This is a genomic window from Streptomyces sp. NPDC000878, assembly GCF_053599695.1.
The window spans coordinates 1-57,671 of the sequence record NZ_JBSFMT010000024.1 but is presented as its reverse complement, the minus strand read 5'-3'; the positions used below and the strand labels follow the sequence as shown (position 1 = coordinate 57,671).

Sequence of the window (57,671 nt, the reverse complement as noted above, 5' to 3'; positions counted from 1 at the left end):
TCTTCGGAGCCTTCTCCGGCACCGTCGGCATCCCCAGGAACGGCAGCCGCAGCGCGCCGAACGCCTCCGCCGGGACCGCCGGCGCCTTCGGCTCGACCGGCTGCAGACGCTCGTACGCCGCTCCCTGGACGGGACGCGGGTCGGCCTCGCCGTTGTTCGGCCAGTACGACATCGCGCGCTCGGCCTGGGCGGTGATCGTGAGGGACGGGTTGACGCCCAGGTTCGCGGAGACCGCGGCGCCGTCGACCACCGAGATGCCCGGATGGCCGTAGAGGCGGTGGTACGGGTCGATCACGCCCGTCTCGCGTGAGTCGCCGATCGGACAGCCGCCGAGGAAGTGGGCGGTCAGCGGCATGCCCATCAGTTCGCCCACGTTGCTGCCGGCGAAGCCGTTGATCTCCTCGGCGATCGCCGAGGCGCTCTCCGTCGCGGCCCTGATCTGCTTGGGGTTGGGGGCGCCGTGTCCCTGACGCGCCGTCAAAAGGCCTTTGCCCGCGCCCTTCGGCTTCAGATAGGTGGTGAGGGAGTTGTCCAGGGACTGCATCACCAGGCCGATGATGGTCCGTTCCGACCACTGACGGTTGGAGATCGAGCGCAGCACCAGGAGAGGGTGGCGAGCCGCGTTCGCCAGCCAGCCCAGGACCCTCGACGACCCTTCCGCGTACGGGACTTGGAGGATCGACAGGCCGCCCATCGAGTTCGAGCCCTTGCCGTAGCGGACGGGTTCGATGTGGGTGTTCTCATCGGGATGGACCGAGGACGTGATGGCGACCCCGCGCGTGAAGTCGACCTTCGCCTCGCCGGTCGCTCTGCGGTAGCGGCGGTTGTCGGTCTGGGCGCCGACCAACGCCTCCGAGTTGGTACGGGTCAGCTCGCCCAACCGCCCCGAGAGGTACGGGAGTTGACCGCCCGCCTTCATCCGGTGGAGGAGGGTCTGGGTGCCGTACGTGCCAGCCGCGAGGACCACACGGCGGGCCGTGTACGTCCGCCCCTCGCCCTTCCCCTTCGCGCCCTTCCCCCTCGCCCCCTTCTTCCCGTCCGTCGGGAGCGTGGCGACCGCGTAGCCGCCGCGTGAGTCGTCCGTGACGGACACGACCGTCGTCAGGGGGTGGACGACCGCGCCCGCCTTCTCGGCCAGGTAGAGGTAGTTCTCGTTGAGGGTGTTCTTCGCGCCGTGCCGGCAGCCCGTCATGCACTCACCGCACTCGGTGCACGCCTTGCGCGCGGGCCCGGCGCCGCCGAAGTAGGGGTCCGGGGCCTGCTCTCCCGGCGCCGCCTTCACCGACCCCTCCGCGTCCTCGCCGTCGCCGAAGAAGACGCCGACCGGCGCGAGATGGAAGGTGTCGCCTACGCCCATCCGCTCGGCCGCCGCCTTCAGGTGGACGTCGGACGGGGTCATCGTCGGGTTGAGCCGTACGCCGAGCATGCGCCGGGCCTGGTCGTAGTACGGGCTCAACTCCTCCTGCCAGTCCGTGATTTCGCGCCACTGGGGGTCGTCGAAGAACGGCTTCGGCGGTACGTAGAGGGTGTTGGCGTAGTTCAGCGAGCCGCCGCCCACGCCTGCGCCCGCCAGCACCATCACGTTGCCCAGCAGGTGGATGCGCTGGATGCCGTACAGGCCGAGCTTGGGGGCCCAGAGGTAGTTCTTGAGGTCCCAGGAGTTCTTGGGGAGCGTGTCGCGCGTGAAGCGGCGACCTGCTTCCAGTACGCCTACCCGGTACCCCTTCTCGGTCAGGCGCAGGGCGGTGACGGAGCCGCCGAACCCGGAGCCGACGACGAGGACGTCGTAGTCATAGGCGTAGTCGTGATCACTGTCGTACGACACTTGCTCTCCTCGTTGAGAACAGAACTTGCTGAACGCGCCCCCGGCACAGGGGACTTACCTCAGCCGGAATGCCTTCATCACGCGCAGGCTCCTGCTCATGAACTCCGCGTACTTCTCGTCGTCCATGCCCAGCGCCGGAGCCATCGGCAGCAGGCGCTGCTGGGCGATCGTCTGGGCCTCGGTGTACTTGAGGATGCCCTCGGAGCCATGGCGGCGGCCGAGGCCGGAGTCCTTCATGCCGCCCATGGGCGACTGGACGCTGCCGTACGCGGACGCGTAGCCCTCGTTGACGTTGACCGTGCCGCAGCGGACGCGGGCGGCGACCGCGCGGCCACGGGCGGCGCTCTTCGTCCAGACCGAGGAATTCAGGCCGTACGGCGTGGAGTTGGCGAGGGCCACCGCCTCGTCGTCCGTCTTGAAGCGGTAGATGGAGACGACCGGGCCGAAGGTCTCCTCCGCGCAGACGGCCATCGGGGTCTCGACGCCGTCGAGGATGGTCGGCTCGTAGAAGTAGGGGCCGATGTCGGGGCGGGCCGTGCCCCCCGCGAGGACCTTCGCGCCCTTGGCGACCGCCTCGTCGACGTGCTTCGTGACCGTCTCCAGCTGGCGTTCGCCGACCAGCGAGCCCATGTCGGCGCCGTACGCAAGGGACTTGCCGAGCCGCATCGCCTTCGTCCGGGCGACGAAGCGCTCGACGAACGCGTCCGCGATCGACTCGTGGACGTACAACCGCTCGATGGAGATGCAGAGTTGGCCGGCGGAGGAGAAGCAGGCCCGGACCGCGCCCGCCGCCGCCTTCTCGATGTCGGCGTCCTCCAGGACCAACATGGCGTTCTTGCCGCCGAGTTCGAGCGACACCCCGACCAGTCGCGCGGCGGCGCCCTGCGCGACCTCGCGGCCTGTGCGGGTGGAGCCGGTGAAGGAGACGTAGTCGGCGTGCTTGACGACCTCGGGGCCGACGACCGGGCCCTCGCCGAGGACAACCTGGAAGACATCGGCGGGCAGACCGGCCTCGATGAGGATGTCCCGGGCCCACAGGGCCGTGAGGCAGGTCTCCGTGTCCGGCTTCATCACGACCGCGTTGCCCGCGACGAAGGCCGGGATCGCGTCGCCGACGGAGAGTTCCAGCGGGTAGTTCCAGGGGGCGATCTGGCCGACCACCCCGCGCGGGTGGCGCAGTTCGGTGACCTTGGTGAGCGTCGGCATCGCGCCCGCGTGCCGCTTCGGCTTCAGGTACTTGGGGGCCATGCGGCCGTAGTGACGGGCGGCCACGGCGACGGCCTGGACCTCCTCGTGGGCGTGCAGACGGGCTTTGCCGGTCTCCAGCTGGATGAGGTCGAGGACCTCGGCCTGGCGGGCCAGCACCAGGTCGTGGAAGCGGAGCAGCACGGCGGCGCGCTGCCGTACCGGTGTCTGCTCCCAGACGGCCTGCGCGGCGCGGGCCCGCTCGTACGCCTTCTCCACGTCCTCGGGGGTCGACTCGGGCAGGTCGGCCAGCTTCTCGCCGGTGAACGGGGTGTGGTTGGCGGTGCGGCCGGAGCCGACGACACCCTTGGTGAGCTGGGCGACCAGCTCGGGCGTGACCACGTCCGCGGCGGTGCGGGCGCCTGTGGGCGCGGGGGCCAGGGGGTTCGTACCGGTGGGGGCGTCGGTGCCGGGCTTTACCGGGGCCTGCGAGTCCGTCATGAGCCGCAGGGTATGACGGCTCGGAGGCTTTGGGTACCCATGGGTAACCCGGATTCACTGTCTACGCACAAGCCGCCGACCCTCACGGCCATGCCGCCAGTGAGCACTGGCAACGAATCCGCTGATCAGGGCGTTGGGCGTCGTGCGCCCACCCAGGGGACGGCGATCTGAATCACTTCTCCTCGACCAGGAGGCGCTACTTCTCGATTTCGAGCTGGTCGCGCGCCCCCTTGAAGACCTCTGTCCCCCGTTTCTCGTCCGGCGTCCCCTTGGGCATGTCGACGCGCAGCTCGTAGAGCCGACCGTCGTCGGTCAGGATCTCCACCTGCATGACCCGGACGAGCCTGCCCTCGGTGTCGTACGTGGTGTCGGCCTGGACGGACTTGTAGCCGCCGACGGTCGTGTTGGTGTACTGGGTGCTCGACTGGCCGTATCCCGACCAGATCTCGGCGGCGTGCTGCGCCTGGCCCATGGGCGAGCGCGGCGCCTTGTCCCACAGGGTGAGGCGGACCTGGATGACCTCGTCGTTGTCGTAGATCGCCATCCGGGGCTGGTCGTCGGCGTCGCCCTGTTCGTGGAAGCGGACGTACTGGCGGGGCAGCGCGAGGACCGCCTTCAGGTCCTCCTCCTCGTGGGCCAGCCAGCTGGCGAGGGTGGGGAGGGCCTCCGTCGGCGCGGGCACGGAGGTGGGTGCGGTGGTGGGCACGGAGGTGGGTACGACGGCCGGGGTGCCGGGCCCCTCCTCCCCCGCGACTGCCGAGTCTCCGCCGCTGGTCTCGACACTCCTGCCCTCGAACACCAGGCCCACGGCCGCGAGAGCGACGGCGCAGGCCAGGACCACGAGAGCCACCCGCAGGGGACGCCGGCGCCACGCGGGCTTCGGCGCGGGCAGCGAGGCGGCCCGGGTCTCCGGGGAGGACTCGGGTACGGGGGTGCCTGGTACGGGAGTGCCAGGTACCGGTGTCTCGGACACGGGCTCGGCTAAAGCACTGTCCCCCCGCAACCGCACCGTTCCCGCATCGTCCGCGAACTCCTTTATCCCGGACGGCTCCTGAGCAACCGTCAACTCCCCGCGCTCCGGCGCCTTCGGGAGCGGCCAGCCCTTGGCCACCGCCTCCAGGGCCGCGGTGACCTCGTCCGCGTCGGGGCGCTCGGCGGGGTCCTTCACCAGCAGCCGTACGAGCAACGGGCCGAGCGGGCCCGCCTGTTGGGGCTGGGGCGTCTCGGCGGCGAGGATCGCGGCGAGCGTGGACTCCAGGGTCGTACGGCGGAAGGGGGACCAGCCCTCGACGGCCGCGTAGAGGAGTACGCCGAGCGACCACAGGTCGGAGGACGGACCCGCGCCCCGGCCCGACATGCGCTCGGGGGCGATGAACTCGAGGGAGCCGACGAACTCCCCGCTCATCGTGAGGGATTCCTCGCCCATGATGTGGGCGATGCCGAAGTCGGTGAGGACGACCCGGCCGTGGCTGCCGAGCAGGACGTTGGCGGGCTTCACGTCCCGGTGGACGATCCCGACGGAGTGCGCGGCGCGCAGCGCGCCGACCACGGCGAGGCCGATGCGCGCGGACTCGGCGGGCTCGATGGCGCCGCGCTGGAGCACCTCGTGCAGGGACTCGCCGCGCACCAACTCCATGACGATCCAGGGGAGTCCGTCCTCGACGACGACATCGTGGACGGAGACGGCGGAGGGATGGTCGACGCGCGCGGCGGCCCGTGCCTCCCGGTGGAGGCGGTGCGCGATCCGCTGATGGGCGGCGTCCTGCGGGTCCCCGGGCAGCCTCGGCTGCTTGACGGCGACCTCACGCTCGACCAGCTCGTCCTGGGCCCGCCACACGGTGCCCATGCCGCCGGAGCCGATGCGCTCGGTCAGCCGGTACCGGCCACCGACCAGCCGCCCCTCGTCGCCCTTGTTCCCGCCACGGCCATGGCCCCCGCCCCGGCTGTCCCCACTCGGGCTGTCCCCGCCCCTGCTTCCGCCGCCTTCCCCGCCGTTGCTCATGCCCCATCCCTACCCTGCGGGGCCGACCCTTGTCGACGCCGGTTCAGGGCGTCCGTCGTACGGCGGGGCAGTGCCGTACGTCCCACCGTCGCCGCCAGTTTGCGCAGCCGCCGCCAGTCCATGGGAGGCGTCGGCGCGGGAACGCCGGGCCGGTTACGGGGGACGCGGACGCGCAGGGCGCCCGGTTCGACGCGGCAGCGGACGGGTGTGGGCAGGACGAGGGCCTCGCCGTCGAGGCCGACCTCGATCTCGGGCAGGTCGGCCTCGACGACGACCTCGTGGGCGGTGACGACGGTCATGCCGGTGGCGTACCGGCCGAGGAGCAGTTCGGCGGCCTGGGCGGCGTCCTCGACCTTGATGCCGAGCACGCCGAGGACACCGGCGTCCAGCCGCTCACGGCGGCCGAGGCCGGCCAGGTCGTCCATGCGGTAGCGGTTGTTGCTGACCAGCAGGGCCTGCGGCGCGTGGACGGTGGTCTCCCCGTCCCGTGTCTCCGCCTGCGGGTACGCCCGTGCGGTCAGCGTCGGGCCGCGCTCGAAGGTGAGCAGCTCGGGCAGCAGGCCCAGGGTGGTGCCGACCTTGTCGTCGCGGTAGGCGGGGCTCTGCACGATCGAGGCGTACGCGCCGAAGGAGGCGTTGTTGACGAAGGGGCGGCTGTCCGCCGTACCGTCGCCGGCCCCGCCTCCGGCTCCGCTGTCGAGGAAGCCCAGGTCCACCTTCAGCTCGATGCCACCCGCGTCCGTGAGGGCGTCGAGGCAGGTCGCCGGGTCGTCGCGGTCGAGGCCGAGGTCCATGGCGAAGTGGTTGCGCGTACCGGCGGACACGACCAGGAAGGGCAGGCCGTGTTCGGCGGCGACGCCCGCGACGAGGGCCTGGGTGCCGTCGCCGCCGGCCACGCCGAGCAGATCCGCGCCGGCCGTGACCGCCTCCCGGGCCAGGGCGACGACGTCCTCGGGCTCGGGTTTGTCGGGGTCGAGCAGATGGACGCGGGCGCCGAGCCGCTCGGCCTTCTCGCGCAGCCGGAAACGCTCGACCTTGCCGCCGCCGGAGCGCGGGTTCATGAGGAGGAAGGGCTGGAGGGGCGCCGGCGCCTCGTACTCGCGGACCGGCACGACATGGGACTTGGTGCTGCTCAGCGCGAATTTCCCGGCCCACACGGCGACGCCCCACAGGGCGAGGGAGGCGATCGCGGGCCCCAGCAGATTGGCGGCGGCGAAGAGGGCGACGACGGCGACCGGGGTGGCGACGGCGAGCACCGCCCCAACGGCCCGCACGAAGCCGCGCCGGGCGAGCGCCCACCACAGGCCGGAGGCGGTGAGCACGGCCCCGCCGACGCCGACCGCCGCGAGCAGCAGGCTGCCCATTCCCGCGTATCCGATCGGCAGCAGCACCGCCAGCCCGGCGGCTCCGAGCGCACCGCGCGCCGCCCAGCGCTGCCGGGCATGCGCACGCCCGAACAGCTCGTTGCCCATGCCGGTGCCCATGTCCATGTCGACGTTTTAGCAGAGTTCGTAATCCGCCCGCGCACGGAAGGAACAAAGCGGGCATTCAAGGGTGACCCGGCTCACCCCGCCGACCAGGATGATCACGGCGCTCTAACCTTGAAGGCACGATCAGGTCACGGTATCTTCACCACCCAGTCGCCACGCATACCCGATAACGGCGCACGCATTCGCACTTCACCCTCCACGTTTCACCCTTCGCATTTCGCCCTTCGCACTTTTTGGAGAACGTGACGATGACCGTGCCCGAAACGGACTCTCCGAGACAGCACGAAAGACACCAAATAGCCGATATAGCCGAAGTTGAAGTTCGGCATCATGTCTCGCGGGCCGAACTGCGCGGCACCCGGGTGCGATTGGCCGGATACGCGTATCTGCACCGGGTGGAGACGTACGACGTCACCACCGAACTCGTCGTGCGCGAGCGGGAGACGGGTACGGAGTACCGGCTGCCCGTCACCCACACCGCGTCCCCGCACCTCGGCGCCGACGAGGACGAGGGGCGGTACGCGTACGAGAAGGCCGGGTTCGAGGCGTCCTTCGACATCGACACCCTCGCCGACGGTTCGCCCCTCGACGACGGGCTGTGGGACATCTCGCTGGCCGTCGGCGCCCAGGGGCTCACGCGCGAGGTGCGCATAGGCAGCAGCCGGGCCGAACGGCTGCCCGGCCGCCCCGACGTACGGATCACGGAGACCGTACGAGGTCAGCGCGCCGTCACCCTCTACACCACCGTCCCGTACGGCAACTACACGATCGACCTCGGCGAGCGGAAGCACCCGGTGCTGAAGCGGCTCACGTTCGGGGCCGTCCGCTGGCACGCCGGCCGTCCCACCGAGCTGCTGGTCACCGGCCGCTGCACACTCGGCGCGTACCCGCACGGGGCACTGACCGTGCACCTCAGCAACGAGGCCGAGCCGGGTGCCACGGCCGCCTTTCCCGCCGTACGGCCCCCGCACGGCGAGCAGTTCACCGTCCACATACCCGTCGCCGAGCTGGGTCCTGGCGTGTGGAGCGGCGAACTCCGGCTCGGGGAAAGGGCGTTGCCGCTGCCGCAGCCGCCGAAGAAACTGGCTGCCGCCAAGTGGTGGCGCCGAAGCGGGCTTTGGTACGCGAAGCCGGTTCTCCGACCGGACGGCGGATTCGCGCTGCGCGTGGGGAGCACCGGGAAAGCGGGACTTCTGAGGGCGGCTCCCGGTCTCCTGAATCGCCGCCTCCTTCGTTAGTCGACGAACGTCAGTCGGCGAACATCGGTTGACGAACATCGGTTGACGAACGTCAGTTGACGAACGTGTCCAGGGCGACGTCGAAATACTCCTTCGCCTCCCGCACCTTCCCGACGGGCGCCGACACCCATACGTCGTACATCCGCCCGCCCTCCTCCCAGCACAGGTCGTAGGTGTGGCGCGGCCCCTCAGCGGTACTGAAGCCGTCCCAGGTGAACTCCCAGAGTGCGGCGGTCTGTTGGGCGTGCACCGTCTCGGTGACCCGTCCGTCGCGGTAACCGGGGTTCGAGGAGGGCCCGTCGGCGTCCGCCCGCCTCATCACCCCGAGCGGGCCGCCCGGTTGGGGGTCGACGACCCTGATCCCGAGCCGGAAGGTCTCCCCCGGCGACAGATAGAAGACCCGGTCCTTCTGCTCGGTACGCGTGAACCCGTCCGGAACGGCGAGCGAGAAGCCGCGCGGGTCCTGGGCGAGGCGGTACCCGGAGGGAGCGGTCCGGGGGGAAGGGGAGGGACTCCTCGTACCCGACGCTCCCTCCGTCCCACCGGGCGATCCCCCCGTCGCGCCGGGTGACACCTCCGTCGTCCCCGCCCCCGACACGGTCGCCGTCGCCGTGCTCCCCGGTGTCGGTGTCCCGCCCCCGCCGTCCCCCGAGTTCATCAGCAGCGCCGCCGCGGACACCCCCGCCCCGGCCAGCGCCGCGACCAGCACCGCGGCGACGAGCATCGTCCGCCCGGAGGGCCGCGCCGACTCGTCCGCCGTACGAGAAGAAGGGGTGCGGGAAGAGGGAGTACGGGAGGAGGGGGTACGCGATGAAGAGCTGCGAAGGGAAAGGGTACGAGGTGACGGCGTCGGCCTCTGACCGCCGGGTTCCTCGCCCCGCCGGCCCTTCTGCCGGTCCTGGTGCCGGGCCGGCGAGTACCCGGCCGTCAGTTTCGGCGTACGCCCGGTCGCCCGGAACGCCCGCAGCATCCGTTCCGCCTGTGCCGCGTCGAGGCGTCGCTCGGGATCGCGTTCGAGGAGCCCCCGTACGACGGGCAGGAGCGGCGCGGCCTGGGCCGGTGGCCGTACCTCGTCGATCACGACGGCGTGCAGGATGCCGCCCAACGAGTCGCGCCGGAACGGCGATTCGCCGCTCAGGGCGGTGCAGATCAGCGCGCCGAGCGACCACAGGTCGGACTCCGGCCCGGTCCTGACCCCGGACATCCGCTCGGGCGCGGTGTACTCGGGCGAGCCGACGAAGGAGCCGCTCTCGGTGAGGGTGGTCGCGCCCGCGACCTGGGCGATACCGAAGTCGGTGAGGACGATCCGGTCGGTGTCGTCCTCAAGGAGGACGTTCGCGGGCTTGATGTCCCGGTGCAGGACACCGGCGGCATGGGCCGCGCCCAGCGCCCCGAGGAGGGCGATGCCGATCCGGGCGGCCTCGTCGGCGTCGACGGGCCCGCGCTCGGAGATCCGGTCCGCGAGCGAGCCGCCGTCGATCAACTCCATGACGATGTACGGGCGTTCGTCCTCCTCGACGACATCGTGGACGACGATGATGTGCGGATGGTGCAACTGGGCGACCGCGCGCGCCTCGCGCAGGGTGCGGTCGCGCCGCAGCCGGGCCTCGTCCACCGAGAGGGAGGTGTCCTGCGTCAGCTCCTTGACCGCGACCCGCCGTTCGAGCAACTGGTCGGTCGCCCGCCAGACGACACCCATGCCGCCCCGGCCGAGCCTGGCCTCCAGGCGGTACCGCCCGGCGATCACACGGAAGCTGTCCCCCTCGGTCCCCATGAGCCTCATCATGCCGCACCGGAGGACAGGACTCCGGGGCGCCGAGCAGCGGATGACCGACAACCGCCGTACCGGGCCCGCGCGTCCGGACGCCTACGGGGACGGTGTCAGCCGGAGTTCGGGCGCCACCCCCGCAGCACCGCCGTGAACTGCTCGCGCGCGGTCGCCCAGTCGGCCGCCGGAGCGGACATGTAGATCAGGTACTCGGCCCCGTCCCGGCCGAGATACGCCTGCTCGATGGCCCGCCGCGGCCCCGGGAATCCCCCATCCGTCGCCAGCGCGGTCCAGGTGAAGTCCCAGAGCGAACCCTTGCGGTCGCGGTAGACGTTGGACTCCAGGAGCACCCTCTTGTACTCGCTGAGATCGCTGAGCTGCTGTTCCAGGTCGAGTTGGTGGAGGTAGGGGTCGTCGAAGTCGGTGTCCTCGTCGACGGCTATCCGCAGGAAGTGCTCCCCGCCGTCGGGCGAGTAGTCGATCTGCCCGTTCGTCTCCGTCCGCGTCCACCCCTCGGGCACCAGAAGACTGAAACCGGCCGGATCGTCGACCCGCACCCAGCCCTCCGGCACGGCGGAGGCCTGCCCGCCCGCACTGTCCGTGGCAGAGGGAGAGCCGGAGGGAGTGGCGGAAGGAGATGCGGACGGCGAGGGCGATACGGCAGAACCGGCCTTCTTCGAACCGGAGTTCCACTGGTGCAGCGCGAACGCCCCACCCCCGCCGACGAGCACGACCAGCGCGACGACGAGGGCGATCGTACGACCCCGGCGGCGCGGCCCGGCCGGGGCGGCAGGACCCGCCTGGCCCGAACCGGTGACCGGACCGAAGGTCCCCTGAACCGGCGTGGCGGAGCCGACTGCCGCCCCGCCCGCCCTGCCCATCCGGAAGGTCCCGACCTCCCCCTCCCCGGTCGTCCGCATCGCCCCCGTGTGAAGCGTCGGCACGTACTGCTCGGCCGCGCGGGGCCGTCGCCCCTCCGCCGCCTCCGCGAGCATCTGTTCGACCTCGGCCGGTCCGGGCCGTAGAGCGGGCTCCTTGAGGAGCAGGGCCGTGATGACGGGCGCGAGCGGACCGGCGTACCGCAGCTCGTCGGCCTCGTCCTCGACGACCGCCTGCATGGTGGTCAGCGGGGAGGTGCGGCGGAACGGGGACCGGCCCTCGACGGCCGTGTACAGGGTGGCGCCGAGCGCCCACAGGTCGGAGGACGGCCCCGGGTCCTCGCCGCGCAGCCGCTCCGGGGCGAGGTAGTCGACCGAGCCGACGATCTCCCCCGTACGCGTGATGGTCGTGTCCCCCTCGACCTGGGCGATGCCGAAGTCGGTGAGCAGGACACGGCCGTCCTGAGAGAGGAGGACGTTGCCGGGCTTGACGTCCCGGTGCAGTACGCCGGCGGCGTGCGCGGCGGTCAGCGCGCGCAGCACCCACAGGCCGACCCGCGCCGCCTCGCGCGGCTCGATGCGCCCGGCCTCCTTGACCGCGTCGGCCAGCGAGTGACCCTCGACGAGTTCCATGACGATCCACGGGCGGCCGTCGTGGTCGAGCACGTCGTGCAGGGTGACGACGGCGGAGTGGTTGATCCGCGCCGCCGCGCGCGCCTCGGCCCGGGTGCGGGCGAGCAGGACGGCCTTCTCGCTCTCGGACACGTACAGCGCGGCCGTCAGCTCCTTGACGGCGACGGCACGGTGCAGCAGCTCGTCGTGCGCACGCCACACCCGGCCCATGCCGCCGCTGCCGATGACGTCGACAAGCCGGTAGCGGCCCGCGAGGAGCAGGCCCTGCATCTCATTCACGTTTCCCCGCAATGGTCTTGACAGGGGCAAGACTAAGGAGCGCCCTCGCCGGAGGGAACCGCAGGGGTGCCTACGGGGACAGCACTGTGACGGTTCTGCCCGCCCGGACTGTCCCCGAAGTCACCGGCCTGTCCCCGAGGTCAGCAGCTGGGCCGTCCGGGTCAGCCGGTGAACTGGTAGGTGGCCGCCGCCTGTTCGTACAGGCGCGTCACCTCGTCCCGCTCGGCCTCCGGCCCGCGCACCTGGACCACGTGGTACCGCCCGTCGACGACTATCGCGAGATTGCGTACGAACACCTCGCTGCCGGAGCTGTTCTGCCAGGTGAACTGCCCCTCGGCCATGGTCCGTCCGCCCACCTCGATGGTCCGCATCCCGCTGGACGTGGCCCAGGTCGAGTCGCGGAACGGCTGCAACTCGTACTCCCGCTCCCGCTGGTACGCCATCGGATCGGTGCCGTACGCCTGCGTGGTGTCCCGGCCCGGTACGACGATCAGCTGGAACGAGCCGTGCGAGTACACGACTTGGCCGCGCCCGTTCTTCGCCGCCCGGTCCCAGCCGTTGGCGACGGCGACCCGGAAGCCCTCGGGGTCGGAGCGCACGGTGAAGCCGGCGGCGACATCGGGCCCGGTGGTCGTCTGTGTCTCGGACGAACCGGCCGACGGGGAGGCGCTGTTGTCATTGCCGTTGCCGGGCGAGGTCTGCTCGGGCCGCGGTTCGCTGCTCGCGTCCGGGTTCTCGGCCGACGGCTCCGGCGCCGTGCTCACCTCTCCGGCGGAACCGGTCCGCTCCCCGTCCTGATCTCCGCCGCTGTTGGCCTTCGGCATGAAGAACACGGCGTACGCGATCGCCGCGGCCAGCACGAGCAGTATCAGGAGGAGCAGGTTGCGGCCCAGTCTGCGCGGCGCCCGCTTCTCCTGCCTGCCCCGCTTGTGCCGGCCGTGCGGACCGGTCGCGGGCAGACCTGCCCGGCGCCTGCGCACCAGCTCGCCCCGGCGCCGTACGATCGGCAGCCGGCGCGGGTCGGTGGGCGGCGCGGCGACGGTGTACAGCCCGGCCTCGGGCTCCGGCGCCGACCGGACGAGGGAGCGCAGCCAGCCGTTGAGCTCCTCGAAGTCGAGCCGCTCGGTGGGGTCCTGACGCAGCAGCGACTCCACGACGGGCCTCAGCGGCCCGCACTCCTCGGCGAAGGCGGGCGGCTCGGCACACACCAGCTGCACCAGCTCGGCCGTCGACTCCTCGGGGTAGGGAGCGTGCCCCTGTACGGCCCTGAAGAGCAGCGCGCCGAGCGCCCACAGGTCGGTCGCGGGACCGATGGGCGCGGCCAGCTGCCAGTTCTCATGCACCGGACCGGCCTGCTCGGGTGCCCACCGCTCGGTGACCGCCCCGACGACGGCCATCCGCGCCTGCCGTGCCCGCTCGGCGGCCAGCGGGGTCGCGGGCCCACGCCTGGGGGCACCGGCGGCGACCACGTCGTCCCAACGGCCCGGGGGCCTGCCGGGGACACGATCGGCGGGCGGGAGCTGATCCCTGGGCATGTCCCGGGGCGCGTCCTGGGGTGCGGCCTGGGAGTTGGCGTAAGTCGGCTGCCAGGGCTGCTGGTGTTGCTGCTGCTGGGGAACGCTGTCGGCGACCCCGCCCGTCGCGGCGCTGTTCGCTGCCGCGGGGAGAGCGCTCCGCGCCTGTCCGGCGTGCCCGACCTGACCGGGAACCCCGGTCGCGGGGGCGAAGCCACCGTTCCAGGCAGTCGTCGTACGCACGCCGTAGGGGTCGGCGATCTGCCCCGGAGTCGGAGTGGCCGGGCCGCGCTCCACACCGGTGCCGTGCGCACCGCCACCGGCGCCGCCCGCCTCGATCGACGGCCGGGCACCGGGCAGCGCGGTACGCCCGCTCTGCTCGGCCTCCTGGACCCGGGCCGCGGCCCGCGCCCCCGCCCGATACGCGGCGATCGCCCCGGCCCGCGCCGCCCGGATGTCCCCGCCGGTCTCCAACGCCCGCCGCTCGCCCCCGGCGGAGCCTCCGTCGCTCCCCTCGACAACGGTCCCGGGCGCCTCGCCACCGGCCCGCGCCTCGATGGCAGCACGCCGGGCAGCCTCGGGATCCCCTCCGGGGTCCCCGGCGAACGTCCCGCCGGGAACCCCGTAACTCCCCCCGGCACCGACTCCGGACACCCCACCCCCCCGCGCCTCGACAGCGGCACGCCGAGCGGCCTCGGGATTCCCGCCTGTACCCCCGGCGAACGTCCCACCGGAAACGCCGTAACCCCCGCCCGCGCCAGGACGACCGGCCGCGCCACCCGTCCGCGCCTCGATGGCGGCACGCCGGGCAGCTTCGACATCCCCGGCGGAAGGCCCGGCGAATGTCCCCCCGGAAGCCCCGTAGTTGCCGCCCCCGGCGGGGTGGCCCGAACCGCCGGCCCCGCCGCCGGGCACCCCTTGGCGCCCCGCCGCACCCGGACCACTCGGCAACGGAGCCGGCGACTGCCCGTACCCTCCGCCCCCGCCACTGCCGCCCGCCGAACCCGGCCCCGCGCCGCCGCCGGCCCCCGGAGCGCCAACTGCCGCGCCCCCTATGGCCCTCGCGCCCTCGTGTGCCCCAGCCGCCTCCGCCGTGTCGCCCCGGCCGGGCACCGGGTCGTACCCGCACAGCGCCTCTTCCGCCGCCCCGGCCGCCAGGCCGGTCAGCATCACGCGCCCGTCGTCGCAGACGAGCACCGTGCGCTCGGTGATGTTGCGGTGCACCCAGCCATGGGCGTGCAGCACGCGCAGCGCCATGAGGACGTCGGCGGCGACCTCGGCCGCGCGGTACGGCGTCAGCGGCTTCTCGGCGAGCAGCGACGCCAGCGACCGCGCCGGCACCAGTTCACTCACTATCCACAGCGAACCGCCCTGGGCGAACACGTCGAAGACCTGGTCGAGCCGTGGGTGGTCGGGGATGGACGCGGCGGCCTGCGCGGCCTCTATGGCACGCCGTACGGCCGGATCGCTGGGCCGACGCGTGGCCGTGGACCGGGTGTCGGCTCCTCGCGCCCGACGCCCGTCCCGCGCTACGAACCCGTCCGGCAGCCCGTCCGCGTCGAGCACCTCGGCCTCGACGACCTCGGGCAACGGCACCTGCCTGACCAGGACTTCCTGCCCGCTGTAGGTGTCCCAGGCCCGGGTCTCGGAGAGTTCGAACTCATCGGACGGCGGCAGCGGCAGGCGATAGCGGTCGGCGAGCACCCGCCCCGCATATTCCTCCACGATGCCTCCCCCGGGCCGCCCGGCTGCTCAATTCCGTTCGCCATACGTCCCGTTCTGGATGCGTACGGTCCGCAACCACTCACGATACGTGCCGGAGGCAAGTCACAAAGAGAGGATGCGAGATCTCACGGCCTCAACTCGGAACCGCGCACATCACGATTTCGGCTCGAACGTCTCCGTGAACGTCCGCCATGTCTCCTTGCGCAGCTCGCTGTCCCAATTCGACGCTTTCGCCGTGTACATGAGCGCATACCCGGATTGACTGTTGACGACGAACCCCCGGTCCACCGACCGGTACGTCGTCCCGCCGTCCGCATAGGTGAACTCCCAGTCGGCCGTGTTCCAGCCGCGGTAGTTCACCTTCGCTATTCGGATCCTGTCGTACTGCGAACGCGTCATGTACCGCTCTTGGTTCTCCCAGTCCGCCACAGGATCGGACTTGGGCGTAGTGGTCCACCCGACGAGCAGCTTCTGCCCGTCGGGTCCAGCGAACCGGGCACCCGCAGCCCCTGTGGACTCGAACTTCCACCCAGCGGGCAACCCGATGGAGAACCCCTGCCCACTCGTGTAAGTGGACACACCCGTAACAGCACCGGACTCACTCGCCGTCGGGCTGGGTGAGTTCGCCGCGCCGGCCCCCGTACCCGAGCCGGTCCCCGCCTCCGCACTCTTCGAGGTGTCGGCGCTCTGCCCGCCGTCCGCACGGGTGCCGTCGCCCTTGTCCTCCTTGATCTCGGCGGAGGAGGAGGCGGAGGAAGTCACCTTGCCGCCACCGCCCTTCGCCCCGCCGGCAGCGTCGTCGGTGGAGTCGTCGCCCCCGAGGACGAGGGCCAGCGCCACGCCGAGCACGATGACCGCGACGACCACCGCGATGATCACCAGCGTCCGCTTCGGCACCACATCGGTGATCGGCGCCCTGGGCACCGGCCGAGGCGGCAGATCCGGCGGCGGCACCACAGGCCACCCCGAACTCCGCCCCGCGGTGCCGGGGTTACCGGCCGGAGTCCCGGCCTCCCGAGTCTTGCCGTCCCGCGCCCCGGGGACAACGGCCCCCTGAGCACCACCGCTCTTCGCAGCCTCACCCGCCACCCCGGCGGAAGCCGCACTCCCGGAAGCCGCACTCGTCGAGGCCGCGCTGCCGGAGGCCGAACTCCCGGAGACCGCACCTCCGGAGGACCCGGCGCCCACACCCGCATCGGCCCCGGCCGCCGCTCCCCCGGACTCCGAAGTACCGGCGGCCCCAGCGGAATCGGTGCCCTTCGTACGAACAGCCGCCCCCGCCCCGGCTCCCGCCGCGACAGCCGCCTTCTTCACGGACCGGAACGCTCCACGGAACCGCTCGCCGGCCTCCTCGCCCCGCTTGCCCCCGGAGCCCGAGTCGGCCGGACTCCCGCTCTCCGCGCCCTTGTCTGCCCGCTTGCCCCTGCCGGGGACGGGCGGCAACGGCACGACCTTCGTGGCGTCCAGCGGCTCCGGCTCGGCCGGCTCGGGCTCGGGCGCGTGGATCACCGCGTTGAGCATCGTGCGCGCACCGGCGTCGTCGAGCCGCTTGGCGGGGTCCTTGGTGAGCAGCCCGTAGATCACGTCCTTCAGCGGGCCCGCGTTCTTCGGCTCCTCCAGCTGCTCCGTCATCACGGCGGTCAGCGTCGCGATCGCGGACCCCTTGTCGTACGGCGGCACACCCTCGACCGACGCGTACAACAGGCCGCCGAGCGACCAGAGGTCGGCCGCCGGGCCGGGCTTGTGGCCTCGGGCCCGCTCCGGCGAGATGTAGGAGGGCGCGCCGACGAGCATGCCGGTCGAGGTGATCGACGGGTCGCCCTCGACCTGCGCGATACCGAAGTCGGTGAGGACGACCCGGCCGTCCTCCGACATCAGCACGTTCGACGGCTTCACGTCGCGGTGCAGGATGCCCTCGCGGTGCGCGGACCTGAGCACGTCGAGGATCGCGAGGCCCACCTCGGCCGCGCGCTGCGGCTCCAGCAGCCCGTCCTCACGGATGACCTCGGCGAGCGACTTGCCCTCGACGAGTTCCATCACGATCCACGGCCGGTCGTCCTCCTCGACCACGTCGAAGACGGTCACGGCGCTGTTGTTGCGGATCCGCGCGATCGCCTTGGCCTCGCGCAGCGTCCGCGTGATCAGCCGCCGCTTCTCCTCCTCGTCGATGCTTCCCGGGAACCGCAGCTCCTTGACGGCGACGGTCCGGCCCAGGGTTTCGTCCTCCGCGCGCCAGACGGTGCCCATGCCGCCGCGGCCGAGGACCCCTCCCAGGCGGTACCGCCCGGCGAGGAGACGCTCACTCTTGTCCTCACGGGATGCGCCCGCCCGCTCCGCCTCCGACATGCGTCCCCTCATGCAACCCGCCCTGACAGAACCTCCATTGTCCCTCACCCGACAACCGGCCGACGCCCAGGGTGCCCCTCGGGACGGACGGTGGCCCGTGGGGAGAGGGACCGCGTGAAGCACGCCTTCCACCGCCCCACCTGCGGTCGGTGCCTCCTCCTCTTCCGAACGACCTCCGAATGAACACGGACAAGAGCACGGAACCCGACCCCGAACCGGCCCCGCCCGCCGCCGAGTTCTGCCCCCGCACCCCGTAGAACGGACGAGCACCGGGCAAAGATCCCAGCTCACGACACTCGTTCGAGTGGCGCTCAGAAGTTCGAGGGCATGGTCGTGAAACGGCGTCAGAGCGGCACGATGTCCGGCGCGCCCAGCCGCGCCGCGTCCGCCGTCAGGTCGTCCGGCTGACGCTGCGACTCGCGCTCCGCCTCCACCCGCTTGTCGTAGTGCTCGACCTCGCGCTCGATCTGGTCCTTGTCCCAGCCGAGGACCGGCGCCATCAGCTCGGCCGCCTCACGGGAACTGCGCGTCCCCCGGTCGAACGTCTCGATCGAGATCCGGGTCCGCCGCGTCAGCACGTCGTCCAGATGCCGCGCCCCCTCGTGCGAGGCCGCGTACACGACCTCCGCCCGCAGATAGTCCTCCGCCGCCTGCAACGGCTCACCGAGCGAGGAGTCCGCGGCGATCAGATCGAGGACCTCCTGCGCCAGTGAGCCGTACCGATTCAGCAGATGCTCCACGCGCACCACGTGCAGACCGGTGCGCGCGGCCGTCCGCGCCCGGGCGTTCCACAGCGCGCGGTAGCCCTCGGCCCCCAGCAGCGGCACGTCCTCCGTCACGCACTCGGCAACCCGCTGGTCGAGCCCGTGCACCGCCGCGTCGACGGCGTCCTTCGCCATCACCCGGTACGTCGTGTACTTGCCGCCCGCCACGACCACGAGCCCCGGCACCGGATGCGCCACGGTGTGCTCGCGCGACAGCTTGCTGGTGGCGTCGGACTCACCGGCGAGCAGGGGCCGCAGGCCCGCGTACACACCCTGGACGTCGTCCCTGGTCAGCGGTACCGCGAGCACCGAGTTCACATGCTCAAGGAGATAGTCGATGTCGGCGCTGGAGGCCGCCGGGTGGGCCTTGTCGAGATCCCAGTCGGTGTCCGTCGTCCCGACGATCCAGTGCCGGCCCCACGGGATCACGAACAGCACGGACTTCTCGGTGCGCAGGATCAGCCCGGTCGTCGAGTGGATCCGGTCCTTGGGGACGACCAGGTGGATGCCCTTGGACGCCCTGACATGGAACTGCCCGCGCTCGCCGACCATCCCCTGGGTGTCGTCGGTCCACACGCCCGTGGCGTTGACGATCTGCCGGGCGCGGATCTCGTACTCCCCACCGGCCTCGACGTCCTGCACCCGGGCGCCGACCACGCGCTCGCCCTCCCGCAGAAAACCGGTCACCCGCGCGCGGTTGGCGACTTTCGCGCCGTACGCGGCGGCCGTGCGCACCAGGGTGGCCACATAGCGGGCGTCGTCCATCTGCGCGTCGTAGTACTGCAACGCTCCGACCAGCGCGTCCTTCTTCAAGGCGGGCGCGACACGCAGGGCGTGACGGCGACTCAGGTGGCGGTGCGTCGGCAGGCCCCGCCCGTGCCCGCGGGCCATCGACATCGCGTCGTAGAGCGCGACGCCCGACCCGGCGTACAGCCGCTCCCAGCCCTTGTGCTGAAGCGGATACAGGAACGCCACCGGCTTCACCAGGTGCGGAGCGAGCCGTTCCAGCAGCAACCCGCGCTCCTTCAACGCCTCCCGGACGAGGGCGAAGTCGAGCATCTCCAGATAGCGCAGACCGCCGTGGATGAGCTTGCTTGACCTGCTCGATGTGCCCGACGCCCAGTCACGGGCCTCCACAAGACCCGTGGACAGCCCCCGGGTCACGGCGTCGAGCGCGGTGCCCGCGCCGACCACACCGGCGCCCACGACCAGTACGTCCAGCTCACGCTCGGCCATCGCTGCCAGTGACTCGTCGCGCTGCGCCGGTCCCAGTGCCGCTGTCCTCATCGCTGCCTCCCGCTGTCGGTCGCGCCGGCCGTATCCGTACGACCGGCCGCATGTGCCCCGTCGTACGGCTGCGCCTGCCCTGATCCCCCTGCCCGAATTCTGACCGGGTTGCCCGACTTCGGCCACCACCCGACCTCACCCTGTGGACAACCCGCACAGAAACACCTGTGGAAACTCGCCCACCCAATCCCGCATATCGGTCATATTTACTCCTAGTCTGACATTGCGCTCGCCCGTCCAGTCCACAGGGCTTGCGCACCTGTCCCGCTTCGGCTACTGGGAAGGACGGCCCACGCATGCCCGCAGATCTCGCCGTCATCGGACTCGGACATCTCGGCCTGCCACTGGCCCAGGCCGCCGTCGCCGCCGGCATCCCCACCCTGGGGTACAAGACCGGCCCCGAGGCCGGTTCCCTCACCGCCGCCGAACTGCGCCGGATGCTCTCCAGGGGCTTCCGGACGGCGGCCGGCCCCGCCGAACTCGGCCGCGTACGCACCGCCGTCATCTGCGCCCCCACCCCGCGCGGCGCCGACGGCACCCTGGACCTCAGCCAGGTCGAGGCCGCCGCCCGCACCCTGGCGGCCCGCCTGCGCCCGCACACCACGGTGATCCTGGAGTCACCGGTGCAGCCGGGCACGACCGAGGAGTTCCTGCGCCCCCTCCTCGAAGAGGGCTCCGGACTGCGGGCGGGCCGCGACTTCCACCTCGCCTACTCCCCCAGCCGGGTCGACCCCGGCAACCGCGACTTCACGCCCGCCAACACCCCCAAGGTCATCGGCGGCCTCACCCCCGCCTGCACCGAATCGGCCGCCGCCTTCTACGGCCGGCTCACCGACAAGGTGGTACGCGCGCGTGGCCCCCGGGAAGCGGAAACGGTCCAACTCCTGGAGACCAACTTCCGCCACGTCAACATCGCCCTCGTCAACGAGATGGCCGTCCTCTGCAACGACCTTGGCGTCGACCTCTGGGACGTCATCCGCTGCGCGGAGACCAAGCCGTTCGGCTTCCAGGCCTTCCGCCCCGGCCCGGGCGTGGGCGGCCACGCGGTCCCCCAGGACCTCCACGGCCACACCGGCCGCACCCTGCGCATGGTGGAACTCGCCCAGCAGGTCAACAACCACATGCCCCAGTACGTCATCCAGCGCGCGGCCACCCTCCTCAACGAGCACGGCAAGTCGGCCCGAGGCGCCCGCGTACTCCTCCTGGGCGTCACCTACAAGCCGGACCTCGCCGACCAACAGGGCTCCCCCGCCCAGGAGATCGCGATCCGCCTGATGGAACTGGGCGCCTCCGTCAGCTACCACGACCCCCACGTCCCGTCCTGGAGCGTCCTGAACCGCCCCCTCCCGCGCGCGGACTCCTTCTACGAGGCGGCGGCCGACGCCGACCTGACGATCCTCCTCCAGCAGCACCGCACGTACGACCTCCAGGGCCTGTCGGTGAAGGCACAGCTGCTGCTGGACACACGGGGGGCCACGCCTACGGGGGCGGCGCATCGGTTGTGAAGGGGGGCGCGTGCGGCTGGCTGCGCCTCCGGGGCTGGTGGCGCGGGGGGCGCTTGCGTCGGTAGCGTACGAAGTGGAGGCCTTCGCAGCCGGTCAGCGTTTTACTGCGGCGGACTCCTGAAAAGTGAACGGAGTGTCCACCCCTAGTCCTTATAGGGGTGGCCGCTCACCACCTGTAGATCCACAGGATGCACCTCCACCGGCGCCGGGCCGCTCTGCGTCAAATCCGGTACCGTACGCAAAGGTGGAGCCCACCGCAGGGGCTAGCTGCGGCAGGCTCCTGAACGGATTACGGGTGTCCGCCCCTAGTTTTCATAGGGGCGGCCGCTCACCGTCCGTAAATCCACAAGACGCACCCCCTCCGGAACCTGACCGCCCGAAGACGGATCCGGTCCCAGCGGGTGGGCTTGCGGTGGCGACCCATGGGCGCCCCCTTCCGCGACGCCGCCCATAGGCCCGGTAGGCGGTTTGCTGGAACTCGGGCCGGGCCCCGACGGGCGGGGGTCCGGAACCATGTCCCTGGAAGGGGGCGCTCCAGAGAACTGGGGCGCCGACACACACGCTAGCGCCCGCCACTCCCCTGACCAGCCCGTATCCGCCCCGAACACAACCGCGCGCCCGCACCCCGCACCACGCGCCCCCACTCCGGACAGCCAAAAGGGGGCCGGTCACCTGCCAAGGTGACCGGCCCCCTTTTCGGGTCCTGAATCGCGTCGTACGGACTACCGCTGATGCACCGAGTCCGCCACCGCGACCTCCACCCGCTGGAACTCCTTCAGGTCGCTGTAGCCCGTGGTCGCCATCGCGCGGCGCAGGGCGCCGAAGAAGTTCATCGAGCCGTCGGGGATGTGCGACGGGCCCGCGAGGACCTCCTCGATCGTGCCGACCGTGCCGAGGTCGACCTTCTTGCCTCGCGGCAGCTCCTCGTTCACCGCCTCCATGCCCCAGTGGTGGCCCTTGCCGGGCGCGTCCGTGGCGCGGGCCAGCGGGGAGCCCATCATGACCGCGTCGGCGCCGCAGGCGATCGCCTTGGGGAGGTCGCCGGACCAGCCGACGCCGCCGTCGGCGATCACGTGCACGTACCGGCCGCCGGACTCGTCCATGTAGTCGCGGCGGGCGGCGGCCACGTCGGCGACCGCGGTGGCCATCGGGACGCGGATGCCCAGGACGTTGCGCGTGGTGTGCGCGGCACCGCCGCCGAAGCCGACCAGCACGCCGGCCGCGCCGGTGCGCATCAGGTGCAGGGCCGCGGTGTACGTGGCGCAGCCGCCGACGATCACCGGGACGTCCAGTTCGTAGATGAACTGCTTCAGGTTCAGCGGCTCGGCGGCACCGGAGACGTGCTCCGCGGAGACCGTCGTACCGCGGATGACGAAGATGTCCACGCCCGCGTCGACGACGGCCTTGGAGAACTGGGCCGTGCGCTGCGGGGAGAGCGCGGCGGCGGTGACCACGCCAGAGTCGCGCACCTCCTTGATGCGCGCGCCGATCAGCTCCTCCTTGATGGGGGCCGCGTAGATCTCCTGGAGGCGGCGTGTCGCCGTGTCCGCGTCCAGGTCGGCGATCTCGTCGAGCAGCGGCTGCGGGTCCTCGTACCGTGTCCAGAGGCCTTCGAGGTTCAGGACGCCGAGGCCGCCCAGCTCGCCGATGCGGATCGCGGTGGCCGGGGAGACGACCGAGTCCATGGGGGCCGCCAGGAAGGGCAGCTCGAAGCGGTAGGCGTCGATCTGCCAGGCGATCGAGACCTCCTTCGGGTCGCGCGTACGACGGCTGGGGACGACGGCGATGTCGTCGAAGGCGTACGCCCTACGGCCGCGCTTGCCGCGCCCGATCTCGATCTCAGTCACGTGTGTGGCCTTTCCATCCTTGGTTCTGCGCCTCCCAGTATCCCCGACGGGCACGACAAGGGCGGTCCCGGAGTACCTCCGGGACCGCCCTTCGCCCGCCTGGTTACCGCTCGCGCCTACTTGCGGCTGTAGTTGGGCGCCTCGACCGTCATCTGGATGTCGTGCGGGTGGCTCTCCTTGAGGCCCGCCGACGTGATGCGGACGAAGCGGCCCTTGGTCTCCATCTCGGAGACGGTGGCCGCGCCGACGTAGCCCATCGTCTGGCGCAGGCCGCCGACGAGCTGGTGCAGCACGTTGGCCAGCGGGCCGCGGTAGGGCACCTGGCCCTCGATGCCCTCGGGGACGAGCTTGTCGTCGGAGCCGACGTCGGCCTGGAAGTAGCGGTCCTTGGAGTACGACTTCGCCTGGCCGCGCGACTGCATGGCGCCCAGCGAGCCCATGCCGCGGTACGACTTGAACTGCTTGCCGTTGATGAACATCAGCTCGCCCGGGGACTCCTCGCAGCCCGCCAGGAGGCTGCCGAGCATCACGGAGTCGGCGCCGGCGGCGAGCGCCTTGCCGATGTCGCCGGAGTACTGCAGGCCACCGTCGCCGATGACCGGGATTCCGGCGGCGCGGGCCGCGAGGGCCGCCTCATAGATGGCCGTCACCTGCGGTACGCCGATGCCGGCGACCACGCGGGTGGTGCAGATGGAGCCGGGGCCGACGCCCACCTTGATGCCGTCGACGCCCGCGTCGATCAGGGCCTGGGCACCGTCGCGCGTAGCCACGTTGCCGCCGATCACGTCGACGTGGACGCTCGACTTGATCTTCGACATCCAGCTCAGGGCGTTGCTGTTGTGCCCGTGCGAGGTGTCGACGACCAGGAAGTCCACGCCCGCCTCGGCGAGCGCCTGGGCGCGCTCCAGCGCCTCGGGGCTGGCACCGACGGCCGCGCCGACCAGCAGCCGGCCCTCGGAGTCCTTGGCGGCACCCGGATACTTCTCGGCCTTGACGAAGTCCTTGACCGTGATCAGGCCTTTGAGGAGACCGGAGTCGTCGACCAGGGGAAGCTTCTCGATCTTGTGGCGGCGCAGCAGCTCCATGGCCTCAGTGCCGGAGATACCGACCTTGCCGGTGACCAGCGGCATCGGCGTCATGACCTCACGGACCTGACGCGAACGGTCGGTCTCGAAGGCCATGTCGCGGTTGGTGACGATGCCGAGCAGCTTGCCGTTGCCGTCCGTCACCGGGACGCCGCTGATGCGGAACTTGGCGCACAGCGCGTCGGCCTCGCCCAGCGTCGCGTCCGGGTTCACCGTGATCGGGTCGGTGACCATGCCGGACTCTGAGCGCTTCACGAGGTCGACCTGGTTGACCTGGTCCTCGATGGAGAGGTTGCGGTGCAGCACGCCGACGCCGCCCTGGCGGGCCATGGCGATCGCCATGCGCGACTCGGTCACCTTGTCCATCGCGGCGGAGAGCAGCGGGATGTTGACCCGGACGTTGCGGGAGATGCGGGACGAGGTGTCGACCGCGTTGGGCAGCACCTCGGATGCGCCCGGCAGCAGCAGCACGTCGTCGTAGGTGAGCCCGAGGGTCGCGAATTTGGCGGGCACTCCGTCGACGTTGGCAGTCATGACACCTTCCCCAAATGGCCTTGATCGGTGCGGATGTCCATGCTAACGGGAAGCACGGGTCCCGAATTCCACGGTGCGAGCTGCCCCGGGGCTTCGTATGTTCGTACGGAGTCGACTGTTCGTACGGAGGAGGCGCCCCGGCCGTTCATACGACAGCCGGGATGGGGGCTCTCCAAGGGGTCCATAAGGGTCCTTGAGGAACGGGCCCCTACTGTTCCGCCAGCGCCCGCAGTCGGCTCAGCGCACGATGCTGGGCCACGCGCACCGCTCCGGGTGACATTCCCAACATCTGGCCCGTCTCCTCGGCCGTGAGGCCCACCGCGATGCGCAGCAGGAGCAGTTCGCGCTGGTTCTCGGGGAGGTTGGCCAGGAGTTTCTTGGCCCATTCGGCGTCGCTGCTCAGCAACGCGCGTTCCTCGGGGCCGAGGGAGTCGTCGGGGCGTTCCGGCATCTCGTCCGAGGGGACGGCCGTCGAACCGGGGTGGCGCATCGCGGCGCGCTGGAGGTCGGCGACCTTGTGCGCGGCGATCGCGAAGACGAACGCCTCGAACGGGCGTCCGGTGTCGCGATAGCGCGGCAGCGCGAGGAGGACGGCGACGCAGACCTCCTGCGCCAGGTCCTCGACGAAGTGCCGCGCGTCGCCCGGCAGTCGGGACAGCCGGGTGCGGCAGTAACGCAGGGCGAGGGGGTGGACATGGGCGAGCAGGTCGTGCGTGGCCTGCTCGTCCCCGTCGACAGCACGATGGACGAGACCACCAATCACCCCATGGGCATAAGCCGCCTCGTCGTCGCGCATCGGACCATGGTGCCTTGGCGCCGGTCTCTCCGTGGCACCGCGTCCGTTGTTGTGCACCGAAGCGTTATGAGCAGGTGCGCCGGAACTCATATCCTGCGCCCTCCCCTTCCGCTCGACCGACTCGTCCCCGAGGAACTCCACACCTCAAGGATGCGGCATCCGCGCCGAAACGAGCAGCGGGCGTCCGGCGGGCCGTTTTGCCACCCCCGCCCACCTTGCGGTAGGCGGGGACTTCTCTACCCCCGCTGAGGCCCACTTATCGGACCAGGCCCCACCGGAAACCGAGCGCCACCGCGTGCGCGCGGTCCGAGGCGCCGAGCTTCTTGAAAAGGCGCCTGGCGTGCGTCTTCACCGTGTCCTCGGAGAGGAACAGTTCGCGTCCGATCTCCGCGTTCGACCGGCCGTGGCTCATGCCTTCCAGGACCTGGATCTCGCGCGCGGTGAGCGTGGGCGCGGCGCCCATCTCGGCCGAGCGCAGCCGGCGCGGCGCGAGCCGCCAGGTCGGGTCGGCCAGCGCCTGCGTCACCGTGGCCCGCAGTTCGGCGCGCGAGGCGTCCTTGTGCAGATAGCCGCGGGCACCGGCGGCGACGGCGAGCGCCACGCCGTCCAGGTCCTCGGCGACGGTGAGCATGATGATGCGCGCTCCGGGGTCCGCGGACAGCAGCCGCCGGACCGTCTCGACGCCGCCCAGGCCGGGCATGCGTACGTCCATCAGAATCAGGTCCGAACGGTCGGCACCCCAACGGCGGAGGACTTCCTCGCCGTTGGCCGCCGTGGTCACGCGCTCGACACCGGGCACGGTCGCGACCGCGCGGCGGAGCGCCTCTCGGGCAAGCGGGGAGTCGTCGCAGACGAGGACGGATGTCATGGCCGCCCTCCGCAGCTGATGCGCGTCACCTTGAGCCTCCAGGCTGGTACTAATCGTCACCTGTGCGGTTGACGCTCGACCGAATTTCCCGGCAGTGGGTACTGCCGCCCGTCCGAGCGCTTGTTCCTCCAACCGCCTCCGCACTCTCAACGATGGTCACTCGAAAGAGTTACGGGGCTGTGTGTCGTCTTCGGCACTCTACGTGAGGGCGTGGACACGGTGCAGACATGCACAACAGACCCTCAACGTTTCATCACAACCTATGCCCCATTCAGCCGTTTTTCTTCCCTTTTGTTGGTGTCTGAGGCTAGATTCGCAATGAGTCATATTTTCATCTCCTTAGATCGTAGTTGTACGGTCAGGGGCACCACCTCAGCCCAGAACGGCAACAAGGGGACATGTAATGGCAGATTTCTCCCGCCTTCCCGGTCCGAACGCGGACCTCTGGGACTGGCAGCTCCTCGCGGCCTGCCGCGGGGTCGACAGCTCGCTTTTCTTCCACCCGGAGGGAGAGCGCGGTGCGGCACGGAGCGCTCGTGAGAACTCGGCCAAGGAGGTCTGCATGAGATGCCCGGTCCGCGCGCAGTGCGCGGCGCACGCCTTGGCGGTGCGCGAGCCGTACGGCGTGTGGGGCGGCTTGACCGAGGACGAACGCGAAGAGCTGATGGGACGGGCCCGCAACCGGCTGGTGTCGGCGTCTGCCGGCGGCGGAGACCTCGGTTCGAACAACTGAAGGAACGTTTCTGCGATACCCGCGGTGCCTACGACACGGGTCCGCGCACGCGTGCCCGTGCGGTGACCGGGGCACGCCTCTAGGCCCGCGCCGCCGCCCGCGCCAGCTCGTCCAGCGTCGCCGCCACCGCGGGCACCTTCGCCAGGTCGGGCAGGGTCAGCGCGACGATCTCCCGCCGCACCGCCGGTTCCAGCGTCACCGCACGCGCACCCCGCGGCCGTACGGAGTCGATGGCGAGCTGGGGCAGGACGGCCACGCCGAGGCCCGCGCCCACCAGGCCGACCACCGCCGGGTAGTCGTCGGTCGCGAAGTCGATGCGCGGGGTGAAGCCGGCGCTCTCGCAGGCCTCGACCAGCTGGCCCCGGCAGCGCGGGCAGCCGGCGATCCACGGCTCGGCGGCGAGTTCGCCGAGGGCGACCGACTCCGCGCGGGACAGCCGGTGCCCTTCGGGTACGAGGCCGACGAGCCGGTCGGTGAGGAGCGGGCGGACCACCAGGTCGTCCCACTCACCGGCGCCCGCCGCGCCCTCGTACCGGAAGGCCAGGGCCACGTCGCAGTCGCCCTCGCGCAGCAGTTCGACGGAGTGCGGGGGTTCGGCCTCCTCCAGGGAGACGCGGGTGCCGGGGTGGGCGGCGCGCAGGGCGGCGAGGGCCGTCGGTACGAGGGTGGAGCTGCCGCTGGGGAAGGAGACCAGCCGGACCCGCCCGGCGCGCAGGCCGGCGATCGCGGCGACCTCCTCCTCCGCCGCCGTGAGGCCCGAGAGGATGCCGGCCGCGTGCCGCACCAGGGCCTCGCCCGCCTGGGTCAGGCGCATCTCGCGGCCGTTTCGGACGAGCAGCGGGGTGCCGACCGAGGCTTCCAGTGCCTTCATCTGCTGGCTCACGGCGGGCTGGGTGCAGCCCAGTTCACGGCCCGCCGCCGAGAAGGAGCCGGTGGTGGCCACGGCGCGCAGGACACGGAGGTGACGGGCTTCGATCATTTTTCGAGCATAAGTGATCCTTGGGCATGAGGGCGAATAATGCGTCGACGCTTTGGGCAAGTCTGATTTAGCGTGGGGTCATGGATGTTGGGGCGAATACGGGGGCGAGTGCCGTGATGAAGGTGTTGTCCGTGAACGTGGGTCGTGCGCAGTCCGTGCCGTACACGGACCATCCGCAGGGCACCGGTATCGACAAGCGGCCGGTGGACGGGCCGGTGCGGGTGGCGGCGCCCGGGCTCAAGGGGGTCGCCGGCAGCGGTCTGGCCGGGGACACCATCTGCTCGAAGGAGCACCACGGCGGCGACGAACAGGCGGTGTACGCGGTCGCGCGCGAGGACCTCGACGAGTGGGAGCGCGAGCTGGGCCGCCCGCTGCGCGACGGGATGTTCGGCGAGAACCTCACCACGCGGGGCCTCGACGTGTCCGGCGCGCTGATCGGCGAGCGTTGGCGGATCGGGTCCGAGGTGATCCTGGAGGTCACCAGCGGGCGTATCCCCTGTGCGACGTTCCAGGGCCATCTGGGTGAGAAAAGGTGGGTGAAACGGTTCACGGAGCGGGGTGCGCCGGGCGCCTATCTGCGGGTGATCGAGCCGGGTGAGATACGGGCGGGCGACCATGTCGAGATCGTGCACCGGCCGGACCACGAGGTGACGGTCGCCCTGTACTTCCGGGCGCTGACGACCGAGCGGACGCTGATGCCCCGGCTGCTCACGGCCGGTGCGGCGCTGCATTCGGAGGCGGCGGCGCGGGCTCACGAATATGTGAAGAAGTACGGCTGACACGCGGGCGAGGCACGGCTGCTGACTAGGGATTACGTCGGCGGCCCGGTCTGGGACTTCACGATCGGGAGGGAGCGTGCAGGGGGCGGACGAGAACAGTCCGGGTCACTAATCTTGCGCCATGACAACGGCTCTGATTACGGGATCGACCGCGGGAATCGGCGCCGCGTTCGCGCGGCGGCTGGCGGCCGACGGCCACAACCTCGTCCTGGTGGCGCGCGACGCCAAACGGCTCGGCGAGCAGGCGACCGAACTGCACGACCGGCACGGCATCGAGGCGGAGGTGCTGAGCGCCGACCTCGCGACGGACGCCGGCATCGAGGCGGTGGCCACGCGTCTCGGCGACCGCAGGAACCCCGTCGACCTGCTGGTCAACAACGCCGGCTTCGGCAACAAGGGCCGCTATCTCGACGTGTCGATGGCGGACGAGCTGAGGATGCTCAAGGTGCACTGCGAGGCGGTGCTGCGGCTGACCAGTGCGGCGGCCGAGGCGATGCGGGAGCGGGGGCGCGGGGGCGTCGTCAATGTCGCGTCCGTCGCCGCCTTCGTGCCGCGCGGTACGTACGGGGCGTCGAAGGCGTGGGTCGTGCAGTTCACGCAGGGGGCGGCGAAGGACCTGGCGGGGAGCGGGGTGCGGCTGATGGCGCTGGCACCCGGTTTCGTGCGTACGGAGTTCCATGAGCGGGCCGGGATGGGGACGGACAACATCCCGAACTGGATGTGGCTGGACGCGGACAAGCTGGTCGCCGCGGCGCTCGCCGATCTGGCCCGGGGCAAGTCGCTGTCGATTCCCGATCCGCGCTACAAGGCGCTGATGGGCGTGGTGAAGGTGACGCCGAGGGCGCTGCTGGGCGGGATCTCGTCCAGGACGGGGCGCAAGTACGGGCCTCAGTGACGCACCTGCGGTTCTGCGTGACAGAGGTGTCGCCGTCGCTCCGGTGGGAGTATGGAGAGAGGTACCGGACCCAGGGGGGCCGGAGGCGGCGCCATGACATTCGTACAGTTGATCGATTGCAAGACCAGTCGGTTCGACGAGATGAACCGGCTGATGGACACCTGGGTCGAGCAGACCAAGGGGAAGCGGACCGCGACGCACACTCTGATCGGCAAGGATCTCTCGGACCCGTCGCACTTCGTCGAGATCGTGGAGTTCCCGTCGTACGAGGAGGCGATGCGGAACTCGAACCTTCCGGAGACCGACCGGATCTTCCGGGAGATGGTCGCCCTGTGCGACGAGATGCCGACGTTCACCGATCTGGACGTGGTGCGGGACGAGCAGTTGTGCGCGGACACCGCGCGGCGGTTCTTCGAGGTGATCGCCACCCGGGGTGAACTGCCCCCGCTCAACGACCTGTTCGTGGAGCACTACCACGACCACGATCCGTCCAACGAGCAGGACAACCTCGGTCTTGACGCGGCCCGGCGCGAGATGCTGATGTGGCGCGCGTCCTTCGACTTCGCGTTCACCGTCCACGACCAGATCGCCCAGGGCGACCGGGTCTGCACCCGCTGGACGTGGAACGGGACCCAGCGGGGCGAGTTCCTCGGCATTCCCAACAGCGGCAAGCAGGCCTCGATGGACGGCACGACCATCTTCCGGTTCGACACGGACGGGAAGATCGTCGAGGGCTGGTGGCAGTACGACCGGCTGGGACTGATGGGTCAGTTGGGGGCGCTGGAGGGCTTGGAGCAGTAGGACGTACGGGGGCATCGGACCGCCCGCGAAGGGAGAAACCCCCCGTTCCAGCCAGGAACGGGGGGTTTCTTCGTCTGCCAGTGTTCTGGCCGGTGCCTCGACTAGTGCGAGTGGCCGTGGCCGTGGCCCGCAGCCGGCTCTTCCTCTTCCTTCTTCTCGACGACCAGGGTCTCGGTCGTGAGGAGGAGGGAGGCGATCGAGGCCGCGTTCTCCAGGGCGGAGCGGGTGACCTTGACCGGGTCGATGACGCCCTGCTTGACCAGGTCGCCGTACTCGCCGGTGGCGGCGTTGAAGCCCTGGCCCTTGTCGAGCTCGGCGACCTTGGAGGTGATGACGTAACCCTCCAGGCCGGCGTTCTCGGCGATCCAGCGCAGCGGCTCGACGGCGGCCTTGCGGACGACCGCGACACCCGTCGCCTCGTCGCCGGTCTTGCCGAGGTTGCCCTCGAGGATCTTCACGGCGTGGACGAGCGCGGAGCCACCGCCGGAGACGATGCCCTCCTCGACCGCGGCGCGGGTCGCGGAGATGGCGTCCTCGAGACGGTGCTTCTTCTCCTTCAGCTCCACCTCGGTGGCGGCGCCGACCTTGATCACGCAGACGCCGCCGGCCAGCTTCGCGAGGCGCTCCTGGAGCTTCTCGCGGTCCCAGTCGGAGTCCGTGTTCTCGATCTCGGCCTTGATCTGGTTGATCCGGCCGGCCACGGCACCCTTGTCGCCACCGCCGTCGACGATGACCGTGTCGTCCTTCGAGACGGTGACGCGGCGGGCGGTGCCCAGTACGTCGATGCCGACCTGGTCGAGCTTGAGGCCGACCTCCTCGGCGATGACCTCGGCGCCGGTGAGCGCGGCCATGTCGCCGAGCATCGCCTTGCGGCGGTCGCCGAAGCCGGGGGCCTTGACCGCGACCGCGTTGAAGGTGCCGCGGATCTTGTTCACGACCAGGGTCGACAGGGCCTCGCCCTCGACGTCCTCGGCGATGATCAGCAGCGGCTTGGAGGAGTTGGTCTGGATGACCTTCTCCAGCAGCGGCAGCAGGTCCTGGATGGAGGAGATCTTGCCCTGGTGGATCAGGATGTACGGGTCGTCGAGGACGGCCTCCATACGCTCCTGGTCGGACACCATGTACGGGGACAGGTAGCCCTTGTCGAAGGCCATGCCCTCAGTGAAGTCCAGCTCCAGACCGAAGGTGTTGGACTCCTCGACGGTGATGACACCGTCCTTGCCGACCTTGTCCATCGCCTCGGCGATCAGCTCGCCGACCTGCGTGTCCTGCGCGGACAGCGCGGCCACGGCGGCGATGTCGGACTTCTCCTCGATCGGGCGGGCGGTCTCGAGGAGTTCCTCGGACACAGCCTTGACCGCCGCGTCGATGCCCTTCTTCAGGGCGGCCGGGGAGGCGCCGGCGGCGACGTTCTTCAGGCCCTCGCGGACGAGCGCCTGGGCCAGCACGGTGGCGGTGGTCGTACCGTCACCCGCGATGTCGTTGGTCTTGGTCGCCACCTCCTTCACCAGCTGGGCGCCGAGGTTCTCGTACGGGTCGTCCAGCTCGACCTCGCGCGCGATGGTGACACCGTCGTTGGTGATGGTGGGAGCGCCGAACTTCTTGTCGATGACGACGTTGCGGCCCTTGGGGCCGATCGTCACCTTGACCGTGTCGGCAAGCTTGTTGACGCCGCGCTCAAGGGCGCGACGGGCGTCCTCGTCGAACTTCAGGATCTTCGCCATGGGAGCGGTTCAGCCCTCTCGGAAAATTGGGAGAACGAACTGCGCCCCCGGCACCCGGCTGTTGAAGGTCGCGGGGGCCAGGGGCGTAGTTCGCACTGCAATGCTGGTAATACCGGGTGAACTACTTCTCTACGATCGCGAGCACGTCGCGAGCGGAGAGGACGAGGTACTCCTCGCCGTTGTACTTCACTTCGGTGCCGCCGTACTTGCTGTACAGCACGATGTCGCCGGTCTTGACGTCGAGCGGAAGTCGCTCGCCGTTCTCGAAGCGGCCCGGGCCCACGGCCAGGACGACGCCCTCCTGGGGCTTCTCCTTGGCGGTGTCCGGGATGACCAGGCCAGAGGCCGTGGTCTGCTCGGCGTCGAGCGGCTGGACCACAATGCGGTCCTCGAGCGGCTTGATGGCAACCTTGGAGCTGGTGGTCGTCACGATCCGACCTCCCCCTTCGGAGATCTCACGGGGTTAACTGTCTGAGGTGGCGACCAGGTGGATCCGTCGTCGCGGGTGCCGGACCTGCCCGTCGCTGTTGGCACTCTCCAGGGGGGAGTGCCAGACCTGAGACTATGACTGCGATTAGCACTCGGTCAAGCGGACTGCTAATTCCCTGCGACGCGGTGCACCGAAATGGCGCCGCGGGCAGCCCTACAGGTAGTCCTCCAGGCGTCCCACCCTCAGCCCCTTCTCCTGCACCTCCCTGAGCAGCCTCAGGGTCTGTTCGACCTGGGGTGGGCCCACCAGGAGGATGTCGCCCGGGCGGAGGCTCGGCCGCTTGGTCCAGAGGACCACCGCCGAGACTCCGCAGTCCGCAGCCGCTCGCAGGGTCGTCGTGTCGTAGATGCCGTGAGGTGGGCGGAAGAGGCGGGGGCGGATGCCGAAGCGTTCACGGAGTTTGTCCTGCTGGCCGCAGATCTCGGCGCGCTGGCCGGCGTACGGCAGGCCCCGCAGGGACTGGTGGTCCAGGGTGTGGTTCTGGACGTTCGCGCCGACCTCGCGCAGGCGGGCGAAGTGGCCGTAGCCCGGGCCGACCACGCTGTCCGTGAGGAACATGCTGACCGGGAGGCGCAGTTCGCGGACCAGGTCGACGAACCGAGGGTCTCGTTCGGCGCCGTCGTCGTAGGTCAGGAAGACGACCTTGTCGTGGGTCGGGATGTGGTCGACGACCGGGGGGAGGCCCGGGCCCGCCGTGCGGGGGCGAACGTGCGGGGAGGGGGGTGGGGCCGGACGCAGGGGGGTCGGCAGGCCCCAGCGGCGGTGTGCCTGGGAGTCGGTGCCGGTCGGGTGGGTCGCCTTCTTGTCCAGGCGTTCGACGGGGTCCGCGGACCGGGCGCAGCCGGCCAGCGACGCCGTCAGGAGTGCGGCGGCCAGGGCGGTGGCGGTCAGGGCGCGCGCGGTCACAGGTAGTCCTCCAGGCGGGCCACCGCGTACCCCTTGGCTGTGACGAGTTTCATGAAGCGGCGGACCATGTCGGGCATCGTGCCCTTGCCGTCGCCCTTGCCCCGGAAGTGGCTGAGGACGATGTCGCCGGGGTGGATGTCCCGGTCCCACTCGCGGTAGTCCCAGTGGTCGGCGAAGACCTCCGCGTTCCAGAGGGGTACGTGCTTCACGCCGCACGACTTCGCGGCACGCAGGCTGTCCTCGTCGTAGTTGCCGTAGGGCGGGCGGAAGAGGGTCGAGCGGGTGCCGTAGCGCTTCTTGACGACGTCCTGCATGCCGCAGATCTCGGTGCGCTGGCGCTCGTAGGAGAGGGCGGGCAGGTAGCGGTGGTTGAGGGTGTGGTTGTTGAGTACGACACCCAGGTCGCGCATCTTCCTGAAGTAGCCGTAGTCCTCCTTGACCAGGTAGTCGCTGAGGAAGGCGGTGTACGGGATCTTCAGTTCGCTCATCATCCGCAGGAACGCCGGGTCCTTCTCGGCGCCGTCGTCGATCGTGAGGAAGACGACCTTGTGGCGGGTCGGGATCGTGGTGAAGACGGGCGGCAGGCCGCGTTCCTCGTGGTCGTCGACCTCAAAGCCCTTGCGGGTGGTGAGGTGGGGTTTGCGGGTGGGGGGTGGGGGTGCGATGAGTGGGGGTGCGGTCAGGCCCCAGCGTTTGGCGGCGGCTGCGCGGGCCGCGTGCGCCCGGCCGAGCTTTCGGGCGTACGTGTCCAAGGCGCGGGCCGGGGGTGCGTGGAGGCGGAGTTCCTGGCCGGGGGCCGGGTGGGTGCTCTTCCGTGGGGTGTCGCTCTCCGCGCAGCCGGCGGCCAGGGCTGCCACGGTGAGCGCGGCGATTCCCGCACGGATCATTGACCTGTTTTTGTATGTTTGTCCTACTGTTCGCATGGTGCCGGATCTTTCCAGGGCGTGGCTGTGGAGTACGGCCGACACCGCCGCCGGAAGCGCGCCGTCCACCGGCTGGCCCACAATGAGCCGGTGAACGACCTCGCCACTCCCCTCTCCGCCTTCGCCGCCCTGCTCACCCCTGAGGGCCGCGCTCTCCTCGACGAGGTGCGCGGTACCGAGCCGGCCCGTGAACTGGCCGTCGCCACCCGGCTGCGCCGCGCGCATCCCGCCGAGTTGGTCTCGGCGGCGCTCGGGCAGGAACGGCTGCGGCAGCGGGCGGTGGCGAAGTTCGGTGCCGGGGACGCCGGGCGGATGTTCTTCACGCCCAACGGGGTCGAGCAGTCGACGCGGGCGAGCGTGGCCGCGTACCGGGCGGGGCGGTTCAGGGAGTTGGGCGTGGCCTCCGTCGCCGACCTGTGCTGTGGGATCGGGGGCGATGCGGTCGCGCTCGCCAGGGCGGGCATTCGTGTTCTCGCCGTGGACCGGGATCCGCTCACCGTCGCCGTCGCGCGCGCGAACGTCGAGGCGCTGGGGATCGGGGGGCTGGTGGAGGTGCGGGAGGCGGATGTCGCTGATGTCGACGTCTCCGCCTACGACGCCTTGTTCGTCGATCCTGGGCGGCGTGGTGGGCGGGGGCGGATCTTCGATCCCGAGGCGTACTCGCCGCCGTTGTCGTGGGCCGTGGGGGCGGCGAGGAAAGCTCCGCTGGCCGCGCTGAAGATCGCTCCCGGTGTGCCGCACGAGGCGATTCCCGGCGAGGCGGGGGCCGAGTGGATCTCGGACGGCGGGGATGTGAAGGAGGCTGTGCTGTGGTTCGGGGCGAGGCTGGGGGCTGGGTCCGTGCGGGCAACTCTGCTGCCTGGGCCTTGCGTTCTGGACGGGCGCGGGTTGCCCGATCCTCAAGTGCGTTCTGTGGGGCGGTACTTGTACGAGCCCGACGGTGCGGTCATTCGGGCGCATCTGGTGGCGGAGGTGGCCGAGGAGGTGGGTGGGGGGCTCATCGACGAGACGATCGCCTATGTGACGGGGGATGAGTTGCGGGGTACTTCTTTTGCCTCTGCTTATGAGATCACCGATCAACTGCCTTTTGGGGTGAAGAAGTTGAAGGCGTTGCTTCGGGAGCGGGAGGTTGGGGTGTTGACCGTGAAGAAGCGGGGGTCTGCTGTTGAGCCGGAGGAGTTGCGGAAGAAGGTGAAGCTTTCTGGGCCTAATTCTGCGACGGTTTTCCTTACTCGGGTGGCGGGGGCGCCGGCGATGTTGATCGGGCATCCTGTGCGTTGAGGGTAGTTCTACGCCTGCGGGCCGGTGGGGGCTTGTCGCGCAGTTCCCCGCGCCCCTATCGGGCGCGCTCGTGCGGGGGTGTGATGTCGCGCCCCGCGCCTCTAAGGGGCGCATTCCCTTGCCCTCGTTCGTAGCAAGTCCCGTTCTCTTTCGTTCTGGGTTAGTTCTGCTGCTCTTAGGAATTCTGCTCTTGCCTCCGCTCTGCGGCCGAGGCGTTGGAGTAGGTCTGCTCTGACGCTGGGGAGCAAGTGGTAGTCACGTAGGGCCGGGTTGGTTGTCAGGGTGTCGATGATCTGGAGGGCCTCGGTCGGGCCTTCGGACATCGATACGGCCACCGCTCGGTTCAACTCCACTACCGGGGACGGAGATCGGGCGGCGAGGGCCGCGTACAGGGCGGCGATGCGGGGCCAGTCCGTGGCGTCGTAGGAGGGGGCGTGGGCGTGGCAGGCGGCGATGGTGGCCTGGAGGGTGTACGGGCCCGGGCCTGATGTCGATGTCGTGGCGCCTGCCGCTTCCGCTCGGGCCAGGGCCGTGAAGCCTCGGGCGATCAACATGCGGTTCCAGCGGGAGCGGTTCTGGTCCTTGAGGAGTACCGGTTCACCGGTCGGTCCCGTGCGGGCCGCCGAGCGGGACGCCTGCAGCTCCAACAGGGCGGTCAGCGCGTGCACTTCGGGTTCCTTGGGCATCAGGCCCGACAGCACGCGGGCCAGGCGCAGGGCGTCCTCGCAGAGGGCGGGGCGCAGCCAGTCGTCGCCGGCTGTGGCGGCGTAACCCTCGTTGAAGATCAGGTAGATGACCTCCAGGACCGAGCCGAGACGGGCCTCGCGCTGGGGGCCGTACGGGACCTCGAAGGCGACGTTCTTCGTCGCGAGGGTTCGTTTGGCGCGGACGATTCGTTGGGCGACCGTCGGTTCCGGGACCAGGAAGGCTCGGGCGATCTCCGGGGTGGTGAGGCCGCCGAGGAGGCGGAGGGTGAGGGCGATACGGGCCTCGGCGGACAGCACCGGGTGGCAGGCGGTGAAGACCAGGCGGAGCAGGTCGTCGTCGATGTCGTCGGGGGTGGGCGGTTCGGTCGGTGAGACCGTCGTCTCCAGGTCGCGGCCGATCTCCCGCAGCTTGCGCGCGTACGTTTCGCGGCGGCGGATCAGATCCACGGCTCGGTGTCTGGCTGTGGTCATGAGCCAGGCGGCCGGGTTGTCGGGGACGCCGTCCCTGGGCCACTGTTCGAGCGCGGCCACCAGGGCGTCCTGGGCCAGTTCCTCGGCGATTCCTATGTCCCGGACCGTGCGGGTGACGGCCGCGATGATCCGGGGGGATTCCAGGCGGAAGACCGTCTCGATGACGGTTTCGATGGTTCCGCGCGGGTCCTCGGTGGGGTGGGTGGGCTGTGTGCGCTTTGGTGTCACAGCCCACCATCAGACACCCCTCGCGGGCTCGGGGCCAAGGAACGCTCAGCCGCTCAGCCCTCGGCGATCTCCCGTACCTCGCAGGTCACCGTCCAGTACTCCTCGTGCACCTTCAGGAAGCGCTTGGTCCACTCCAGGGCCTCGGCCCTGTCCTTGCACTGCATGATGGCGTAGCCGCCGACGATCTCCTTGGACTCCGTGAAGGGGCCGTCGGTGACGGAGATCCTGCCGTCCTGCCAGTGCACGCGCGTGCCCTGTGCGGTGGGGGTCAGGCCTGCGGTGTCGAGCATCACGCCGGCCTTGGTGATCTCCTCGATCAGCTCGCCCATGCGCTGCATCAGCTCGGGGCTGGGGCCTTCGGCGGGGGCGGTGGCCTCGTCGATCTTCACGAGGGACAGGTAGCGGGGCATGGGGTCCTCCTGCGATTGGGCGGGCCCGGTTCCTTTTCCTTTCCGGGCTCTCACCACAACGTCGAACGGGGAGGGGACGGATCGACACGGTCTCCGGAGAACTTTTCCCGTTACCGCAACGTCGCCCACAGCTCCGCCGCCTCCGGCTCCTCCGCGACCACCCGGTTGGCGTCGGACGCCGCCGTCACCACCGGCATCGTCACCGTCGTCAGGGCGTCCGCCGACAGGCCCTGCAGGCTCTTGCCCAGGCTCATCAGCTCGCTGAGGGAGTCCAGGCCGGTGTCCGTGGTCAGGCTGCCCGTCGCCACGTCGGCGACCTTGTACAGCTTGGCCGGGCTGGTCAGCAGGTTCGTCGAGGAGATCTGCTGGAGGAGGGCCTTGACCAGTTTCTGCTGGAGGCCGATCCGGCCCAGGTCGCTGCCGTCGCCGATGCCGTGCCGGGTACGGGCCAGCGCGAGGGCCTGGGTGCCGTCGAGGTGGTGTTCGCCCGCCGTCAGGTCGAGGTGGCTGTCGTCGTCGTGGATGTCCTCGTCCGTGGTGACGGTGACGCCGCCCAGCGCGTCCACCAGGTCCGCGAAGCCGGCGAAGTCGATCTCCAGGTAGTGGTCCATGCGCACGTTCGTCATCGACTCGACCGTCTTGACCGCGCAGACCGGGCCACCGACCGAGTACGCCGTGTTGAACATGACCCCGTACGCCTCCTCCGTCGAACCCCCGTCCGACAGGGGGCAGGACGGGCGCGTGACCAGCGTGTCGCGCGGGATGCTCACGATCGTCGCCTTCGTACGGCCCGCGTCCAGGTGGACGACCATCGCCGTGTCGGACCGCGCGCCCTCGCTGCTGCCGCCGCCGAGCGCCTGGTTGCGCTTGCCGCTGCGCGAGTCCGAGCCCAGGACCAGGATGTTCAGCGCCTCGCTCGGGAGCGGTGTCGCCGAGGCGGACGCGCCCGTCGACGGCAGTGACTGGGTCTTGGCCGGGCGGTTGTCGCCGAGCGCGGTGTTGATGTCGACGCTCTTGATGTTGCGGTTCAGGTGCCAGTAGACGTACCCCGCGCCTGCGGCGGCGAGCACCAGGGTGCCGGCCAGTGTGAAACCGACGGCCTTCAACCAGCGTGACGGCCGCCGGCCCGGCTGCCGGGCTGCCTGTCTCTCCGCGCCCCCGTCGTCGTCCGACGTCTGTTCCTCTTCTCCCATCACAGGGAGGAACGTACGTCCGAATTATTACGAGCGGAGGCGCAAGCCCGGCATTCTTCGGAAAATCTCACACTTCTCAGCCCAGCGTCACTGTTGGTACGGGGTTGCTCCCGCTCCATGTCCCGTTGAACCCGAAACTCACCGAACCGCCGCTCGGCACCGTCCCGTTGTACGAGGCATTCGCGCAGGTCACCGCCGTCCCCGACTGGGTGCAGGTGGCGTTCCAGGCCTGCGTGAGCTGTTGTCCCGCGCCGTACGTCCAGCTCACCCGCCACGACGACAGGGACCGGCCGGCGGAGCAGGCGATCGTCACCTGTCCCGTGAAGCCGGTGTTCCACTGGTTCGGGACCGTGTACGTCGCCGTGCAGCCCTCGGTGGAAGGGGTGCCGCCGAGTGACTGGGCGATCGCGTAGTACGCCGGTTTCGGGGTGAACGACTCCGTGTACGGGGTTGCCGCGCCGTATCCGTCGAACACGTCCGGGATCCAGGAGTCGGAGTCCGTGAAGCCCCAGACGGTCACGCCGACGCACCTCGTCACGGCCACGCACGCGTCCATGACGGCTTTGTAGTCGGCCGCCTGCTGGGTCAACTTGGCGTCCGTGGCGGGGAGTTGCATACGGATGTCCAGTTCCGTGATCGCCACGTCCACGCCCAGATCGGCGAACCGCTGGATGTTCTGCTGGAGGGTCGAGGGGTACTGGCCGAGGATCAGGTGGGCCTGGAGTCCCACTCCGTCGATCGGTACTCCGCGCTCCTTCAGGGACTTGACCAGGTTGTACAGGGCCGTGCTCTTCGCGTTGACGCCCTCGACGTTGTAGTCGTTGATGTAGAGCTTCGCCGTCGGGTCGGCCGCCCTCGCCCAGGTCAGTGCCTGGGCGATGTAGTCGGTGCCGAGGTTGGTGGACCAGAGCGTCGAGCGGTACGTGCCGTCCTCGTTGAAGGGCTCGTTCACCACGTCCCAGGCCGCCAACTGGCCCTTGTAGCGGGTGACTTCGGTGGTGATGTGGTCCTGGAGGATGGTGGTGAGCTGGGCGGGGGTCCAGGTGCCGTTCGTGAGCCAGGTGGGGTTCTGGCTGTGCCAGACCAGGGTGTGGCCGCGGATCTGTTGGCTGTGGGCCTGGGCGAAGGTGACTATCTGGTCGGCCTCGGTCCAGTTGTAGGTGCCTCGGGTGGGCTCTACGGACTCCCACTTCATGGCGTTGCCGGGGGTCAGGGAGTTGAACTGGGTGCCGGCTGTGTCGCCGTACGTTCCGGTGAGTTTGGAGCCGGTTACTGCTGTGCCGATGACTTTGTTCTTGGCGGTGGCGAGGTCGCGCAGTGGGGGGTCTGCGGCGGTTGCCGTCCCGGCGAGGAGCAGGGTGGCGGTGGTGGCTGCGGCGGTGAGGAGGGCTAAGGCTGTTCTGGAGGGTCTCATGCGGGTGCCTCCGAAAGTTTCGGTTGGTGTACCGATTGACTTCGGGGCAGTGTGGGGGGAGTTGCGTTAGGCGTCAATGGGTTGTGTTTTGGGTGCGGGTGCGTTGTGGCTTGTCGCGCCCACGCGGCGGAGCCGCAAATAAATACAGCCCCGCGCCCCTAGGTAGGCTGCCCCGCCGCCTCTCAGACAGCCGGCGGTGCTGCCGTGCTGTTGCGTACCACCAGGCTTGTTGCCAGTTCCACCCTTGTTGCGCCTGGGGTGCCCTCCACTCTCCCCAGGTCCAGGACCAGCTTCGCCGCCGTTTCTGCCATTTCCATCAGGGGCTGGCGGACCGTCGTCAGTGGGGGGCCGACCCAGCGGGCGATCGGGAGGTCGTCGAAGCCAACGACGCTGAGGTCCTCCGGGATGCGCAGGCCCAGTTCGCGGGCGGCCTCGTACAGGCCGAGGGCCTGGAGGTCGTTGCCGGCGAAGACGGCGGTCGGGCGGTTCGGGGAGCGGAGGAGTTCGAGGCCGGCGCGGTAGCCCGTCTCGTGGTGGAAGTCCCCGACCTTGAGGAGGTCGGGGTCGACCGGGAGACCCGCCGTTTCCAGGGCGGCGCGGTAGCCGTCGACGCGGGCGCGGCTGCACATCATCCGGGACGGGCCGCTGATCGATGCGATGCGGGTATGGCCCAGTTCGATCAGGTGGCGGGTGGCTGCCAGGCCGCCCTGCCAGTTCGTCGCACCTACCGAGGGCACGTCGTCGCCGGGGTCGCCCGCCGGGTCCATCACCACGAACGGGATGGAACGGCTGGTCAGCAGCGCCCGCTGGGACTCGTCGAGGCCGGAGAGGACGAGGATCACGCCGTGCGGGCGGCGGGCCGCGACCTGGTCGGCCCAGGTGCGGCCCGGGGTGAGGCGGCCCGCGCTCTCGGAGAGGACGACACTCAGGCCCTCCTCCCGCGCCGCGTTCTCCACACCCCGGATGACCTCCATCGCCCACGCGCTCTCCAGCTCGTGGAAGACCAGGTCGATGAGTGGTGAGCGGGTCGCCTCGGCTCGGCGGCGGCGGTAGCCGTACGCCCGCAGCAGGTCCTCGACGCGGGTCCGGGTCGCGGGGGCGACATCGGCGCGGCCGTTGAGCACCTTCGAAACAGTCGGAGCGGAGACGCCTGCCTCGCGGGCGATCTCGGCGAGCGTCGCGGTCTGGGTGGACTGCGGTGTCGTCTGCGTTTCAGCGGGTTTCGAGGGTCTCATGGCCGCGATCGTATCCCTGCGCGACCTCTTGACGAAGCCCCTGTCCCACCATAAGTTCCCGGAACATTCGACGTACCATCCGAAAGATTCGTGCAGAGACTCAGTCAGGTTTCGGTCAGAACATTCGCGAGAGGTGCTGTCATGGAGTCCAACAGAGGGCGGTCCACCGGTACCGGCGGAGCCATCGGTGCCGGCGGTACGGCGTTCAGCCGGCGCTGGGTGCTCGGCGCCGGTGCCTCCGCCCTGCTCACCACCGGGCTGAGCGCGTGCGGCTCGGGTGAGGGTTCGGGCGGGGGCGGGGGGACCATCACCGCGTTCGTGTACGGGGACGACGCCGTGAAGGTGCAGCAGGCGGCCGTCGACCGGTTCAACAAGTCCGCTGCCAGCAAGACGGCCAAGGGCAAGGTCAAGCTGGAGAAGATCCCGGGCTCGGACTATCTGCCCAAGCTGCGTACGGCGATGGGGTCGCCCAGTGCCCCGGACGTCTTCTTCAACTGGGGCGGCGGCTCGATCAAGGCGTACCAGGCGGCCGACAAGGTCGTCGACCTGACCGACATCATCGAGAACGACCCGGTGCTCAAGAACGGCTTCCTGCCCTCCGTGCTCGCCGCCGGGGATCTCAAGGGCCGCCACTACGGCATACCGATGCGCGGGATGCAGCCGGTGATCCTCTTCTACAACAAGTCCGTCTTCGCCGAGCAGAAGCTCCAACCGCCCACCACCTGGGACGAGTTGCTCGACATCAACACCAAGCTGAAGAAGGCGAAGATCACGCCGTTCGCCCTCGGCGGCTCCGACGTCTGGCCCGAGCTGATGTGGCTGGAATACCTGGTCGACCGGATCGGCGGGCCCAAGGTCTTCAAGCGCATCCAGGACGGCGACGCCGAGGGCTGGGGCGACCCGGCGGTCCTGAAGGCCGCCGAGATGGTGAAGGAACTCATCGACGACGGCGCCTTCGGCTCCAAGTTCACCTCGGTGTCGTACGTCAACGGCGGCGCCCCGGCCGTCTTCGCCAAGGGCAAGGCGGCGATGCATCTGATGGGCTCGTGGGAGTACTCGACGCAGCTCGGCAAGTTCCCCGACTTCGCCAAGTCCAACCTGGGCTGGGCGGCCTTCCCGGAGATCGAGGACGGCGTCGGCGACGTCCGCAACGTCGTCGGGAACCCCACCAACTACTGGTCCATCAACCCCCGTACGCAGAACAAGGACGCGGCGATCGCGTTCCTCAAGGACTGCGCGTCCGAGGCGTACGCGAAGGACCTGGTCGCCCTCGGCGACGTACCGACCACCTCCAACGCGGCGGCGCTGCTGTCCTCCGCGCCCAACCCCGAGTACGCCAAGTTCCAGTACGACATGGTCGAGCAGGCACCGGCGTTCACGCTCTCCTGGGACCAGGCGCTCGGCGACGAGCTGGGCACGAAGATGCACACGGAGATCGGGAAGCTGTTCACGGGCAAGTCGTCGCCGAGTCAGTTCGTGTCGGCGTGCAAGGGGTTGAAGTGAGCGTCACGGACCCGGCCGTGGCGTCCCCCAAGCGAGGCAAGGTGCGGGCCGGGCGGCCAAGTGCCGTCTGGGCGCTGCCCGCGGTGCTCTTCTTCACCTTCTTCGCGATCGTCCCGATGGCCCTGGCCTTCTATCTCTCCTTCACCAAGTGGGACGGCCTCGGCGACCCCAAGCCGGTCGGTCTCGCCAACTGGCAGAAGCTGCTGGACGATCCACGCCTGACCCAGTCCCTCATCCTCACCGTCCTTCTGACGGCGGCGAGTTGGGCGTTCCAGACGGTCGTGGCGCTGCTCCTCGGGGTGTGGGCGGCGGGCCGGCAGCGCAACCGGGCCGTCCTCTCGGCGATCTTCTTCGTGCCGTTCCTGCTCTCCTCGACCGCCATCTCGGTGCTCTTCTACGCCCTGCTCGACCCGAACTTCGGAATCATCCAGAAGGACACGCTCGGCTCGTCCAGCGGCGCGTTCCTCGCGATCGTGTTCGTCGGCGGCTGGCAGTTCATCCCGTTCCACACGCTGATCTACCAGGGCGGGGCCCGCCAGATCCCCCAAGTCCTGTACCAGGCCGCGGCAATTGACGGGGCGGGCCGCTACCGCCAGTTCTTCTCGATCACGCTCCCGCAGCTGCGGCACACGATCACGACGTCCACCGTGCTGATCGTCGTCGGTTCGCTGACGTACTTCGAGACGGTGCTCATCCTGACGAAGGGCGGGCCTGGCACGGACACGGCGATCCTGCCGTACCTGATGTACGAGGCGGGCTTCAAGACGTACGACTTCGGCTACGCGAGCGCCATCGCGTCCGCCCTCGTGCTGGCCGCCACCGGGCTGTCCCTGCTGCTCGTCCGGCTGACCGGTTTCGGCGGCATGCGCAGTACGCGTGAAGGGATGTGACGGAGTGTCACACGACACGCTTCCCCGTCCGGCGGCCACCGACGAGCGCCCTGAGCGACCTCAGCCGAACAGCCGTCGTCGTCGCCGGCACTGGACCAGGCGCGCCAATCCGCTCTCGGGTCTGGGGTCGGCCGTCTGGCTGGTGATCGTCCTCGTCCCGATCTACGCCATGCTGTCGGCCTCGCTCACGAGCCAGGACAAGTCCCTCACCGGCAACCCCCTGAAACCGCCCACCGATCCGACCCTCGACAACTACAACACCGTCCTCAACTCGGGCTTCGGGCATCTGCTCAGCAACACGGTGATCGTCGCGGTCACGGTCGTCGGCATCGTCCTCGGGCTCTGCGTCCCGCTCGCGTACGTCGCCGTGCGCACCCGCACCCGCTGGTCGGGCGCGGCCTTCCGGCTGTTCCTGCTCGGGGTGGCCATCCCGGCCCAGGCGGTCGTGGTCCCCCTCTACCTCCTCATCGCCAAACTCGACCTGTACGACAGCCTGTTGGCGGTGATCCTGCCGACGGCGGCCTTCGCGATGCCGGTCTCCGTCCTGGTCCTCACCGGCACCCTGCGGGACATCTCGGAGGACCTGTACGAGGCGATGGCCCTCGACGGCGCCTCTCCCCTGCGCATGCTGTTCCAGCTGACGATCCCGCTGGCCAAGGGCGGTATCAGCACCGTCGTGATCTACGCGGCCCTGCAAGCCTGGAACGGCTTCCTCTTCCCCCTGATCTTCACCCAGTCCGACGAACCCCGCGTCCTCACCCTCGGCCTCTTCAACTACGTGAGCCAGTTCGGCGTGAACATCCCCGCCCTGCTCGCGTCGGTCGTCCTCTCCGGCATCCCGATCTTCGCCGTCTACCTGGTGGCCCGGCGCGCGCTGATCGGCGGCCTGATGGGCATGGGCGGCAAATGAGCGGCACCGACGATGCGGCCGGTGCAGACGCACCCCGTCAACTCGCAGACTCTGACAGGAGTTTCATGACGACCGCCCCCTGGCGTGACCGCGCCCTGTCCGCCGACGCCCGCGTCGACGACCTGCTCTCCCGGATGACCCTGGAGGAGAAGACCGCCCAGCTGTACGGCGTCTGGGTGGGCGCCTCGACCGACGGCCACGGCGTCGCCCCGCACCAGCACGACATGACCGCCGACTACCAGTGGGACGAGCTGATCACCCGAGGCCTGGGCCAGCTCACCCGCCCCTTCGGTACGGCCCCCGTGGACCCGGCGCTGGGCGCGCAGGCACTGGCCCGCGCCCAGCGCCGGATAGCGGAGGCGGGCCGCTTCGGCATCCCGGCGCTGGCCCACGAGGAGTGCCTGGCGGGCTTCACGGCCTGGCAGGCGACGGCGTACCCGGTCCCGCTCGCCTGGGGCGCCACCTTCCACCCCGAGCTGGTGGAGGAGATGGCCGCCCGCATCGGCCGCGACCTCGCCTCGGTCGGCGTCCACCAGGGCCTCGCCCCGGTCCTGGACGTCGTACGGGATCCGCGCTGGGGCCGGGTGGAGGAGACGATCGGCGAGGACCCGTATCTGGTGGGGACGATCGGGTCGGCGTACGTGCGGGGGCTTGAGTCGGCTGGGATCATCGCCACGCTCAAACACTTCGCCGGGTACGCGTCCTCCGTCGGCGCCCGCAATCTCGCTCCCGTCCGGGCGGGGGTGCGGGAGTTCGCGGACGTGACACTCCCCCCGTTCGAGATGGCGCTGCGCGAGGGCGGGGCACGTTCGGTGATGGCCGCCTACAACGAGACGGACGGCGTCCCGGCCTCCGCCGACCCGCAGCTGCTCACCCAACTCCTGCGCGAGGACTGGGGGTTCACGGGCACGGTCGTCTCGGACTACTTCGGCATCGGCTTCCTGGAGACCCTGCACCGGGTCGCGGGTACGCCGGCCGAGGCCGCCCATGTCGCCCTGGCGGCCGGCATCGATGTCGAGCTGCCGACGATCCGGAGTTACGGCGACGCGCTCGTGACGGCCGTACGGGCGGGAGACGTGCCGGAGTCGCTGGTGGACCGGGCGGCGCGGCGGGTGCTGGCGCAGAAGTGCGAGCTGGGGCTGCTGGACGAGGACTGGCGGCCCGAGCCGGACGGCAGGCCGATCGACCTGGACTCGGCCGGGAACAGGGCGCTGGCCCGGCGCATCGCCGAGGAGTCGGTGGTACTGCTGGACAACCCGGGCGGGCTGCTCCCCCTCGCCCCGGACACGCGGATCGCGGTCGTCGGGCCGAGGGCTGCGGACGCGCTGGCCATGCTGGGCTGCTACTCCTTCCCCTCGCACGTCCTGCCCAGCCATCCGGAGATCCCGGTGGGGCTCGACATCCCGACCCTCCTGGAGTCCCTGCGCACCGAACTCCCGGACGCCAAGGTGACGTTCGCGGAGGGCTGCGACACCTCGGGGCCGGACACCTCGGGCTTCGAGGAGGCGGTGGCGCGGACCGCCGAGGCGGATGTGTGCGTGGCGGTGCTGGGCGACCGGGCGGGACTGTTCGGGCGGGGCACCTCGGGCGAGGGCTGCGATGTCGCCGACCTGCAACTGCCGGGCGTACAGGCCGAGTTGCTGGACGCGCTCGTGTCGACGGGGGTTCCGGTGGTGCTCGTGCTGCTCACCGGACGGCCGTACGCGCTGGGGCGCTGGCACGGTCAACTGGCTTCGGTGGTGCAGGCGTTCTTCCCCGGGGAGGAGGGCGGCCCGGCGGTCGCGGGAGTGCTGTCGGGCCGCGTCACCCCGTCGGGACGGCTGCCAGTGAGCGTGCCGAGGGAGCGCGGGGGCCAGCCGTGGACGTATCTCCAGCCGCCGCTGGGGCTCGCGGGCGAGGTCAGCAGCCTGGACCCGACGCCGCTGTATCCCTTCGGGCACGGGCTGTCGTACACCTCGTTCGCCTGGGAGGACTTCGCGGGAGAGGAGACAGGTGAGACGGAGATCGGGACGGACGGGTCCTACGAGGTGTCGGTGACCGTCCGGAACACGGGGGCGCGGGCCGGGGCCGAGGTCGTGCAGCTGTATCTGCACGATCCGGTGGCCTCGGTGACCCGGCCCGATGTCCGGCTGATCGGTTACCAGCGGCTGGAGTTGGCGTCGGGGGCCGCGCGCCGGGTGACGTTCTGGTTCCACGCGGATCTCTCGGCGTTCACGGATCGCGCGGGGCGTCGGGTCGTCGAACCGGGGGCGCTGGAGCTGCGGTTGGGGGCGTCGAGTGCGGAGGTGCGGCATACGGCCCGGGTGCGGCTGGTGGGCGCGGTAAGGGAGTTGGGGGCGGAGCGGCGGCTGCGGTGCGAGACGGAGGTCGGCCCTTAGCGGGCCGGTCCCCTCTCTCCTCCGCTACGGCACAGCGGGGCCGTCCAGGTAGCGGCCCTGTGTGTCGTACGGCCAGGCGTTCGACACGCAGCCCTTGAGGCCGTCGATCTGCTGCATCATCGCGGGCGCGGGTTGGCCGGCGCCCGGGCAGGTCAGATGGCCTCGGCCCAGCCAGTGGCCGACCTCGTGGTTGACGATCAGGGCGCGGTACTCGGTCGCCGGACCGTCGAACTCGGGGGAACCGAGCTGCCAGCGCTTGAGGTTGATGACCACGTTGACGCCGGCCCGGCAGTTGACCTCGCCGATGTGTTGCGGCTGCTGGACGTTGCACAGCTTGTCCGTGGTGCTCGCGGTGGCGACCTTGAACGTCAACTCGGCCTCCGCGCCGGTGACTTGGCGGAAGGTGGCGCCCGCCTGCCCCCAGCCGCGCCGGTCGTTGAGGATGGCGCCGATCTGGCGGGCCGCGTCCGTCGGGTCGACGCCGGCGCCGTCCTCGACCTGGACGCGGAAGGGCGTACCGGAGGCGGGCCCGGTGACGGTGACCGGGGCCGTGTCGAAGGTGCCGGGGCCGGAGGCGGGGATGGCGGGCGTCGAGGAGGAGCCCTTTCCGGAGCCGGTCCCGGAGCCTTTCCCGGACCCCGAAGTACCGCTGGCGGCCGGGGACTCGGAGGGGTCGGGGGACCCGGCGACGGTGGAGTCGTCGGGGGGCGAACTCGTGGCACCCTTCGTCGCGGACGTTCCCGGGTCCGGGGTGGGCTCGGTGGTCGTCCGGACCGCCTCCGGGGAACCGGCCTGCGACGCGTTGTCCGGCAGCAGCCGGGGCAGGAGCAGCGGCACCGCCGCCGTACCGAGCGCGGCGAGACAGACCGTGGCGCCGATCGCGCCGAGCCGGACCCGCTGCTTGCGTTGCCGCCGTAAGGCGACCCGGCCGCGCGGACCGTCCGCTGCACGTCGTTGCTCACTCATCGGGAGGAACCGCCTGTCTCGCTCGCGCTGTCGGTGTCGTTCGGGTCGCCTGCCAGAGAGGGCTCGGCGGTGGAGGGTTCGGTCGTGGCGTCCGGGGCCGGGAAGGACGGGGAGCCGGACGCCTCGCCCGAGGAGTTCGCCTCCGCCTTCTCCGCGTATCTCGCCGCGTACTTCAGCTCGTACTTCACTGCGGCCAGCATGGCCTCGCTGCCCGCCGCGACCACCAGCTGGTCCGCGGTGACGGGCGGGGAGACCCCGGCGTCGGTGTCCGAGCCGACGGTCAGCTTCACGGTGCTTTCCAGGTAGCGGTAACTGATGCCGAGGGACTCGCCGCCCGGCAGGTCGGCGCCCGTGACGAGGAGCCTCGCCTCGATCCGGCCGGACAGCCATGCCGTACGGCAGGTCACCGCCTGGTCGGGCGGGTCCGGGCACTCGCCGAGGGCGTCCGCCCCCTGGATGACCTGGAACGTCACCGGGAAGGTGTGCCCGTCGATCCGGCCGGCGAAGAGGTCGACGCCGTCCGGGGAGACGGTCCCGATCAGGTCGCCGAGCGCCACGGTCAGTGCCGCCGCCACCTCTGCCCGGCCGAGGGCCTCCGTCGTGCCCGTGGGCACGGACACCGATGGCGTCGCGGACGCGGGCATGGGCATGGGCATGGAGGGGGCGGGGACGGGGGTCGGCACGGCCGGCGGCCGGGTCGCGGTGGGCGGTGCGACCGCCGGGCCGACCGGCTGCGACGCGGCGCTGCCCAGGCCGCCGAGTGCGGCCGAGCCGATGCCCCCGGCCGCGAGGACCCCGGCGACCGCGCCGACCACGGCGAGCCGCGCCCGGATCCGACGGCGCCCGCCCAGCCGTACCGCCTCCTGCGTCAGATCGGGCAGCGGCGCGAGGCCGGCGGCGGCCCGCTCCATCAGTTCCCTCAGCTCCCCGACGAGCGCGTCGTCGGGCCCGGCGTCCGGCTCGGGCCCGTGCGGGCGGCCGGGGGGCGTCTCGTGCACGGAAGTTCCTCTCAGCACTGAGGTGTTCGGGTGTTCAGTACTCGGCGGTGTACACATGGGCGTCGCCCAGCTCCGCGCGCAGCCGGGTCAGGGAGCGGGAGCACTGGCTCTTGACGGTGGACTCGCTGCACCGCAGCTGCGCGGCCACCTCCGACACGCTCAGGTCCTCCCAGTAGCGCAGGACGACCATCGCCCTTGCCCGGGGCGGGAGTTCACCGAGCGCCGCCATGAGCGTGACGCGCAGCTCGGGTCTGGGCGCGGCGGGCGCGGGGTCGGGGCGGGCGTGGGCGAGCAGGTCACGCAGCCGGCGTCGGCGCTCGTGCAGGAACAGCCGGGTCAGGACGGTACGGGCGTAGGCGTCGAGGTGGTCGGCCCGGCTCGCCCGGTGCCAGTGCTGGAAGAGGCGGGCCAGCGTGGACTGCACCAGGTCGCGAGCGTGCTCGCGGTCGCCGCAGAGCAGATACGCCGTCCGGTACAGGCGCTGCCGGCCCGCCCGCGCGTACTCCTCGAAGTCCCGCTGCCGGACCGTCGCCGACATCCACCCTCCCGCTCCCGTTTCCCGTCATGCGTACGGCCGTGGCTGTTGCTTGGTTCACGTGCCTCATACACATCACGCCCCTCACACGCCTCACAGGTATCGCCCTCACCTGTTCTTGAGCGTGTTCGGGGCGGAAAGGTTGAAGGGGATGCGGGAAAATTCTGATCCGGTACGGGTGGGGCCCCGGGAAGGGGGAGAGCGGCGTCGGCGAACGCCCGCTACTGCGCGAACGTGGACCGCGCGTCCACCGACTCGAACCGCCAGCGGTGCACCGCCCGCGTCACCAACTCCCCGTCCGGCTCGGGGAGTTCGGGCAGGTCGGCGTCGTACTCCGCGTCCCACCACGTGATGACGAGGACGCGGTCCTGCGGAGCGCGGAGGGTCTCCCGGCGCACCGGGGTCGCCGCCAGCGCCTGCGCCCGTGCCCAGGCGAGGAGTTCGGCCCCGCGCCCCTCGACGGCCCGGGCCTCCCACATCAGCACGACGGTCACGTGTACAGGTTCCCCTTGCTCACCTCGTGCACATGGTCGTGCGAATGCGTGTGGCTGTGACTGTGGCTGTTGCTGTGGCCCGGTACGTGCGGGTCGGTCACCGGCAGTGAGGAGTCCGCCGACAGGTCCCAGTCGGAGGCGGCCCGGTTGCGGGCGACCATCTCGGCGCCCAGCGCGGCCACCATCGCGCCGTTGTCCGTGCACAGCTTGGGCCGGGGCACCCTGAGGCGGATACCGGCCGCCTCGCAGCGCTCCTGGGCGAGTGCGCGCAGCCGCGTGTTGGCGGCGACGCCCCCGCCGATCATCAGGTGGTCGACACCCTCGTCCTTGCAGGCCCGTACGGCCTTCCGGGTCAGTACGTCCACCACCGCCTCCTGGAAGGAGGCCGCCACATCACGCACCGGCACGTCCTCCCCCGCCGCGCGCTTCGCCTCGATCCAGCGGGCCACGGCCGTCTTGAGCCCGGAGAAGGAGAAGTCGTACGCCGGGTCACGCGGCCCGGTCAGTCCGCGCGGGAACGCGATGGCCTTCGGGTCGCCCTCCCGCGCGTACCGGTCGATGACCGGACCGCCGGGGAAGCCCAGGTTCAGCACCCGCGCGATCTTGTCGAAGGCCTCGCCGGCCGCGTCGTCGATGGTCGCGCCCATCGGCCGTACGTCGGACGTGATGTCCGAGGAGAGGAGGAGGGAGGAGTGGCCGCCGGACACCAGCAGGGCCATCGTCGGCTCGGGCAGCGGCCCGTGCTCCAGCTGGTCGACGCAGATGTGGGAGGCGAGGTGGTTCACCCCGTACAAGGGCTTGCCCAGCGCATACGCGTACGCCTTCGCCGCCGAGACCCCGACCAGCAGGGCGCCCGCGAGCCCGGGACCGGCCGTGACGGCGATGCCGTCGAGGTCCTTCGCGCTGACCCCCGCCTCCTTCAGCGCCCGCTCGATGGTCGGCACCATCGCCTCCAGGTGTGCGCGGGAGGCGACCTCGGGCACGACACCGCCGAACCGGGCGTGCTCGTCGACGCTGGACGCGATGGCGTCCGCGAGGAGCGTGGTTCCCCGGACGATGCCGACGCCGGTCTCGTCACAGGAGGTCTCGATGCCGAGGACCAGCGGGACGTCCTTGGAGTCAGCCATTGCTCTCGGTTCCTTGTGCTGAAGGGGCTGAAGGGACTGCCGCCGACGGATCACGCAGGCGCATCACCAGGGCGTCGACGTTCCCCGGCTGGTAGTAGCCGCGCCGGAACCCGATGGGCTCGAAGCCGAACCGCTCGTACAGCTTCTGCGCGCGTACGTTGTCCACCCGGCACTCCAGCATGACCTCGGCGCACTCGAACGCGGTCGCCGCCCGCAGCAGCTCGGTCAGCAGCACGGCACCGAGCCCGGTGCCCCAGTGCTCACGGGCGACGGCGATCGTCTGTACGTCGGCGCCCGTGGCGGAGCCGCTGTCGGATTCGGTACCGGCGGTGGCGAGCCCCGCGTACCCGATGATCCGCCTGCTCCCGTCCGCCCCCTCGTCCTCCGCGACGAAGTACCGCCGGGTCGCCTCCGGTCCCCGCGCGTGGGCGAGGTCGGACCAGAACATGCCCCGGGACCAGGCGTCCTCGGGGAAGAGGTCCTTCTCCAGTTCCAGTACGGGCTCGATGTCCCACCAGCGCATCTCGCGCAGCACAGCAGTCGTCACTTGGGGGTGACCACCTTGTAGTTCTTGGGGACCTGGGCGTCGGGGCGGCGCAGGTAGAGGGGTCTGGGGGCGGGGAGTTCGACGCCCGCCGCCAGCCGTTCGGCGGCCAGGGCGGCGAGGGCCGCGGCGGAGACGTGCTCGGGCCCGTGCGCGTCCAGGAAGGTCTCCGGGTAGAGCAGGGCGCCCGCGCCGACGGCGGGCAGGCCCGCGACCTGGTCGGCGATGTCCGCGGGCCGGTCCACGGACGGCTCCGTGACCCTCGTACGGGAGTCGCTGTAGCGGGCCCAATAGACCTCCTTGCGGCGGGCGTCGGTCGCCACGACGAAGGGGCCGTCCTTGACCTCGGCGGCGTACGCGAGGCCGTCGAGCGTGCAGACGCCGTGTACGGGGACGCCGAGCGCGAGACCGAAGGTGTCGGCGGTCATCAGGCCGACGCGCAGCCCGGTGTAGGGGCCGGGGCCGATGCCGACGACGACGCCGGTGACGGCGTCGAGGCCCGTGCCCGCCTCGGCGAGGACCCGGTCGACGGCGGGCAGCAGCAGTTCCCCGTGCCGCCGCGCGTCGACCTGGCTCGACGCGGCGACGACGGCCGTCCCGTCGTGCAGGGCGACCGTGACGGCCGGGGTGGCGGTATCCAGAGCGAGCAAGAGCACGCGAACAGCCTACGGCGCCCGCGCCCCGCGTACGGCCGCCCCGGTCGGCGGTACGGCTGCTGCTACCGTCGCCACAAAACGGGACGTACGAGACGAAGAGGTGGGCGCCGGTGACCAGGAGCAGCTCGGGATTCGTGGGCGGGCTCACCGTGGCGGCCCTCGCCACGGTCGGCTTCCTCACCTACCAGGCCTCCGCGACCGCCCCGCAACGTCCCGGCACCGAGCGCCTGTCCTCTTCAACACCGGTGACGACCTCCAAGGTCCCCCGGGACACCCGGCACCCCGACGCCCTGCCGGGCGGCACCGGCAAGGGCAAGCGGGTCGTGTACTCCCTGGACGACGACCGGGTGTGGATCGTCGGCACGAACGGCAGGGTGCTCCGCACCTTCACCGTCACGCCGGGCACGGTCGACCCGGCGCCGGGCAGCTACCTCGTCACGTCCCGCTCGAACTCGATCACGGGCACGGACGGCATCCCGATCGAACACGTCGTCCGCTTCACGGGCGTCGACGGCGTGGCCATCGGCTTCAGCGCGGCGGTGGACACCACGGCCCCCCAACCGGAACTGGACCCGGAGGCCCGCACAGGCGGCATCCGGGAAACCCGCCCGGACGGAACGGCGATGTGGGAGTTCGCAACGATCGGAGAAAGGGTCGTAGTAATCCACTGACTCGGGTCCCCGTTATTTCAGGGGCGCGAGGAGCTGTTTTCAGGGGCGCGGGGCTGTATCGATATGCGGCTCCGCCGCGCGGGCGCGACCAGCCACGACGGCGCCGCGGCGAACCGAGCACCTAAGCGGCCTTGGGCCGTTCCTGAACCGGCGGCACATCGGGAACACGCGGAGGCGTGGAGACGGCCCGAGCAGCCACCCCCGCAGCCAACAGCTCACGCATGGACACCCCAGGCACCGCAAACCGCTTCGACGCGGGCGGCGTGCTCTCGGTAGCCGACATGGACGCCTCCTGAGGCCCGGGGGCGGACGTAGTTAGGTAAACCTAACCACGGACTGGATACCATGTGACCACGCACAAGACCCCGAACGCAACATCTTGCCGACCGATTGTCGGAACATTCACGCAAACGTTCACGCCGACGTTCCCACCACCGTTCGCGCCGACGTTCATACGGCGCTCAGGTCAACCGACGCCCACCGCTCCCCCACCCCCGTGAGGGTGACGTGCCGTACCTCGTCGGTGGTGTCGCCGACAGCCCGGTGGATGAGGAGATGGAGCCGGTCGTCGGTCAGCTCCTCGACCTTGCCCTCGCCCCACTCCACCACGATGACCGACTCGGGCAGCGAGACGTCGAGGTCGAGGTCCTCCATGTCGTCGAGACCGCCGCCCAGCCGGTACGCGTCCACGTGGACGAGCGGCGGACCGTCGCCGAGGGAGGGGTGGACGCGGGCGATCACGAAGGTGGGCGAGGTGACGGCACCCCGGACCCCGAGCCCCTCGCCGAGCCCGCGCGTCAGCGTCGTCTTGCCCGCGCCCAGCTCACCGGTGAGCATCACCAGGTCGCCGGCCCGGAGGAGCTTGGCGAGCCGGAGACCCAACTCCCGCATCTCGTCGGGCGAGTCGACGACGAGTTCGAAGGACTGAGGGTCCGGGGAGGACAAGGAGGCGGACAAGGGGGACTCAGCCTGGTTGTGCGCTGCCGCTGGTGCTTCCATAACCGGAAACGGTAGCCCCTGCCGGCACGGCACCCGCGCGGGTGAGCAGGTCGGCGAGCCGGTCGGTGACGACCTCCGGGTGCTCCAGCATCACCAGGTGCCCGGCGTCCGGCACGAGCACCAGCTCGGCGTCCGGCAGCAGGTCGGCCATGGCCTCGCTGTGCTCGCTGGGCGTGACGAGGTCCCCGACCCCGGCCAGCACCAGCACGGGCAGATCCTTGAAGTGGCCGAGGGCCTCGGTCTTGTCGTGCTCGGTGAAGGCCGGGTAGAACTCGGCGACGACATCGATGGGCGTGCCCTCGATCATCCGCTCGGCGAACCGGGCGACGGCGGGGTCGACGTCCCGCGACGAGAACGAGTACCGCTTGATGATCCCCGCGAAGAGATCGGCGGTGGCCCGCCGTCCCCGCTCCACCCACTCGGCCTGCTGCCCCAGCGCCTTCAGTACGCCGGGCAGCACCCGCCGTACGGCGTTCACGCCCGCGACGGGCAGCCCGAAGTTCACCTCGCCGAGCCGCCCCGACGACGTACCGACGAAGGCGACCGCGACGACCCGTTCCCGTACGACGTCCGGGTACTGGTCGGCGAAGGCCATGACGGTCATCCCGCCCATGGAGTGCCCGACGAGCACGATCGGCCCCCCCGGCACGGCGGCGTCGAGCACGGCCTTCAGGTCCTGCCCGAGCTGGTCGATGGAGACGGGCACCCCGTCCTCGACCTGGGCGGTGCCGCGCCCGGACCGGCCATGGCTGCGCTGGTCCCAGTAGACACTCCGCACGACCCCGCGCAGGGCGGCCCGCTGGAAGTGCCAGGAGTCCTGGTTGAGGCAGTAGCCGTGGCTGAAGACGACGGTGACGGGGGCCGGGGCCTTGCGTCCGAAGAGGCGGCGCCGGCGCGGGGTGAGGGCGGGTGCCGCCGCCGGGTCGACGTCGTCGACCTCGTAGTACAGCTCCGTGCCGTCGTCGGCGTACGCCTTGCCCGGGGTGCCGCGCAGCGCGCCGTACGGGCCCGCCGAGTCGAGCGCGAGCCGCGCCCGCTGGCGCATGCCGCGCCCCACGGTCATCCGCTCGACGGCGACGCCCGCGGCGGCACCGGCGGCCACCACTCCTATGGCGACGCCCACGATGCCGGTCGCCCGGCGCCAGTTGCCGGCCGACGCCCCCGTGACGGAGGCCACGGCCGCCGTGGCGGCGCTCGCGACGACCTCCGCACTGCTCTCGCTCACGTACCGCTCCTCGCTGGAATTCTGGAACTGTCACTGAAGTTGCTGGGCTTGCTGAACTTGTTGGGCTTGCTGGAGTGGCCGGGGTTACTCGTGCCTTCGGCCGAAGAAACTCTCCAGCGCCTACCCCTCTTGTTGCTCATTCACGTAGACGCGCGGTACCCGGGTTCCGATGCGGGTGACGATTTCGTACGCGATCGTCCCGGCCGCCTGCGCCCAGTCCTCGGCGGTGGGCTCACCGCGGTCACCGGGCCCGAAGAGAAGGACCTCCGCGCCCGCCTCGGGCTCGTCTCCCCCCAGATCGACGACGAACTGGTCCATGGCGACCCGCCCGGCCACGGTCCGCCACTTGCCGCCGATCAGTACGGGACCGGTGCCGGAGGCGTGACGCGGGATGCCGTCCGCGTAGCCGACGGGGACGAGACCGAGGGTGGTGGCGCCGGGGGTGACGTAGTGGTGTCCGTAGCTGACGCCGTGGCCGCCCGGTACGTGCTTGACCAGCGCGAGCGAGGCGGCCAGCGTCATCACGGGGCGCAGGCCGAGGTCGGCGGAGGTCCCGATCTCGGGGCTCGGCGAGATCCCGTACACAGCCACCCCCGTCCGTACGAGGTCGAAGTGGGTGTCCGGACGACTGAGCACGGCGGGCGAGTTGGCGAGATGCCGTACCTCGGGCCGCAGTCCGTGCCGTTCGGCGTACGCGACCATGTCGTGGAAGCGGGTGAGCTGGGCGCCGATGGAGGGGTGGTCGGGTTCGTCGGCGCAGGCGAGATGGGACCAGAGCCCGGTGACCCGGATCAGCCCGTCCCGCTCGGCGCGCAGGGCCGCGGCGACGAGCGCGCACCAGTCGTCCCCCGGCTGACAGCCGCCGCGCCCGAGCCCGGTGTCGGCCTTGAGCTGGACGCGAGCGGGCCGATGAGCGGCAGAGGCAGCTTCAACAACCTCCCGCAGGGCCCACATCCCGCCCACCGACACGTCGATGTCGGCCTCGATGGCGGCCTGCCAGGGCCCGCCGGGCGTCCAGAGCCAGCACATGATCCGGACGTCGCGGGAGATCCCGGAGTCCGGCTGCCGCAGGGCGAGCGCCTCCTCGGGGGTGGCGGTGCCGAGCCAGTCGGCGCCCGCCTCGACGGCCGCCCGGGCGCACCGGAGCGCGCCGTGGCCGTACGCGTCGGCCTTGACGACGGCCATCAGGGCCGCGCCGCGCGCGCGGGCACGCAGGGTCCGTACGTTGGCCCGCAGGGCGCCCAGATCGATCTCGGCGCGGGCACGCAGGGCTGCGGTGGGCGGGGCTGCTGTCTCACTCATGCTCATGGCGCCCCCAGTGTCTCAGAGGGACTCTTGACCATTCTCTCGGCTACCCCGCGGCCCGCCGTCCCCACACGTACACCCGGTCGCCCGTCTTCAGCACGCTCCACAGTTTCCGTGCGTCGGCGAGCCGCATGTTGACGCAGCCCATGGAGCCGACGGTGGTGTAGATGCTGCCGTAGACGGCGTGGAAGGCCTGGCCGCCGCTGAAGAACTGGGAGTAGGGCATAGGGGTGTCGTAGAGGGTCGAGTGGTGGTTCTTGTGCTTCCAGTACACCTTGTGCCAGCCGCCCCGGGTCGCGTATCCGGCCCGCCCTGTCCGGACGGGCACGGGCGCGTAGACGACCTTCTTCCCCTTCTGCACCCAGGTCAGCTGGCGCCCGAGGTCGACACAGGCGACGCGGTAGGTCCGTACGGGGCACTTGCCGGCGGCGTTCGGATTCTTCCGCGCGGACAGCAACTGCATACGGGACCAGGTGACGGGCCCCGCGAACCCGATGGCGGGCTTGATCTTGTACTTGACCTGGAACGCGCGGATGGCCCGGCAGTCGGCGGCGGACTGCTTCCCGTCCACCTTCAGCTTCAGCCAGTACTCGACCTGTCGCTGGTAGGGCCCGGTGAGCTTGGAGCAGGCCACTTTGCGGGCGGCGTCGTTGAGCGGTACGTACTCGATGAGGTCGTACGTCCCCTGCGCGGCGTCGGCCGGTTCGACGGCGTCCTCTTTCTCCGTCGGGGTGTACACCTGCGGGGCGAGCACCTGGTCCGGGGTGTCGAAGGTCCAGGGCTGGGAGGGTGCGGGGCGTACGCCGGGGACGAGGTCGCCCATGGGGCCGGGGGAGGGTGGGGGCGGTGACTCGGCGAGGGCGGTGGGGGTGGGGAGCGCGGGGAGGGCGGTCAGCGCGAGGAGGGCCACGGCCAGGCACCGGTGTGTGATGTTTCTGCTCATCATGCGATCAGGAGAACGCGGGGGTCAGGTGTCCCGGGGTTAGCCGCGCGGCGGGGTCACCCGACCGCCTCTCCCAGGCCGTGTTTCCCGCCCACCCACCCGTTTGCTGCCAACTGATCAGCGGGGGTCGAGGCGTCTCAACGCACCCGCCAGTTCACCGGCACCCATCCATCCCCGGCCGGCACCCTCCAGCCCGTCCGGCGTTTGAGGACGAGCGCGCTGAGCCCGTCTCTTACCCCCCCCCCCCCCGCCCCCCCCCCCCCCCCACCCCACCGGGTTTTTGGGGGT

General features: G+C 70.7%; 46 protein-coding genes (1 of these 46 running past the window's edge). 12 read left to right on the top strand and 34 right to left on the bottom strand.

Translation table 11 applies throughout. The features are described from left to right. The 4 genes from ACWDR4_RS22260 to ACWDR4_RS22245 form a co-directional block, all read right to left on the bottom strand. On the bottom strand, positions 1-1,825 hold the 5' portion of the coding sequence (locus ACWDR4_RS22260) for a GMC oxidoreductase (protein ID WP_450410847.1). It extends 23 nt beyond the left edge of the window; only the first 1,825 of its 1,848 coding nucleotides appear in the window; the start codon lies at positions 1,823-1,825; the stop codon falls past the left edge of the window. A gap of 54 nt (positions 1,826-1,879) precedes the next feature. After that, a complete protein-coding gene (locus ACWDR4_RS22255; RefSeq protein WP_450410845.1) occupies positions 1,880-3,511 on the bottom strand; it encodes a succinic semialdehyde dehydrogenase in 1,632 nt (543 codons plus the stop codon). A gap of 196 nt (positions 3,512-3,707) precedes the next feature. Next, positions 3,708-5,513, bottom strand: a complete 1,806-nt coding sequence (locus tag ACWDR4_RS22250; RefSeq protein ID WP_450410843.1) for a protein kinase domain-containing protein — start codon at positions 5,511-5,513, stop codon at positions 3,708-3,710. Beyond that, positions 5,510-6,985: a diacylglycerol/lipid kinase family protein gene (locus ACWDR4_RS22245; protein ID WP_450410951.1), complete on the bottom strand. Its 1,476-nt coding sequence runs from the start codon at positions 6,983-6,985 to the stop codon at positions 5,510-5,512. Before ACWDR4_RS22245 ends, ACWDR4_RS22250 begins: the two co-directional genes overlap by 4 nt. A 386-nt stretch (positions 6,986-7,371) precedes the next feature. Between ACWDR4_RS22245 and ACWDR4_RS22240 the strand changes: the two genes are divergently transcribed. Then, on the top strand, positions 7,372-8,241 hold the full coding sequence (locus ACWDR4_RS22240) for a hypothetical protein (RefSeq protein WP_450410841.1): 870 nt from the start codon (positions 7,372-7,374) through the stop codon (positions 8,239-8,241). A 52-nt stretch (positions 8,242-8,293) separates the two neighbouring features. Here the strand turns inward: ACWDR4_RS22240 and ACWDR4_RS22235 are convergent, their stop codons facing one another. The 5 genes from ACWDR4_RS22235 to ACWDR4_RS22215 form a co-directional block, all read right to left on the bottom strand. Beyond that, the gene (locus tag ACWDR4_RS22235; protein WP_450410840.1) at positions 8,294-10,015 is read right to left on the bottom strand and encodes a serine/threonine-protein kinase; all 1,722 of its coding nucleotides are present in this window, start codon (positions 10,013-10,015) and stop codon (positions 8,294-8,296) included. 107 nt (positions 10,016-10,122) lie between these two features. After that, positions 10,123-11,790 (bottom strand): serine/threonine-protein kinase, encoded by a 1,668-nt coding sequence (locus ACWDR4_RS22230; protein WP_450410949.1) that lies wholly within the window; start codon positions 11,788-11,790, stop codon positions 10,123-10,125. A gap of 170 nt (positions 11,791-11,960) precedes the next feature. Beyond that, complete coding sequence (locus tag ACWDR4_RS22225) at positions 11,961-15,038, bottom strand: protein kinase domain-containing protein (RefSeq protein WP_450410838.1); 3,078 nt, start codon at positions 15,036-15,038, stop codon at positions 11,961-11,963. Positions 15,039-15,191: 153 nt separating this feature from the next. Then, a complete protein-coding gene (locus ACWDR4_RS22220; RefSeq protein ID WP_450410947.1) occupies positions 15,192-17,384 on the bottom strand; it encodes a serine/threonine-protein kinase in 2,193 nt (730 codons plus the stop codon). A gap of 344 nt (positions 17,385-17,728) precedes the next feature. Continuing rightward, a complete protein-coding gene (locus ACWDR4_RS22215; protein WP_450410836.1) occupies positions 17,729-19,435 on the bottom strand; it encodes a glycerol-3-phosphate dehydrogenase/oxidase in 1,707 nt (568 codons plus the stop codon). Positions 19,436-19,731: 296 nt separating this feature from the next. Here ACWDR4_RS22215 and ACWDR4_RS22210 point away from each other — a divergent pair, with 296 nt between their 5' ends. Then, entirely contained in the window at positions 19,732-20,940 is a 1,209-nt protein-coding gene (locus tag ACWDR4_RS22210) for a nucleotide sugar dehydrogenase (RefSeq protein WP_450410834.1), read from the top strand. Positions 20,941-21,662: 722 nt separating this feature from the next. Here ACWDR4_RS22210 and ACWDR4_RS22205 read toward each other — a convergent pair. The 4 genes from ACWDR4_RS22205 to ACWDR4_RS22190 form a co-directional block, all read right to left on the bottom strand. Then, on the bottom strand, positions 21,663-22,787 hold the full coding sequence (locus ACWDR4_RS22205; RefSeq protein WP_450410832.1) for a GuaB3 family IMP dehydrogenase-related protein: 1,125 nt from the start codon (positions 22,785-22,787) through the stop codon (positions 21,663-21,665). A gap of 116 nt (positions 22,788-22,903) precedes the next feature. After that, complete coding sequence (gene guaB / locus ACWDR4_RS22200; RefSeq protein WP_450410830.1) at positions 22,904-24,406, bottom strand: IMP dehydrogenase; 1,503 nt, start codon at positions 24,404-24,406, stop codon at positions 22,904-22,906. A gap of 208 nt (positions 24,407-24,614) precedes the next feature. Further along, a complete protein-coding gene (locus ACWDR4_RS22195; protein ID WP_235475437.1) occupies positions 24,615-25,202 on the bottom strand; it encodes a sigma-70 family RNA polymerase sigma factor in 588 nt (195 codons plus the stop codon). Between the two features lie 256 nt (positions 25,203-25,458). Then, on the bottom strand, positions 25,459-26,070 hold the full coding sequence (locus tag ACWDR4_RS22190) for a response regulator transcription factor (RefSeq protein WP_003948568.1): 612 nt from the start codon (positions 26,068-26,070) through the stop codon (positions 25,459-25,461). Between the two features lie 403 nt (positions 26,071-26,473). Between ACWDR4_RS22190 and ACWDR4_RS22185 the strand changes: the two genes are divergently transcribed. Continuing rightward, a complete protein-coding gene (locus ACWDR4_RS22185) occupies positions 26,474-26,803 on the top strand; it encodes a WhiB family transcriptional regulator (protein WP_105972818.1) in 330 nt (109 codons plus the stop codon). A 79-nt stretch (positions 26,804-26,882) separates the two neighbouring features. On the opposite strand, the gene ACWDR4_RS22180 is transcribed toward ACWDR4_RS22185, so the two are convergent. Further along, entirely contained in the window at positions 26,883-27,782 is a 900-nt protein-coding gene (locus ACWDR4_RS22180; protein WP_235475439.1) for a LysR family transcriptional regulator, read from the bottom strand. A gap of 116 nt (positions 27,783-27,898) precedes the next feature. Here ACWDR4_RS22180 and ACWDR4_RS22175 point away from each other — a divergent pair, with 116 nt between their 5' ends. The 3 genes from ACWDR4_RS22175 (at position 27,899) to ACWDR4_RS22165 (ending at position 30,257) form a co-directional block, all read left to right on the top strand. Then, complete coding sequence (locus tag ACWDR4_RS22175) at positions 27,899-28,561, top strand: MOSC domain-containing protein (RefSeq protein ID WP_450410945.1); 663 nt, start codon at positions 27,899-27,901, stop codon at positions 28,559-28,561. 121 nt (positions 28,562-28,682) lie between these two features. Beyond that, complete coding sequence (locus ACWDR4_RS22170; protein WP_450410828.1) at positions 28,683-29,456, top strand: SDR family NAD(P)-dependent oxidoreductase; 774 nt, start codon at positions 28,683-28,685, stop codon at positions 29,454-29,456. A 93-nt stretch (positions 29,457-29,549) separates the two neighbouring features. After that, positions 29,550-30,257 (top strand): ester cyclase, encoded by a 708-nt coding sequence (locus ACWDR4_RS22165; RefSeq protein WP_450410827.1) that lies wholly within the window; start codon positions 29,550-29,552, stop codon positions 30,255-30,257. Between the two features lie 101 nt (positions 30,258-30,358). On the opposite strand, the gene groL is transcribed toward ACWDR4_RS22165, so the two are convergent. The 4 genes from groL to ACWDR4_RS22145 all read right to left on the bottom strand — a co-directional run bounded on the left by groL (position 30,359) and on the right by ACWDR4_RS22145 (position 34,264). After that, the gene (gene groL, locus ACWDR4_RS22160) at positions 30,359-31,981 is read right to left on the bottom strand and encodes a chaperonin GroEL (RefSeq protein ID WP_450410826.1); all 1,623 of its coding nucleotides are present in this window, start codon (positions 31,979-31,981) and stop codon (positions 30,359-30,361) included. A 121-nt stretch (positions 31,982-32,102) separates the two neighbouring features. Then, positions 32,103-32,411, bottom strand: coding sequence for a co-chaperone GroES (groES, locus tag ACWDR4_RS22155; RefSeq protein ID WP_017239619.1), 309 nt, complete (start codon positions 32,409-32,411; stop codon positions 32,103-32,105). 213 nt (positions 32,412-32,624) lie between these two features. Next, on the bottom strand, positions 32,625-33,377 hold the full coding sequence (locus ACWDR4_RS22150) for a polysaccharide deacetylase family protein (RefSeq protein ID WP_450410825.1): 753 nt from the start codon (positions 33,375-33,377) through the stop codon (positions 32,625-32,627). Next, on the bottom strand, positions 33,374-34,264 hold the full coding sequence (locus ACWDR4_RS22145; protein WP_450410824.1) for a polysaccharide deacetylase family protein: 891 nt from the start codon (positions 34,262-34,264) through the stop codon (positions 33,374-33,376). Before ACWDR4_RS22145 ends, ACWDR4_RS22150 begins: the two co-directional genes overlap by 4 nt. A gap of 126 nt (positions 34,265-34,390) precedes the next feature. Here ACWDR4_RS22145 and ACWDR4_RS22140 point away from each other — a divergent pair, with 126 nt between their 5' ends. Continuing rightward, the gene (locus ACWDR4_RS22140) at positions 34,391-35,581 is read left to right on the top strand and encodes a THUMP-like domain-containing protein (protein WP_450410822.1); all 1,191 of its coding nucleotides are present in this window, start codon (positions 34,391-34,393) and stop codon (positions 35,579-35,581) included. A 101-nt stretch (positions 35,582-35,682) separates the two neighbouring features. On the opposite strand, the gene ACWDR4_RS22135 is transcribed toward ACWDR4_RS22140, so the two are convergent. The 5 genes from ACWDR4_RS22135 to ACWDR4_RS22115 form a co-directional block, all read right to left on the bottom strand. Beyond that, the gene (locus tag ACWDR4_RS22135; RefSeq protein WP_450410943.1) at positions 35,683-36,933 is read right to left on the bottom strand and encodes an RNA polymerase sigma factor; all 1,251 of its coding nucleotides are present in this window, start codon (positions 36,931-36,933) and stop codon (positions 35,683-35,685) included. Positions 36,934-37,040: 107 nt separating this feature from the next. Beyond that, complete coding sequence (locus ACWDR4_RS22130; protein WP_450410821.1) at positions 37,041-37,397, bottom strand: YciI family protein; 357 nt, start codon at positions 37,395-37,397, stop codon at positions 37,041-37,043. A 110-nt stretch (positions 37,398-37,507) separates the two neighbouring features. Next, on the bottom strand, positions 37,508-38,590 hold the full coding sequence (locus ACWDR4_RS22125) for an LCP family protein (protein ID WP_450410820.1): 1,083 nt from the start codon (positions 38,588-38,590) through the stop codon (positions 37,508-37,510). Positions 38,591-38,666: 76 nt separating this feature from the next. After that, complete coding sequence (locus ACWDR4_RS22120; RefSeq protein ID WP_450410819.1) at positions 38,667-40,004, bottom strand: endo-1,4-beta-xylanase; 1,338 nt, start codon at positions 40,002-40,004, stop codon at positions 38,667-38,669. A gap of 182 nt (positions 40,005-40,186) precedes the next feature. Next, the gene (locus ACWDR4_RS22115; RefSeq protein WP_450410817.1) at positions 40,187-41,239 is read right to left on the bottom strand and encodes a LacI family DNA-binding transcriptional regulator; all 1,053 of its coding nucleotides are present in this window, start codon (positions 41,237-41,239) and stop codon (positions 40,187-40,189) included. Between the two features lie 141 nt (positions 41,240-41,380). Here ACWDR4_RS22115 and ACWDR4_RS22110 point away from each other — a divergent pair, with 141 nt between their 5' ends. The 4 genes from ACWDR4_RS22110 (at position 41,381) to ACWDR4_RS22095 (ending at position 46,920) form a co-directional block, all read left to right on the top strand. After that, positions 41,381-42,742, top strand: coding sequence for an ABC transporter substrate-binding protein (locus ACWDR4_RS22110; RefSeq protein ID WP_450410815.1), 1,362 nt, complete (start codon positions 41,381-41,383; stop codon positions 42,740-42,742). Beyond that, a complete protein-coding gene (locus ACWDR4_RS22105) occupies positions 42,739-43,632 on the top strand; it encodes a carbohydrate ABC transporter permease (RefSeq protein WP_450410813.1) in 894 nt (297 codons plus the stop codon). The genes ACWDR4_RS22110 and ACWDR4_RS22105 overlap by 4 nt, the downstream gene beginning before the upstream one ends. Positions 43,633-43,636: 4 nt before the next feature. Next, positions 43,637-44,542 carry a carbohydrate ABC transporter permease gene (locus tag ACWDR4_RS22100; protein ID WP_450410811.1) on the top strand — a complete coding sequence of 302 codons (906 nt, stop codon included), beginning with the start codon at positions 43,637-43,639 and terminating at the stop codon, positions 44,540-44,542. 65 nt (positions 44,543-44,607) lie between these two features. After that, a complete protein-coding gene (locus ACWDR4_RS22095; RefSeq protein ID WP_450410809.1) occupies positions 44,608-46,920 on the top strand; it encodes a beta-xylosidase/alpha-l-arabinosidase in 2,313 nt (770 codons plus the stop codon). Positions 46,921-46,944: 24 nt separating this feature from the next. Here ACWDR4_RS22095 and ACWDR4_RS22090 read toward each other — a convergent pair whose 3' ends face one another. The 7 genes from ACWDR4_RS22090 to tsaB all read right to left on the bottom strand — a co-directional run bounded on the left by ACWDR4_RS22090 (position 46,945) and on the right by tsaB (position 52,240). Further along, positions 46,945-47,886 carry a DUF3152 domain-containing protein gene (locus tag ACWDR4_RS22090; RefSeq protein ID WP_450410808.1) on the bottom strand — a complete coding sequence of 314 codons (942 nt, stop codon included), beginning with the start codon at positions 47,884-47,886 and terminating at the stop codon, positions 46,945-46,947. Continuing rightward, entirely contained in the window at positions 47,883-48,884 is a 1,002-nt protein-coding gene (locus ACWDR4_RS22085; protein WP_450410806.1) for a hypothetical protein, read from the bottom strand. The genes ACWDR4_RS22090 and ACWDR4_RS22085 overlap by 4 nt, the downstream gene beginning before the upstream one ends. A gap of 34 nt (positions 48,885-48,918) precedes the next feature. Further along, positions 48,919-49,422: a SigE family RNA polymerase sigma factor gene (locus tag ACWDR4_RS22080; protein ID WP_450410805.1), complete on the bottom strand. Its 504-nt coding sequence runs from the start codon at positions 49,420-49,422 to the stop codon at positions 48,919-48,921. 218 nt (positions 49,423-49,640) lie between these two features. Then, positions 49,641-49,913, bottom strand: a complete 273-nt coding sequence (locus tag ACWDR4_RS22075; protein ID WP_450410802.1) for a hypothetical protein — start codon at positions 49,911-49,913, stop codon at positions 49,641-49,643. Further along, complete coding sequence (tsaD, locus tag ACWDR4_RS22070) at positions 49,910-51,040, bottom strand: tRNA (adenosine(37)-N6)-threonylcarbamoyltransferase complex transferase subunit TsaD (protein ID WP_450410800.1); 1,131 nt, start codon at positions 51,038-51,040, stop codon at positions 49,910-49,912. Before tsaD ends, ACWDR4_RS22075 begins: the two co-directional genes overlap by 4 nt. Continuing rightward, positions 51,033-51,587 carry a ribosomal protein S18-alanine N-acetyltransferase gene (gene rimI, locus ACWDR4_RS22065; protein WP_450410798.1) on the bottom strand — a complete coding sequence of 185 codons (555 nt, stop codon included), beginning with the start codon at positions 51,585-51,587 and terminating at the stop codon, positions 51,033-51,035. Before rimI ends, tsaD begins: the two co-directional genes overlap by 8 nt. Then, a complete protein-coding gene (gene tsaB / locus ACWDR4_RS22060) occupies positions 51,584-52,240 on the bottom strand; it encodes a tRNA (adenosine(37)-N6)-threonylcarbamoyltransferase complex dimerization subunit type 1 TsaB (RefSeq protein WP_450410796.1) in 657 nt (218 codons plus the stop codon). The genes rimI and tsaB overlap by 4 nt, the downstream gene beginning before the upstream one ends. Positions 52,241-52,350: 110 nt before the next feature. On the opposite strand from tsaB, the gene ACWDR4_RS22055 reads away from it, so the two are divergent. Beyond that, positions 52,351-52,911 carry a hypothetical protein gene (locus ACWDR4_RS22055; RefSeq protein ID WP_450410795.1) on the top strand — a complete coding sequence of 187 codons (561 nt, stop codon included), beginning with the start codon at positions 52,351-52,353 and terminating at the stop codon, positions 52,909-52,911. A gap of 450 nt (positions 52,912-53,361) precedes the next feature. Here the strand turns inward: ACWDR4_RS22055 and tsaE are convergent, their stop codons facing one another. The 4 genes from tsaE to ACWDR4_RS22035 form a co-directional block, all read right to left on the bottom strand. After that, complete coding sequence (gene tsaE / locus ACWDR4_RS22050; RefSeq protein ID WP_450410794.1) at positions 53,362-53,910, bottom strand: tRNA (adenosine(37)-N6)-threonylcarbamoyltransferase complex ATPase subunit type 1 TsaE; 549 nt, start codon at positions 53,908-53,910, stop codon at positions 53,362-53,364. After that, positions 53,876-55,135 carry an alpha/beta fold hydrolase gene (locus tag ACWDR4_RS22045; protein ID WP_450410792.1) on the bottom strand — a complete coding sequence of 420 codons (1,260 nt, stop codon included), beginning with the start codon at positions 55,133-55,135 and terminating at the stop codon, positions 53,876-53,878. The genes tsaE and ACWDR4_RS22045 overlap by 35 nt, the downstream gene beginning before the upstream one ends. A gap of 120 nt (positions 55,136-55,255) precedes the next feature. Further along, the gene (gene alr / locus ACWDR4_RS22040; RefSeq protein WP_450410791.1) at positions 55,256-56,437 is read right to left on the bottom strand and encodes an alanine racemase; all 1,182 of its coding nucleotides are present in this window, start codon (positions 56,435-56,437) and stop codon (positions 55,256-55,258) included. Positions 56,438-56,486: 49 nt separating this feature from the next. Continuing rightward, positions 56,487-57,386 (bottom strand): L,D-transpeptidase family protein, encoded by a 900-nt coding sequence (locus ACWDR4_RS22035; RefSeq protein ID WP_450410789.1) that lies wholly within the window; start codon positions 57,384-57,386, stop codon positions 56,487-56,489. Positions 57,387-57,671 lie beyond the last annotated feature (285 nt).

Bases quoted from the DNA above. Each gene is read 5' to 3' on its own strand.
- ACWDR4_RS22255 (WP_450410845.1), bottom strand. From the start codon at position 3,511: ATGACGGACTCGCAGGCCCCGGTAAAGCCCGGCACCGACGCCCCCACC.
- ACWDR4_RS22250 (WP_450410843.1), bottom strand. From the start codon at position 5,513: ATGAGCAACGGCGGGGAAGGCGGCGGAAGCAGGGGCGGGGACAGCCCG.
- ACWDR4_RS22245 (WP_450410951.1), bottom strand. From the start codon at position 6,985: ATGGGCAACGAGCTGTTCGGGCGTGCGCATGCCCGGCAGCGCTGGGCG.
- ACWDR4_RS22235 (WP_450410840.1), bottom strand. From the start codon at position 10,015: ATGGGGACCGAGGGGGACAGCTTCCGTGTGATCGCCGGGCGGTACCGC.
- ACWDR4_RS22230 (WP_450410949.1), bottom strand. From the start codon at position 11,790: ATGCAGGGCCTGCTCCTCGCGGGCCGCTACCGGCTTGTCGACGTCATC.
- ACWDR4_RS22220 (WP_450410947.1), bottom strand. From the start codon at position 17,384: ATGTCGGAGGCGGAGCGGGCGGGCGCATCCCGTGAGGACAAGAGTGAG.
- ACWDR4_RS22215 (WP_450410836.1), bottom strand. From the start codon at position 19,435: ATGAGGACAGCGGCACTGGGACCGGCGCAGCGCGACGAGTCACTGGCA.
- ACWDR4_RS22210 (WP_450410834.1), top strand. From the start codon at position 19,732: ATGCCCGCAGATCTCGCCGTCATCGGACTCGGACATCTCGGCCTGCCA.
- guaB (WP_450410830.1), bottom strand. From the start codon at position 24,406: ATGACTGCCAACGTCGACGGAGTGCCCGCCAAATTCGCGACCCTCGGG.
- ACWDR4_RS22195 (WP_235475437.1), bottom strand. From the start codon at position 25,202: ATGCGCGACGACGAGGCGGCTTATGCCCATGGGGTGATTGGTGGTCTC.
- ACWDR4_RS22190 (WP_003948568.1), bottom strand. From the start codon at position 26,070: ATGACATCCGTCCTCGTCTGCGACGACTCCCCGCTTGCCCGAGAGGCG.
- ACWDR4_RS22185 (WP_105972818.1), top strand. From the start codon at position 26,474: ATGGCAGATTTCTCCCGCCTTCCCGGTCCGAACGCGGACCTCTGGGAC.
- ACWDR4_RS22180 (WP_235475439.1), bottom strand. From the start codon at position 27,782: ATGATCGAAGCCCGTCACCTCCGTGTCCTGCGCGCCGTGGCCACCACC.
- ACWDR4_RS22175 (WP_450410945.1), top strand. From the start codon at position 27,899: ATGAAGGTGTTGTCCGTGAACGTGGGTCGTGCGCAGTCCGTGCCGTAC.
- ACWDR4_RS22170 (WP_450410828.1), top strand. From the start codon at position 28,683: ATGACAACGGCTCTGATTACGGGATCGACCGCGGGAATCGGCGCCGCG.
- ACWDR4_RS22165 (WP_450410827.1), top strand. From the start codon at position 29,550: ATGACATTCGTACAGTTGATCGATTGCAAGACCAGTCGGTTCGACGAG.
- groL (WP_450410826.1), bottom strand. From the start codon at position 31,981: ATGGCGAAGATCCTGAAGTTCGACGAGGACGCCCGTCGCGCCCTTGAG.
- ACWDR4_RS22145 (WP_450410824.1), bottom strand. From the start codon at position 34,264: ATGATCCGTGCGGGAATCGCCGCGCTCACCGTGGCAGCCCTGGCCGCC.
- ACWDR4_RS22130 (WP_450410821.1), bottom strand. From the start codon at position 37,397: ATGCCCCGCTACCTGTCCCTCGTGAAGATCGACGAGGCCACCGCCCCC.
- ACWDR4_RS22125 (WP_450410820.1), bottom strand. From the start codon at position 38,590: ATGGGAGAAGAGGAACAGACGTCGGACGACGACGGGGGCGCGGAGAGA.
- ACWDR4_RS22120 (WP_450410819.1), bottom strand. From the start codon at position 40,004: ATGAGACCCTCCAGAACAGCCTTAGCCCTCCTCACCGCCGCAGCCACC.
- ACWDR4_RS22115 (WP_450410817.1), bottom strand. From the start codon at position 41,239: ATGAGACCCTCGAAACCCGCTGAAACGCAGACGACACCGCAGTCCACC.
- ACWDR4_RS22110 (WP_450410815.1), top strand. From the start codon at position 41,381: ATGGAGTCCAACAGAGGGCGGTCCACCGGTACCGGCGGAGCCATCGGT.
- ACWDR4_RS22095 (WP_450410809.1), top strand. From the start codon at position 44,608: ATGACGACCGCCCCCTGGCGTGACCGCGCCCTGTCCGCCGACGCCCGC.
- ACWDR4_RS22090 (WP_450410808.1), bottom strand. From the start codon at position 47,886: ATGAGTGAGCAACGACGTGCAGCGGACGGTCCGCGCGGCCGGGTCGCC.
- ACWDR4_RS22080 (WP_450410805.1), bottom strand. From the start codon at position 49,422: ATGTCGGCGACGGTCCGGCAGCGGGACTTCGAGGAGTACGCGCGGGCG.
- tsaD (WP_450410800.1), bottom strand. From the start codon at position 51,040: ATGGCTGACTCCAAGGACGTCCCGCTGGTCCTCGGCATCGAGACCTCC.
- tsaE (WP_450410794.1), bottom strand. From the start codon at position 53,910: ATGGAAGCACCAGCGGCAGCGCACAACCAGGCTGAGTCCCCCTTGTCC.
- alr (WP_450410791.1), bottom strand. From the start codon at position 56,437: ATGAGTGAGACAGCAGCCCCGCCCACCGCAGCCCTGCGTGCCCGCGCC.
- ACWDR4_RS22035 (WP_450410789.1), bottom strand. From the start codon at position 57,386: ATGATGAGCAGAAACATCACACACCGGTGCCTGGCCGTGGCCCTCCTC.